At 70.9% G+C, this 56,919-nt stretch carries 49 protein-coding genes (2 of these 49 cut by a window edge); 15 read left to right on the top strand and 34 right to left on the bottom strand.

Going from position 1 to position 56,919, the window contains the following annotated elements:
* Both RPQ07_RS34000 and RPQ07_RS33995 read left to right on the top strand, forming a co-directional pair.
* Positions 1-208: the 3' portion of a xanthine dehydrogenase family protein subunit M gene (locus RPQ07_RS34000; protein WP_313948085.1), read on the top strand. Its footprint begins 797 nt before the window's first position; only the last 208 of its 1,005 coding nucleotides appear in the window; its start codon lies off the left edge, out of view; it ends in the stop codon at positions 206-208.
* Positions 205-2,307: a xanthine dehydrogenase family protein molybdopterin-binding subunit gene (locus RPQ07_RS33995; protein WP_313948084.1), complete on the top strand. Its 2,103-nt coding sequence runs from the start codon at positions 205-207 to the stop codon at positions 2,305-2,307. The genes RPQ07_RS34000 and RPQ07_RS33995 overlap by 4 nt, the downstream gene beginning before the upstream one ends.
* Positions 2,308-2,342: 35 nt before the next feature.
* Here RPQ07_RS33995 and RPQ07_RS33990 read toward each other — a convergent pair whose 3' ends face one another.
* The 6 genes from RPQ07_RS33990 to RPQ07_RS33965 form a co-directional block, all read right to left on the bottom strand.
* Complete coding sequence (locus tag RPQ07_RS33990) at positions 2,343-3,134, bottom strand: uracil-DNA glycosylase (RefSeq protein ID WP_313948083.1); 792 nt, start codon at positions 3,132-3,134, stop codon at positions 2,343-2,345.
* 148 nt (positions 3,135-3,282) lie between these two features.
* Positions 3,283-3,777, bottom strand: coding sequence for a hemerythrin domain-containing protein (locus tag RPQ07_RS33985; RefSeq protein ID WP_313948082.1), 495 nt, complete (start codon positions 3,775-3,777; stop codon positions 3,283-3,285).
* Between the two features lie 79 nt (positions 3,778-3,856).
* A complete protein-coding gene (locus RPQ07_RS33980) occupies positions 3,857-4,675 on the bottom strand; it encodes an amino acid ABC transporter ATP-binding protein (RefSeq protein WP_313949120.1) in 819 nt (272 codons plus the stop codon).
* A gap of 37 nt (positions 4,676-4,712) precedes the next feature.
* Entirely contained in the window at positions 4,713-5,543 is an 831-nt protein-coding gene (locus tag RPQ07_RS33975) for an amino acid ABC transporter permease (protein WP_391841285.1), read from the bottom strand.
* Entirely contained in the window at positions 5,510-6,277 is a 768-nt protein-coding gene (locus tag RPQ07_RS33970; RefSeq protein ID WP_313949119.1) for an ABC transporter substrate-binding protein, read from the bottom strand. The genes RPQ07_RS33975 and RPQ07_RS33970 overlap by 34 nt, the downstream gene beginning before the upstream one ends.
* 368 nt (positions 6,278-6,645) lie before the next feature.
* Entirely contained in the window at positions 6,646-7,134 is a 489-nt protein-coding gene (locus RPQ07_RS33965) for a GNAT family N-acetyltransferase (protein WP_313948080.1), read from the bottom strand.
* Between the two features lie 188 nt (positions 7,135-7,322).
* Between RPQ07_RS33965 and RPQ07_RS33960 the strand changes: the two genes are divergently transcribed.
* Positions 7,323-9,221, top strand: coding sequence for a Xaa-Pro dipeptidyl-peptidase (locus RPQ07_RS33960; RefSeq protein WP_313948079.1), 1,899 nt, complete (start codon positions 7,323-7,325; stop codon positions 9,219-9,221).
* A gap of 112 nt (positions 9,222-9,333) precedes the next feature.
* Here the strand turns inward: RPQ07_RS33960 and RPQ07_RS33955 are convergent, their stop codons facing one another.
* Positions 9,334-10,059, bottom strand: coding sequence for a siderophore-interacting protein (locus RPQ07_RS33955; protein ID WP_313948078.1), 726 nt, complete (start codon positions 10,057-10,059; stop codon positions 9,334-9,336).
* Between the two features lie 109 nt (positions 10,060-10,168).
* On the opposite strand from RPQ07_RS33955, the gene RPQ07_RS33950 reads away from it, so the two are divergent.
* On the top strand, positions 10,169-12,814 hold the full coding sequence (locus RPQ07_RS33950) for a GNAT family N-acetyltransferase (RefSeq protein WP_313948077.1): 2,646 nt from the start codon (positions 10,169-10,171) through the stop codon (positions 12,812-12,814).
* Between the two features lie 85 nt (positions 12,815-12,899).
* On the opposite strand, the gene hypE is transcribed toward RPQ07_RS33950, so the two are convergent.
* The 6 genes from hypE to RPQ07_RS33920 all read right to left on the bottom strand — a co-directional run bounded on the left by hypE (position 12,900) and on the right by RPQ07_RS33920 (position 18,955).
* Positions 12,900-13,889, bottom strand: coding sequence for a hydrogenase expression/formation protein HypE (gene hypE / locus RPQ07_RS33945; protein ID WP_313949118.1), 990 nt, complete (start codon positions 13,887-13,889; stop codon positions 12,900-12,902).
* Between the two features lie 73 nt (positions 13,890-13,962).
* Entirely contained in the window at positions 13,963-15,081 is a 1,119-nt protein-coding gene (hypD, locus tag RPQ07_RS33940) for a hydrogenase formation protein HypD (RefSeq protein WP_313948076.1), read from the bottom strand.
* Complete coding sequence (locus RPQ07_RS33935) at positions 15,078-15,431, bottom strand: HypC/HybG/HupF family hydrogenase formation chaperone (RefSeq protein WP_313948075.1); 354 nt, start codon at positions 15,429-15,431, stop codon at positions 15,078-15,080. The genes hypD and RPQ07_RS33935 overlap by 4 nt, the downstream gene beginning before the upstream one ends.
* Positions 15,432-15,445: 14 nt before the next feature.
* Complete coding sequence (gene hypF / locus RPQ07_RS33930) at positions 15,446-17,809, bottom strand: carbamoyltransferase HypF (RefSeq protein ID WP_313948074.1); 2,364 nt, start codon at positions 17,807-17,809, stop codon at positions 15,446-15,448.
* Positions 17,806-18,555, bottom strand: a complete 750-nt coding sequence (gene hypB / locus RPQ07_RS33925) for a hydrogenase nickel incorporation protein HypB (protein WP_313948073.1) — start codon at positions 18,553-18,555, stop codon at positions 17,806-17,808. Before hypB ends, hypF begins: the two co-directional genes overlap by 4 nt.
* Complete coding sequence (locus RPQ07_RS33920) at positions 18,539-18,955, bottom strand: hydrogenase maturation nickel metallochaperone HypA (protein ID WP_313948072.1); 417 nt, start codon at positions 18,953-18,955, stop codon at positions 18,539-18,541. Before RPQ07_RS33920 ends, hypB begins: the two co-directional genes overlap by 17 nt.
* A 77-nt stretch (positions 18,956-19,032) precedes the next feature.
* Here RPQ07_RS33920 and RPQ07_RS33915 point away from each other — a divergent pair, with 77 nt between their 5' ends.
* Positions 19,033-19,443, top strand: coding sequence for a helix-turn-helix transcriptional regulator (locus RPQ07_RS33915; RefSeq protein WP_313948071.1), 411 nt, complete (start codon positions 19,033-19,035; stop codon positions 19,441-19,443).
* On the opposite strand, the gene RPQ07_RS37855 is transcribed toward RPQ07_RS33915, so the two are convergent.
* The 9 genes from RPQ07_RS37855 to ligA all read right to left on the bottom strand — a co-directional run bounded on the left by RPQ07_RS37855 (position 19,419) and on the right by ligA (position 29,205).
* Positions 19,419-19,526, bottom strand: a complete 108-nt coding sequence (locus RPQ07_RS37855) for a DUF6893 family small protein (protein ID WP_413777804.1) — start codon at positions 19,524-19,526, stop codon at positions 19,419-19,421. The two genes, RPQ07_RS33915 and RPQ07_RS37855, sit on opposite strands and share 25 nt — an antisense overlap.
* Before the next feature lie 17 nt (positions 19,527-19,543).
* Entirely contained in the window at positions 19,544-20,068 is a 525-nt protein-coding gene (locus RPQ07_RS33910; RefSeq protein ID WP_313948070.1) for a hydrogenase maturation protease, read from the bottom strand.
* Positions 20,065-21,486, bottom strand: a complete 1,422-nt coding sequence (locus RPQ07_RS33905; RefSeq protein WP_313948069.1) for a hypothetical protein — start codon at positions 21,484-21,486, stop codon at positions 20,065-20,067. Before RPQ07_RS33905 ends, RPQ07_RS33910 begins: the two co-directional genes overlap by 4 nt.
* Position 21,487: 1 nt before the next feature.
* Positions 21,488-22,129 (bottom strand): DUF6084 family protein, encoded by a 642-nt coding sequence (locus RPQ07_RS33900; protein WP_313948067.1) that lies wholly within the window; start codon positions 22,127-22,129, stop codon positions 21,488-21,490.
* Positions 22,126-22,809 (bottom strand): DUF5947 family protein, encoded by a 684-nt coding sequence (locus RPQ07_RS33895; RefSeq protein WP_313948066.1) that lies wholly within the window; start codon positions 22,807-22,809, stop codon positions 22,126-22,128. Before RPQ07_RS33895 ends, RPQ07_RS33900 begins: the two co-directional genes overlap by 4 nt.
* Positions 22,806-23,741: a NifU family protein gene (locus RPQ07_RS33890; RefSeq protein ID WP_313948065.1), complete on the bottom strand. Its 936-nt coding sequence runs from the start codon at positions 23,739-23,741 to the stop codon at positions 22,806-22,808. Before RPQ07_RS33890 ends, RPQ07_RS33895 begins: the two co-directional genes overlap by 4 nt.
* A gap of 22 nt (positions 23,742-23,763) precedes the next feature.
* Positions 23,764-25,551, bottom strand: a complete 1,788-nt coding sequence (locus RPQ07_RS33885; protein ID WP_313948064.1) for a nickel-dependent hydrogenase large subunit — start codon at positions 25,549-25,551, stop codon at positions 23,764-23,766.
* Between the two features lie 49 nt (positions 25,552-25,600).
* Positions 25,601-26,683 (bottom strand): hydrogenase expression protein HypE, encoded by a 1,083-nt coding sequence (locus RPQ07_RS33880; protein WP_313948063.1) that lies wholly within the window; start codon positions 26,681-26,683, stop codon positions 25,601-25,603.
* Between the two features lie 389 nt (positions 26,684-27,072).
* Complete coding sequence (gene ligA, locus RPQ07_RS33875) at positions 27,073-29,205, bottom strand: NAD-dependent DNA ligase LigA (RefSeq protein ID WP_313948062.1); 2,133 nt, start codon at positions 29,203-29,205, stop codon at positions 27,073-27,075.
* Between the two features lie 117 nt (positions 29,206-29,322).
* Between ligA and RPQ07_RS33870 the strand changes: the two genes are divergently transcribed.
* Positions 29,323-30,186: a hypothetical protein gene (locus RPQ07_RS33870; RefSeq protein WP_313948061.1), complete on the top strand. Its 864-nt coding sequence runs from the start codon at positions 29,323-29,325 to the stop codon at positions 30,184-30,186.
* A gap of 131 nt (positions 30,187-30,317) precedes the next feature.
* Positions 30,318-31,754, top strand: coding sequence for a PP2C family protein-serine/threonine phosphatase (locus RPQ07_RS33865; RefSeq protein WP_313949117.1), 1,437 nt, complete (start codon positions 30,318-30,320; stop codon positions 31,752-31,754).
* A gap of 153 nt (positions 31,755-31,907) precedes the next feature.
* Here the strand turns inward: RPQ07_RS33865 and RPQ07_RS33860 are convergent, their stop codons facing one another.
* On the bottom strand, positions 31,908-33,404 hold the full coding sequence (locus RPQ07_RS33860) for a hypothetical protein (protein ID WP_313948060.1): 1,497 nt from the start codon (positions 33,402-33,404) through the stop codon (positions 31,908-31,910).
* Between the two features lie 233 nt (positions 33,405-33,637).
* On the opposite strand from RPQ07_RS33860, the gene RPQ07_RS33855 reads away from it, so the two are divergent.
* The 4 genes from RPQ07_RS33855 to RPQ07_RS33840 all read left to right on the top strand — a co-directional run bounded on the left by RPQ07_RS33855 (position 33,638) and on the right by RPQ07_RS33840 (position 39,769).
* Entirely contained in the window at positions 33,638-34,762 is a 1,125-nt protein-coding gene (locus tag RPQ07_RS33855; RefSeq protein ID WP_313948059.1) for an aminoglycoside phosphotransferase family protein, read from the top strand.
* A gap of 189 nt (positions 34,763-34,951) precedes the next feature.
* Positions 34,952-35,086 carry a hypothetical protein gene (locus tag RPQ07_RS33850; protein ID WP_313948058.1) on the top strand — a complete coding sequence of 45 codons (135 nt, stop codon included), beginning with the start codon at positions 34,952-34,954 and terminating at the stop codon, positions 35,084-35,086.
* A gap of 405 nt (positions 35,087-35,491) precedes the next feature.
* Positions 35,492-37,417 carry a peptidoglycan recognition family protein gene (locus RPQ07_RS33845; RefSeq protein WP_313948057.1) on the top strand — a complete coding sequence of 642 codons (1,926 nt, stop codon included), beginning with the start codon at positions 35,492-35,494 and terminating at the stop codon, positions 37,415-37,417.
* A 165-nt stretch (positions 37,418-37,582) separates the two neighbouring features.
* Positions 37,583-39,769, top strand: coding sequence for a terpene synthase family protein (locus RPQ07_RS33840; RefSeq protein ID WP_313948056.1), 2,187 nt, complete (start codon positions 37,583-37,585; stop codon positions 39,767-39,769).
* Between the two features lie 94 nt (positions 39,770-39,863).
* Here the strand turns inward: RPQ07_RS33840 and RPQ07_RS33835 are convergent, their stop codons facing one another.
* The 8 genes from RPQ07_RS33835 to RPQ07_RS33800 all read right to left on the bottom strand — a co-directional run bounded on the left by RPQ07_RS33835 (position 39,864) and on the right by RPQ07_RS33800 (position 48,764).
* Positions 39,864-40,364 (bottom strand): hypothetical protein, encoded by a 501-nt coding sequence (locus RPQ07_RS33835; RefSeq protein ID WP_313948055.1) that lies wholly within the window; start codon positions 40,362-40,364, stop codon positions 39,864-39,866.
* A 68-nt stretch (positions 40,365-40,432) separates the two neighbouring features.
* Complete coding sequence (locus RPQ07_RS33830; RefSeq protein WP_313948054.1) at positions 40,433-43,348, bottom strand: ATP-binding protein; 2,916 nt, start codon at positions 43,346-43,348, stop codon at positions 40,433-40,435.
* 253 nt (positions 43,349-43,601) lie between these two features.
* On the bottom strand, positions 43,602-43,946 hold the full coding sequence (locus tag RPQ07_RS33825; RefSeq protein WP_313948053.1) for a hypothetical protein: 345 nt from the start codon (positions 43,944-43,946) through the stop codon (positions 43,602-43,604).
* A 473-nt stretch (positions 43,947-44,419) separates the two neighbouring features.
* On the bottom strand, positions 44,420-44,635 hold the full coding sequence (locus tag RPQ07_RS33820; RefSeq protein ID WP_413777862.1) for a DUF397 domain-containing protein: 216 nt from the start codon (positions 44,633-44,635) through the stop codon (positions 44,420-44,422).
* A 132-nt stretch (positions 44,636-44,767) separates the two neighbouring features.
* Positions 44,768-45,949, bottom strand: a complete 1,182-nt coding sequence (locus RPQ07_RS33815; protein WP_313948051.1) for a thiolase domain-containing protein — start codon at positions 45,947-45,949, stop codon at positions 44,768-44,770.
* Positions 45,942-46,994: a thiolase domain-containing protein gene (locus RPQ07_RS33810; RefSeq protein WP_313948050.1), complete on the bottom strand. Its 1,053-nt coding sequence runs from the start codon at positions 46,992-46,994 to the stop codon at positions 45,942-45,944. The genes RPQ07_RS33815 and RPQ07_RS33810 overlap by 8 nt, the downstream gene beginning before the upstream one ends.
* A complete protein-coding gene (locus RPQ07_RS33805; protein ID WP_313948049.1) occupies positions 46,991-47,935 on the bottom strand; it encodes a Zn-ribbon domain-containing OB-fold protein in 945 nt (314 codons plus the stop codon). Before RPQ07_RS33805 ends, RPQ07_RS33810 begins: the two co-directional genes overlap by 4 nt.
* Positions 47,936-47,954: 19 nt before the next feature.
* Complete coding sequence (locus RPQ07_RS33800) at positions 47,955-48,764, bottom strand: crotonase/enoyl-CoA hydratase family protein (protein ID WP_313948048.1); 810 nt, start codon at positions 48,762-48,764, stop codon at positions 47,955-47,957.
* A gap of 176 nt (positions 48,765-48,940) precedes the next feature.
* On the opposite strand from RPQ07_RS33800, the gene RPQ07_RS33795 reads away from it, so the two are divergent.
* Positions 48,941-50,563: an acyl-CoA synthetase gene (locus RPQ07_RS33795; RefSeq protein WP_313948047.1), complete on the top strand. Its 1,623-nt coding sequence runs from the start codon at positions 48,941-48,943 to the stop codon at positions 50,561-50,563.
* Positions 50,564-50,599: 36 nt separating this feature from the next.
* Here RPQ07_RS33795 and RPQ07_RS33790 read toward each other — a convergent pair whose 3' ends face one another.
* Together RPQ07_RS33790 and RPQ07_RS33785 are read right to left on the bottom strand one after the other, a co-directional pair.
* Positions 50,600-51,481 carry a DUF72 domain-containing protein gene (locus RPQ07_RS33790; RefSeq protein ID WP_313948046.1) on the bottom strand — a complete coding sequence of 294 codons (882 nt, stop codon included), beginning with the start codon at positions 51,479-51,481 and terminating at the stop codon, positions 50,600-50,602.
* Positions 51,482-51,576: 95 nt separating this feature from the next.
* Positions 51,577-52,107 (bottom strand): VOC family protein, encoded by a 531-nt coding sequence (locus RPQ07_RS33785; protein ID WP_313948045.1) that lies wholly within the window; start codon positions 52,105-52,107, stop codon positions 51,577-51,579.
* Between the two features lie 244 nt (positions 52,108-52,351).
* Between RPQ07_RS33785 and paaK the strand changes: the two genes are divergently transcribed.
* On the top strand, positions 52,352-53,632 hold the full coding sequence (gene paaK / locus RPQ07_RS33780) for a phenylacetate--CoA ligase PaaK (RefSeq protein WP_313948044.1): 1,281 nt from the start codon (positions 52,352-52,354) through the stop codon (positions 53,630-53,632).
* 63 nt (positions 53,633-53,695) lie between these two features.
* Entirely contained in the window at positions 53,696-54,490 is a 795-nt protein-coding gene (locus RPQ07_RS33775; RefSeq protein WP_313948043.1) for a PIG-L deacetylase family protein, read from the top strand.
* Positions 54,491-54,544: 54 nt separating this feature from the next.
* On the opposite strand, the gene RPQ07_RS33770 is transcribed toward RPQ07_RS33775, so the two are convergent.
* Positions 54,545-56,044 carry an acyl-CoA synthetase gene (locus RPQ07_RS33770; protein ID WP_313948042.1) on the bottom strand — a complete coding sequence of 500 codons (1,500 nt, stop codon included), beginning with the start codon at positions 56,042-56,044 and terminating at the stop codon, positions 54,545-54,547.
* A 199-nt stretch (positions 56,045-56,243) separates the two neighbouring features.
* Between RPQ07_RS33770 and RPQ07_RS33765 the strand changes: the two genes are divergently transcribed.
* Positions 56,244-56,919: the 5' end (the start) of a penicillin acylase family protein gene (locus tag RPQ07_RS33765; RefSeq protein WP_313949116.1), read on the top strand. 1,655 nt of this gene lie beyond the right edge of the window; only the first 676 of its 2,331 coding nucleotides appear in the window; its start codon is at positions 56,244-56,246; its stop codon lies beyond the right edge, outside the window.

Raw genomic sequence — 56,919 nt, 5'->3', positions numbered from 1 at the left:
CCACCGCCCCTGGCGCGCTCGCGTCGCCGAGGAGGCACTGCACGGTGCGCCCGCGACCCCGGAAAGCTTCGCCCGGGCCGTGGAAGCCGAGCTGGCCGCCGCATCGCCGCTGCGGGACAACGGATTCAAGGTGCCGCTCGCCCGCAATCTCGCCGTCAGCGTGCTGACCGGGCTCGCCCCACACCCGAACAGCGAGGACCTGTCATGACGCAGACACCGGGCGTTCTGGGGTCGCCTGCCGTACGCCGGGAGGCCGCCGACAAGGTCACGGGCGTCGCACGCTACGCGGCCGAGCACACCGCACCGGGCTGTCTCTATGCCTGGCCCGTCCCGGCCACCATCGGCCGGGGGCGGGTCACCGCCGTCCACGCGGACGAGGTGCTCGCTCTGCCGGGCGTGCACGAGGTGCTCACCCACGAGAACGCGCCCCGGCTGGAGCCTCCCGACGACGCCAACCTCGCGGTCCTCCAGAGCGCCGAGGTTCCCCACCGCGGCTGGTACGTGGCCCTCGTCGTCGCCGACAGCCCGGAGAACGCCCAAGCGGCCGCCGGCGCGCTGAGGGTGGAGTACGACGAGGAGAAGCCCGACGTCACGCTCACGGGCGACCACCCGGGCCTCTACACCCCGGAGGAGGCCAACGCCGGCGCGGCCGGCCTGCGAGAGCGCGGGGACTTCGACGGAGCCTTCGCCTCGGCGTCCGTACAGGTCGACGCGACGTACAGCATGATCGCGCTGCACAACCACCCCATGGAGCCGCATGCCGCGACCGCGTGGTGGCTGGACGGACATCTGACGGTCTACGACAGCAGCCAGGGCGCAAGTACCGTACGCGACACCCTCGCCGCGATGTTCGGGCTGCGGCAGGGGAAGATCACCGTGTTCTCCGAACACGTCGGAGGCGGCTTCGGTTCCAAGGGCACGCCCCGGCCCCAGGTGGTGCTGGCCGCGATGGCCACCCGTCACACCGGGCTGCCCGTCAAGGTGGTGTTCCCCCGCCGCCAGATGGCAGCGGTCGTCGGTCACCGCGCTCCCACGATCCAGCGGGTGCGGATCGGCTCGGACACCGACGGCGTGATCAGGGCCCTCGCCCACGAGGTCGTCACGCAGACGTCCACGATCAGGGAGTTCGTCGAGCAGGCGGCCGTTCCCGCCCGCATCATGTACACCTCGCCGAACAGCCGTACGAGTCACCGGGTCACCGCGCTGGACGTCCCCACGCCCTCCTGGATGCGGGCGCCCGGCGAGGCGTCCGGCATGTACGCCCTGGAGTCGGCCATGGACGAACTGGCCGTGGCCGCCGGCGTGGACCCGGTACTTCTGCGGCTGCGCAACGAGCCGGATGAGGAGCCCGACAGCGGCCGTCCTTTCAGCAGCCGTCATCTCACCGAGTGCCTCGCCGAAGGGGCCCGGCTCTTCGGCTGGCAGCCCAGGGACCCGCAGCCGGGCATCCGCCGCGAGGGCGCCCTCCTGCTGGGCACCGGGGTCGCGGCCGCCACCTACCCGGTTCAGGTGAGCGCCTCCAGCGCCTCGGCGCATGCCGCCGCCGACGGCACCTTCCGCATCCGGGTCAACGCGACGGACATCGGCACCGGGGCCCGAACCGTGCTCGGGCAGATCGCGGCGGACGCGCTCGGGGTACCGCTGGAGTCCGTCCGTGTGGACATCGGCAGCAGCGACCTGCCCCATGCCCCGCTGGCGGGCGGCTCGTCGGGGACGGCGTCCTGGGGCTGGTCGGTGCACAAGGCCTGCCGGACCCTCGTCGAGCGTCTGCACGGGCTGGTGGACAAGCTGCCGGCGCAGGGACTGACGGTGACCGTCGACTCGGAGGAGGAGACGGCGAAGGAATCCCCTTACTCACGGCATGCGTTCGGCGCGCAGTTCGCCGAGGTCCAGGTCGACACGGTGACGGGCGAGGTCCGCGTCCGCCGACTGCTCGGGATGTTCGCGGCCGGCCGGATCCTCAACGCCCGCACCGCCCGCTCCCAGTTCACCGGCGCGATGACGATGGGCATCGGCATGGCGCTCACGGAGGGCAGCCATCTGGACCCGGTCTTCGGCGACTTCACCGAGAGCGACCTGGCCTCCTACCACGTGCCGGCGAACGCCGATGTCCCGGAGATCGAGGCGCACTGGATCGACGAGGAGGACGATCACCTCAACCCGATGGGCAGCAAGGGCATCGGGGAGATCGGCATCGTGGGCGCGGCAGCGGCGATCGGTAACGCCGTCCATCACGCCATCGGGGTGCGGTTGCGGGAGCTGCCGCTCACCCCGGATGTCGTCCTGCCGCACATGGCGTCGCTGTGAGGTTCCGCCGCGCGACATGAGCGGAGAAGGGCATCTCACCCGTCCCGTCGATCCAGGCCGGCGAGGTGCGCGGCGCGGTCGAAGACCTCCACGAGCATCGGCGCAGTGAGCCGTCCCGTGGAGGTGTTGCGCATGCTCGGGTGGTAGCAGCCGAGCAGATGCAGATCGCGGGCGTCACCGGCGGCGGGCAGGACGACGTGTGCACCGTGACCGAACACCGGTCGGCGCGGAGGGAGTTGATAGCCCGCGTCGCGCAGCACGGGCAGCAGGGCCTGCCAGCCGAATGCCCCGAGTACGACGATCACCCGCAGCGAGGGGGCGAGCAGCTCGATCTCGCGTGCCAGCCACGGGCGGCAGGTGTCCCGCTCGGCCGGGGTGGGCTTGTTCTGAGGCGGCGCGCAGCGGACGGGCGCGGTGATCCGCAACCCGTACAGTTCCAGGCCGTCGTCGATGTCGGTGCACGTCGGGCGAGAGGCGAGTCCGACCTGGTACAGCGCCTTGACGAGGAAGTCTCCCGAGGGGTCGCCGGTGAACATGCGGCCGGTCCGGTTGGCACCGTGGGCCGCGGGGGCGAGTCCGACCACGCCCAGAGCCGCGTCCGTGGGGCCGAAGCCGGGCACGGGACGGCCCCAGTAATCCCAGTCCCGGAACGCCGCCCGCTTCACCACGGCGACCTCTTCGCGCCAGGCGACGAGACGCGGGCACGCGCGGCAGCCGGTGACGACGCCATCCAGCTCGGCGACATCGCCGCAGAGCGGCGCGCGGCGGGCGGGGAAGTCGCCGTCACCGGGCTCGGGCGGCGGACCTGCGGTGTCGTGCGGGCGCATACGTCCACGCTAGTGCGATGGGGCAGGACCCGCGTGATCCGAGGATCGCATGGCGGGCCGGGCGGCCGGAGCCCGGAGCGCAGAGCTGGGAGCCCGGTGCTCCGGCGTCCCGTCCGCCGTGCGGTCGGACGGTCAGGCGTTCAGGCGTTCAGGTGCCGGGTGTGCCGAGCAGGCTCTCGGCGTCCCCGGCTCCCGCGGGCAGCGCGTTCAGCGCGGCCACGAGCCGTTTCTCCTCGTAGGCGAAGTGCGACTCCAGCAGCGCGGTGAGGCCCTCCAGCTCGGCCCGTACGCGCGCGGGGTCGACTGCCGCCTCGTCGGCCACGAGATCCTCCACGGCACGCAGGATCTCGGTGACTGTCTGATGGTCGTGCTCCAACTCCTCGATGACGGGGCGGAGTTCAGGGTGCTGTCGGGCCAGTGCCGGGAAGGCCCCGCCGTCCTCACCGGTGTGGTGCCGGGTGAGGGCCGTGCAGAAGGCCAGACAGTGTGCCCGCAGCTCCCGGGGCCGCGCGCCCCGGCCTTCGAGCCAGGCGTCGGCGTCCTCGCGGAGTTGTTCGAGTTCTTCGCGGAGCGCGAGATGAATGCCGATCAGTTGATTACCGAGGGCCGTGATGCGGCCGTCGGGTTCGACAGGGGTGTCCATCGGTGTCCCATGGTGCGGCGCCTCCATGTCCACGGCGGTCTCTTTGCCGGGTACACCGCGACGCTGACGTGGGATCCCATCACTCTTCGGACGGCCCGTCAACCGACTTCCGCAGCCGGTCCTGCGATTCGGCCACGGGTGCGGCGGCAGCGGCCGGATCGAGGATGCGGTTGAGGAAGTTCCTCGTCCGCTCGTGCTGCGGGTCGCCCACGACCTGCGCCGCCGGCCCCTGCTCGACGATCACACCCTCGTCCATGAACACGACCCGGTCGGCGACCTCGCGGGCGAAGCTCATCTCATGGGTGACGACCATCATCGTCATGCCCTCGGCGGCGAGGAGCCGCATGACCGACAGCACATCGCCGACCAGTTCGGGGTCGAGCGCCGAGGTCGGCTCGTCGAAGAGCATCACCGCGGGGCCCATCGACAGGGCCCGTGCGATCGCGACCCGCTGCTGCTGTCCGCCGGACAACTGCGCCGGGTAGGCGTCCGCCTTGTCTGCGAGACCGACGCGTGCCAGGTTCTCCCGGGCGACCGCGGCGGCCTGCGCCTTGTCCCGGCGGAGCACCCTGCGCTGGGGCAGGGTGAGGTTCTCGGTGACGCTCACGTGCGGGAACAGGTTGAACTGCTGGAAGACCATGCCGATACGACGGCGCACGGCGTCGATGTCGACATCGAGGTCGGTGACCTCGGTGCCGCCGACGAAGACCTGGCCCTCGTTCGGCTCCTCCAGCAGGTTCACACAGCGCAGCAGTGTCGACTTGCCCGAGCCGGACGGCCCGATGACACACACCACCTCGCCGCGGCCGATCTCCAGGTCGATGCCCCGCAGGACGTGGTTGTCCCCGAAGGACTTGTGCAGCCCTCGGATCTCGATCTCCGGGCGGTCGGTGGCCATGGTTTCCGCGGTCTCCGTCTTTTTCGGCATCTCGTCCTCACCTGGCCTTGTCGGCGCGCGCTTCGAGGCGGCGCACCACGAAGCTCAGCGGCACGGTCACGAGGAGGTAGCACAGGCCCGCGACCAGGATCGGTGTGGAGTTGGCCGTCTCGCTCGCGAGGTCACGGCCGAACTTCGTCAGTTCCCGTTCCTCCAGCGTCACGCCGAGGAACAGCACCAGCGAGGAGTCCTTGAACAGCAGGACGAGTTCGTTGGTGAGCGGCGGGATGACGATGCGGAAGGCCTGCGGGATGATCACGGACACCATGGCGCGGGCGTGCGAGAAGCCCAGCGACCGGGCGGCCTCCATCTGTCCCTTGGGGACCGCCTGAATGCCCGCCCGAATCGTTTCCGCCATATAGGCGGCCGCGACCAGACCGAGGCCGAGCGCGACCTTGCCGTAGGTGCCACCGGGGATCTCCACCCCCGGGAACGCGAGGGGGACCGCCACGCCGACGAAGATGAAGATCAGCAGGGCGGGCAGGCCGCGGAAGACCTCGATGTAGACGCCGGCGAACCACCGGTAGGGCGCCACCGAGGAGAGCCGCATCAGCGCGATGATCAGCCCGAGCACCAGCCCGAAGATGAACCCGGAGAGGGTGTACACCACCGTGTTGCGCAGGGCGATGGTGATGATGTCCGGGAAGAGCCGCGACGCCAGGTCGGTCTGCGCGAACTGCTGCTGGAGCCGGCCCCAGTCGGCGAAGACGCCGATCAAGACCAGCACCGCCACGAAGACCGCGTACTGGATGCCCTGCGAGATGCGGCGTTGCTGCCGCTTGGTCAGCCGAGAGGTCACGACGAAGCCTTGGGCAGCGGACCGATCCACTGCTGGTAGAGCTTGTCGTAGGTGCCGTCGGCGCGGGCGTCGGTGATCGCCTTGTTGAGCGCGGCGAGGAGCTTGGCGTTGCCCTTCTTCACCGTGAAGCCGTACTGCTCACCGGTCTCGATGTTCTGCCCGAGGGCGAACTCGGCGGCGTTCTTCTTGTCCTTGAGCCAGCCCTGGACGACGGGGTAGTCGATGACGACGGCGTCGACCTGGCCCGTGCGCAGACCGTTGAGGACGGCGTCGGAGCTCTCGAAGGCGACGGGGTTGAAGCCCTGCTCCTTGGCGTAGCTCTCGCCGGTGGTCTCCGCCTGTGCGCCGAGCTTCTTGTTCTTGGCCTTCACGTCGGCGAGCGAGGTCACACCGCTCTTCTTGGTGGCGAGGAGGGCCTGGGTGGCGTCGAAGTAGGGCACGGTGAAGTCGACGTTCTTCTTGCGCTCCTCGGTGATCGTCATGCCGGCGGCCGCGAGGTCGCACTCGCCGGAGTTGAGGAAGGCACCGGTCTTGAAGTTCTCGAACGGGGTGTCGAGGATCTTCTGTTCGACCTTGAGGTTCTTCGCCGCCAGGTCCACCAGGGCGACGTCGAAGCCGACGATCTTGCCGTTCTTCTCGAACTGGAACGGCGGGTAGGGCAGATGGGTGCAGGTGGTCAGCTTGCCCTTCTCCACGACGGGCACGCCGCCCGCCGCCTCTCCCGGACCGTCGCTGCCGGAGGAACAGCCGACGGCAAGGAACATCCCCGCGGCGGCAGCACCGGCCGCGGCGCGGATGCGGAAGCTGCTGCGGTGACTGCGGTGTCCTCTGGCCGTCCAGAACACGGTTGACCTCCATGGGGTACAGGGCGGGCGGTGACACGACGAGACCGTCCGTCGCGATCGTAAGGCACCGGCGGCGGTAGGTGAGGGAGCTGTCCACCATGCGTTCGGGCCGGTCCGACACGGTGTCCGGCCTGCGGCTCTGCGTGATCGTCGACCCCGCCCATGAGCCGGGCGAATGGCCGGAAAGGGGGTCGCGGACAGCGGTGCCGTCGCCGTATCGCGGACGGACAGGGGTGGTCGTCCGGCCGGGGGGCAGTCAGAGTGGTCGTCCGGCGCGGGGGCCGCGGTCAGATCGTGTCGATGACCAGCTCCGGACGGTCCCACATCACCGCGGGCGGGCAGGCGCGGACGGTGCCGGTCCGCCGGGCACCGACACTCAGATAGAAGCCTTCGGCGGGCGGGTGGGCGACGACGCGTACGGCTTCGATCCCGGCGGCCTTCGCCTCGGCGACCATGTGGGCGACGAGGAGCCGGCCGATGCCCCGGCCCTGGGCGCTGTCCGCGACGAACATCAGGTCCAGTTCGGGCGGGTCGAGGAGCAGCGCGTAGAAGCCGAGGACGGTGCCGGTCTCGTCGGCCGCGACGAAGACCCGGTGGGTCTCGATGTAGTCGGGGCCGACCCGGTAGCCGGAGACCATCGGGGCGTAGGGGCCCTCGTAGGCGCGTGACCTTCGCACCAGCGCGGTGAGCCGTTTCGCGTCCCGGACGGTGGCCCGCCGGATCAGCGCGGCCTGCCGCCGCCGGCCCCGGCCGGCTCCTGTCATGTCCGACTGCATGGAACGAGTATGACCCGCCCGTGATCGGTCGGTGATCCGCCGGGATCAGATCGGAAAAGGAGCCGAGGGCGGCTCTTTGCGCCATGGGGCGGAAGTGGCGGGAGCGTGTCTGGCGTGGGGCGCGTGCACGCGGTGGAATGTGCGCGCGCTCCCCGCGTGATCGTCACCTTCCGGGCCCTGGAGACACGATGGCGAGACCCACCGCATTACGTACGGCACGCAGGCTCGGCGTCACCGCGCTCGCCGCCTCCCTGCTCGCCGCGCTCCCGGCGCCGGTGGCGCACGGTGACGACGAGCCGGCGTTGAAGATCGTCGGCAACCGGACCGAACCCGCCTTCTCCCGCGCCGACGCCGTCTCGCAGCTCGTCGACGTCGAGACCGAGGCGGACAGCGATCACGACGGCAGACGGGACACGGTCCGGATGCGGATCCTGCGCCCGAAGGAGACGGACGCCGGGCTGAGGGTCGCCACGATCATCGAGGCGAGTCCGTACTGGGGCGGCGGCAACGATGTGCCGTTCCACCCGGTGGATCTCGACGAGGACGGTCTGCCCGACGGCCGTCGGCTCGGCGACCGGACCCGGCTGCCGGGGCTCATCGGTCCTTCGGTGCCGTTCTCCGGCTACACCGACAACTACTTCCTGCCGCGCGGGTACGCGGTCGCGCAGGTCGACAGCCTCGGCACCGGTGACTCGACCGGCTGCCCGACCTCCGGCGGACGCAATGAGACGCTCGGCGCCAAGGCGGCCGTGGACTGGCTGAACGGCCGTGCCAGGGGCTGGGATCCGGCCGGGCGGCCGGTGGGCGCCGCATGGTCGACGGGCAACGCGGCCATGATGGGGATCTCCTACAACGGGACGCTGCCGACCGCCGTCGCCGGGACGGGTGTGAGAGGTCTGAAGGCCATCGTGCCGATCTCCGGGATCTCCTCCTGGTACGACTACTACCGGTCGGGCGGCGGGGTGGTGGCTCCGGGCGGCTTTCAGGGCGAGGACACCGACGTTCTCGCCAAAGGCGTCTACAGCCGCACCGACCGCGAGATCTGCCGGCCGGTGCTGGACCGCCTCACGGCGGAGCAGGACCGCGTCACCGGCGACTGGAGCAGGTTCTGGGCCGAGCGCGACTACCTCCGGGATGTCGGCAGGATCCGCGCCGGCGTCTTCGCGGTGCACGGCGGCAACGACTGGAACGTGAAGACGCAGCACTTCGGCCAGTTGTGGCAGGCGCTGAAGAAGCACGACGTGCCGCGCAAGATGTGGCTGCACCAGGCCGGTCACATCAACCCGATGCCCCTGCGGATGGAGGAATGGCTTCGCCAGCTGCACCAGTGGTTCGACTACTGGCTGTACGACCTGGACAACGGCGCGCTCGACGAGCCGCCGGTCGAGGTCGAGCAGGCGGACTTCAGCTGGCGACGTCAGTCCGACTGGCCTGCCCGCGGCACGCGCGATCTGACGCTGCGTCTGGGAGTCCGTGGGCTGGAGGCGTTGCCGGGAGCGCAGGTGAAGCAGTCACTCACGGACGCGGGCCGCACCCTGCCGGCGGAGACGCTGGTGGCCGATCCCGACAGCGCCGACCCGCACCGGCTCGCGTACACGACCGGCCCGCTGGCGAGCGATCTGCGGGTCAACGGTGTGCCCGAGGTGTCGGTGCGTGCCTCGCTGGACGGGACATCGCCGTATGTCACGGCGCTGCTCGTCGACTACGGCCTGGACACCCGGGCAACCGCGGGCACGGTGGCCGACACGTCGCAGCTCGTCTGCTACGGCGAGGGCATCCCCGGGGACACCGGCTGCGCCTACCGCACGGCGCACCGCACCGAGAGGACCGACTTCAAGATCGTCTCGCGCGGCTGGCTGGACGCCCGCAACCGGCACTCCCTCTCCCGCGAGGACCGGGTGGTCGAGGGGCGGGAGTACCGGCTGAAGTGGTCGATGCAGCCCCAGGACCATGTGTTCAAGAAGGGGCACCGGCTGGGCGTGGTCCTGATCTCCACCGACCACGACTACACGCTGCGGTACCAGGCGGGGACCCGCATGACCGTACGCACCGGCGTCAGCAGCATCACCCTGCCGGTGACGCGGTGACACCGACGGCCCGTCCGTCGGGTGTGGGCCGGCGACGTCCGCGTCTCGGCGGAGTACTGACGGGCGCCGGCCGGGGGCGGCCACTGCCGGCCCCGGCGGCGCTCCGTCGTGGTCAGGCCGCGCGCCAGTAACCGAGCGCGTTGACCTGCTCCTTCGGCAGCGCCAGGTCCTTGCGCGCGAAGGTGCTGAGCGAGCGGGTCGTCGCCGTGTCGCAGGCGACCCAGACGTACGCCCCGGGGTTGTCGCGCAGCAGGCCGGGCAGGGCGTCCTTCACCTCGGTGACGAGGTGGTTGCCGGCATCGCGGCGCGGGACCGGGCGCAGTTCGTGGAGAGCCGGGTCCAGGCGCAGCGGCAGCTCCTTGTCGGAGTCGTGCGTCGTCTCGAACCAGATCACCGCCGGCACCGCGGGGAGCGCCGCGAGCAGGGAGTTGATGGCGGGCAGCGAGGCGGGGTCTCCGACGACGAGCAGCTTGCCGGGGAGCGGGTCGGGCGTGGTGAACCCCGTCCCCTGGAGGGTCGCCTCGACGGTGTCGCCGGGCTGAGCCTTCCGCGCCCATTCGCTGGCGCAGCCGTCGTGCAGGGCGAATTCGAGACTGAACGTCCCCGCGTCGGGGTCGGCGTCCACCAGGGTGTAGGCGCGCTGATGCGGCTTTCCCGCGTTGTCGAACCACACCCGGACCCACATGGTGGGGTGGACCCCGGTCTGCGCCAGCATGCCGCCGTCGGTGAAGTGCACCCGCCGGAAGTGATCGGTGACGTCCTCGCTTCCTGTCACGGTGAATGCGAAGTCCTTGCCTCGCATCAGTTTGAGGACGACGCCCTCCCAGCCATGCCCCACAGCCCGCTCCTTCCCCCTTGGTCCGGGATTGTCTCCCGAACATCCGTGCTCTAATTTAGGCCAGCCTAACCTAAGCATTCGGGGGATTGAGCCAACAGGGCGGGGAAAAGTGGACATCAGGAAATACCGCGACGCCTGGGGGGTCCCGCATCTGCGGGCCGGCAGCGCGGCCGAACTCGCCTGGGCGCAGGGGCGCAATGCCGCCCTCGACCGGGCGTGGCAGATCGAGGTGGAGAGACACAGGGCACGGGGCACCTCCGCGTCCTTCCTGGGAAGCGGCGCCGTCGGCTGGGACCGGTTCGCGCGGCAGTCCCGTCTCGACGACACCGCACGGCGCTGCTTCGAGCGCCTGGAACCCGCTACGGCGGCCTGGATCACCAGCTATGTCGACGGGGTCAACGCCGGCCTGGACGAAGGAGCGGAGCGCGCACCGCAGTTCGCGTCGACCGGTCTTCGACCGGCGCCGTGGCAGCCGTGGGTGCCTCTCGGCATCTGGCTGAGCACGCACATCCTCTTCGCGGGCTTCCCCACCAAGTTGTGGCGCGAGGAGGTCGCCAGGGCGCTGGGCGAGGACGCGATCGATCTGTTCGCCACCGACGGCATGGGCCAGGCGGGCAGCAACGGCTGGCTCGTCGACGGGGACCGTACGGCGAGCGGCGCGCCGCTCATCGCCGGCGACCCGCACCGGTTCATCGAGGACCCGGGCATCTACCAGCAGATCCATCTGGCCTGCCCGGAGTTCGACGTCGTCGGACTGGCCGTGCCGGGAGTCCCCGGCATCGCCCACTTCGGCCACACCGGTTCGGTCGCCTGGGCCATCACCAATGCGATGGCCGACTACCAGGACCTCTACCGCGAGCGATTCCGGGACCGTGACGGGCAGTTGGAGGCCCTCGGCCCGGACGGATGGCGCTCCGTCTCCGTGCACAGCGAGACCATCGAGGTGGCCGACGCCGACCCCGTGACCGTGGAGGTCGTGGAGACCGAACGCGGCCCCGTCATCATCGGCGGTCCCGGCGCGGCCGAGTCGATCAGCCTGCGCATACCACCGCGCGTCACCGGCGAACTCGGCTTCGACGCACTGCCCGCGCTGCTGCGGGCCCGCACGGTCGACGACGTGGACCGAGCCTTCGATCGATGGGCCGAGCCGGTCAATGTGGTCCAGGCCGCCGACACCGAGGGCGGGGTGCTGCACCGCGTCGCGGGACGCGTCCCGGTGCGCCACCCCGACAACATGCTGCGCGTCGTGCCGGCGTGGGAGGCGGGTCACGACTGGGACGGATGGCACGAGTCACCGCGACGGCGCGTCGACGGCATCGCCGTGATGGCCAACGAGAGGGGCATCGCCGGCCCACTCGGTGTCGAGTTCGCTCCCCCGCACCGGGCCGGACGCATCCGTACCCTGCTGCACGAGCAGCACTCCTGGACCGCCGCGGGCATGGCCACCGTCCACATGGACACCCAACTGGACTCGGCGAAGCCTCTGTTGCGGCTCGTCGCCGGCGCCGACGGGCTGAGCCCCGAGGCAGCCCGGCTGCGGGAGCGGCTGGTCGGCTGGAACCGGCGGATGGACGCCGACAGCGAGGACGCGGCGGCGTACGCCCGGCTGCGCTCCGTCGCGGTGCGGTTGGTCGCGGAGCACCCGGCGCTCGCGAAGCTTGCCGAGCAGGTCGACCTCGCCGCCTACCCCGAGGCCCTGCGGCCCTGGCTGGCACTGGTCCCCAAGGTCGCCTTCGCCCTGGAAGGGCTGCTCGTGACCTCCGCGCTGCCGGAACTCGACCGCGAGGACCTCGTACGGACGGCCCTGGAGGAGGCCGCCGCCGCGGCGCCGACCGCTGCCACCTGGGGCGAGACGCACCGGCTCGCGCCCTGGCAGGCGGAGCCGGACGGCGAGCCGGAGGACTGGCCGGGGCTCTCCGGCGACCAGGACTGTGTGCTGTCCACCTCCAGCATCCCGGGCGTCAGCGACCTCAGCGCCCGCGGCCCTGCCGCGCGCTACGTCTGGGACCTGGCCCGCCGCGACGACAGCCTCTGGGTGGTGCCGCTCGGCGCCTCCGGAGCGGGCGACCCGCACCGGCGCGACCAGCTGCCGCTGTGGCTGCACGGCGGTTTCGTCCCCGTCATCACCGACTGGAACCTACTCACCGAGGAAGACATGCCCGCTGAACACACCACCCGCTCCCGTACGGCCGTGCACGAGGCCGCTGTCGACGGGTTCGGCACGGTGCGCATCGTCCCGCTGGATCCCGCCGCCGACTCGGCCCTCGTCCACCGCTGGGTCACCGAGGAACGCGCCCGGTACTGGGGCATGGGCGGTCATACGCGCGAACAGGTCCAGGAGATCTACGAGTTCGTGGACTCGCTCGCCACCCACCACGCCTACCTCGTCCACCTCGACGACGAGCCGGTCGCACTGTTCCAGACGTACGAGCCGGGCGCCGACCCGGTCGGTGAGTGCTACGACGTACAGCCCGGCGACTTCGGCATCCACCTGCTGGTCGGCCCGCCGGCCGAGGGCGGATCGCGGCGCGGCTTCACCAGTGCCCTTCTTGCGGCACTGGTGGGATTCGTCCTCAAGGATCCGCAGGTCCTGCGAGTGGTCGTCGAGCCCGACGCCCGCAACGAGAAGGCCGTCGCCCGCATGGTGCGGTCCGGCTTCGTGCTCGGGCCCGAGATCGACAAGCCGGAGAAGAGGGCGCAGTTGGCCTTCCTCAGCCGTGAAACGCTCGACAGATGGGCGCTCGTCGGACCGTGACACACCCGGCCGCCGGCCGGACCTCCACAGGCACTGACATGCCCGACCGCCGCCGCTGAGCCGGCGGCGGCGGTCGGGTTGTTCGTCAGCAGATGCGCGGGAGTTGCTCGCCGAGCGGCATGTCCACCACACGTGTGCCGCCGAGACCGGTGGCCGCGACCACCATCCCGGCGTGCTCCTCGACGCAATGGCCGATCGCCACGGCCTCCTTGCCCAAGGGGTGCGCGCGCATGGCCGCGAGAACGGCGTCCGCGTGATCCGGCGGGACGAAGGCGACCAGCTTGCCCTCGTTGGCGACGTACAGCGGGTCGAGCCCGAGGAAGGCACAGGCGTTGGCGACCGTGTCGGGCACGGGCAGGGACCGCTCGTCGAGCGTGACGCCCACGCCCCCGGCCGCCGCGATCTCGTTGAGGGAGGTGGCCAGACCACCGCGGGTCGGGTCGCGCAGGACGTGGATGTCCGGGCACACCGCCAGCATGTCCGCCACCAGCCCGGCCAGGCACGCGGTGTCGCTCTGGATCTCGACGCCGAACTCCAGCCCTTCGCGCACGCTCATAATCGCCACACCGTGCACACCGATCGGTCCGCTGACGAGGACCACGTCGCCGGGCGCCGCGCGCTGCGGACGGATGTCGATACCGTCCGGGATCAGGCCGATGCCCGCGGTGTTGATGAAGATGCCGTCGCCGTGGCCCGCGTCGACGACCTTCGTGTCCCCGGTGGCGATGACCACCCCGGCGGTCCTGGCGGCTTCTCCGAGTGCTTCGGCCACCCGCCCGACGAGGGCGAGTTCGACGCCTTCCTCCAGGATGAATCCGCAGGAGAGGTAGGCGGGCACGGCTCCCACCATCGCCAGGTCGTTGACGGTCCCGTTGACCGCGAGGTCGCCGATGCTGCCGCCGGGGAAGAACAGGGGCCGCACCACGAACGAGTCGGTCGAGAACGCGAGACGGGCACCGCCGAGTGTCAGATGTGCGGAGTCGCCCAGTTCGGCGAGGACGTCGCTGCCGAACGCCGGCGCGAAGAGGTGCTCCACCAGCTCGGCGGAGAGCGTCCCGCCGCCGCCGTGCCCCATCACGATCCGCTCGTGATCGCGCAGGGGCGCCGGGCAGGTCCACCCGGAGAAGTCGACGGGTGCCGAAGCGAAGTCAGCCAACGGAACTCGCCTCCTTGTTCGGTGCCTCCAGCCGCCGGTACAGGTAGTACGCGGCGCAGGCGCCCTCGCTGGAGACCATGGTCGCGCCGAGCGGGTTGCGCGGTGTGCACTCCTTGCCGAAGGCGGCGCACTCGTGCGGCTTGATGAGGCCCTGGAGCACCTCGCCGCTGCGGCAGACCGTGGACTCCTCGGTGTCGATGCCGGTCACCGAGAAGCGGTACTCGGCGTCGTACTCCCGGTACTTGGGCGACAGGCGCCAGCCGCTCTGCGGAATCATGCCGATGCCGCGCCACGACCGGTCGGTGACCTCGAAGACGTCGGCCAGCATGGCCTGGGCGGCGGGACTGCCGCCGGCCTGCACGGCGCGGGGGTAGGCGTTCTCCAGCGTGTGCTGCCCGGACTCCAGTTGCCGCACGGCGCGGCGGATGCCCTCCAGGATGTCCAGGGGCTCGAAACCGGTGACCACGATCGGCACCCGGTGCTTCTCGGCGAGACCGGGGTACTCGCCGGTGCCCATGACGGTGCACACATGGCCGGCGGCGAGGAACGCCTCCACCCGGCAGTCCGGGGAGTTCATGATCGCGTCGATGGCCGGGGGCACCCGGACATGGGAGACCAGCAGGCTGAAGTTGGAGATGCCGAGCTTCTTGGCCTGGTACACGGTCATCGCGTTCGGGGGTGCCGTGGTCTCGAAGCCGATGCCGAAGAAGACGACCTGACGGTCCGGGTTCTCCTGGGCGATCCGCAGCGAGTCCAGGGGCGAGTACACGACGCGTACGTCGGCGCCCTCGCTCTTGACCTTGAAGAGGTCGCGGCCGCTGCCGGGCACGCGCAGCATGTCGCCGAAGGAGCAGAAGATCACGTCCGGGCGGGAGGCGATCTCCAGCGCCTTGTCGATGATCTCCAGCGGGGTGACGCACACGGGGCAGCCCGGTCCGTGGATCAGCTGGATCTCCTCGGGGAGCAGCTGGTCGATGCCGTGCCGGATGATCGAGTGCGTCTGTCCGCCGCAGACCTCCATGAGCGACCACGGCTGGGTGGTGACGGCCCGGATGTCGTCGAAGAGCCGCTTGGCGAGGACCGGGTCGCTGAACTCGTCCAGATACTTCATGACCGCGCCTCCTTGTCGGCGGGTTCCACGGGGGTGTCCCCGGCGCCGGGGAGTTCGGTGCCGGCGGGGCGTTCCGCGCCCGCGTCCCGGGCAGCCTTGCCCCAGGCGTCGCCAAACTCCTCCTCGAGCACGCCCAGGTTCTCGAAGAGTTCGAGAGTCTGCTTGGCCGATTCCTCGTCCAGGCGTTGCAGCGCGAAGCCCACATGGACGATCGCGTAGTCCCCGACCTGCATGTCCGGGACGTATTCCAGACACACGTCCTTGACGACGCCGCCGAAGTCCACCTTGGCCATCCGCGTCGCGTCACGTTCCTCGATCTCCAGCACTCTGCCGGGTACGGCCAGACACATGATGCGTTCCTCCCTCACTCCTCGGCTCGGGCGGCGACGATCAGCTGTCCGAGGGCCAGACCGCCGTCGTTGGGCGGCACCCGGCGGTGCCGCAGCACGGTGAAGCCGTCCCGTTCCAGGACGCCGCAGCAGCCTTGTGTCAGCAGGGCGTTGCAGAACACCCCGCCGCTCAGAGCCACCGTTTCGATGCCCGTACGGTGTCGGGCCACCTCACACACCTCCTGGACCAGGGCGATCACGCCCTGGTGGAAACGACGGGCCACGGGCCCGGCCGGAGCCCCGCCGCGCATGTCCGCGACGGCGGCCGCGAGGACCGGCGCCGGATCGGCGATCAGCGGAGCCGCGGGGTCCTCGGTCTCCGCTCTCAGGATGAACCGGTACGCGTCATTCCGCGCGTCGTCGCCGACACTGCCGGTGACATCGGACAGTGCGGCGTTCTCCAGTTCCATCGCGGCCTGCGCCTCGTACTCCACCCGGTGGCAGACCCCCGCCAGCGAGGACACCGCGTCGAAGAGGCGCCCCATGCTGGAGGTGGGCACACAGGCGAGATCGCGCTCCAGCTGACGGTCGAGCAGTCTGCGCTCCCCCGGTGTGGCGACCGCGGTGCACGGCAGGTCGTCCGACCAGGGCAGCCCCGCCGCCCGCAGGTGGGAGAGGGCCATCCGGTAGGGGTTGCGGACGGCCGCGTCGCCGCCCGGCAGCGGCACATAGGCCAGGTGGGCGAACCGCCGGTATCCGTCGTAGTCGGCGATGAGCACCTCACCGCCCCAGACCGCGCCGTCGTCGCCGTACCCCGTGCCGTCGAAGGCGATCCCGATGACCGGTGCCGTGCCGTCCAGGCCGTGTTCGGCCATCGCGGAGGCGACGTGGGCGTGGTGGTGCTGGACCTGGCGCAGGGGCAGTCCGGAGGTCTCGGCCGCGCGTCGCGCCCACTGGGTGGAGCGGTAGCCGGGGTGCCGGTCGGCGATCAGCATCCGGGGGGTGACGGAGGTGAGGTCCGTCAGATGCGCGGTGGCGCGTTCGAACGCGGTCAGGGTGGCCAGATCGTCCATGTCCCCGACGTGCGCGGACATCCAGGCGTAGCGGTCGTCGCCCGCGCAGAAGGTGTTCTTCAGATCGCCGCCCACGGCGAGGGCGGGGACGACGGGTACCGGCAGGGCGACCGGGAAGGGGGCGTAGCCGCGTGAGCGGCGCACGGGCAACTCGGCACCGGCGCAGATCCGGACGACCGAATCGTCGCAGGGCACATGGATGGGGCGGTCGTGCATCAGCCAGGCGTCGGCCAGTCCGTCGAGTCGGGTGAGGGCCTCGGTGTCGTCGGTGACGATGGGCTCGCCTGCGCGGTTCCCGCTGGTCATGACGAGGACGGCGGGACCGGGCGGATCACCGGGCAGTCCGAGGAGCAGCCGGTGCAGGGGGGTGTACGGCAGCATCACGCCGAGGTCAGGGCTGCCGGGCGCGACACCGGGCGCCACGTCGGCGGCGGTCTCGGTCCGGTGACGCCGCAACAGGACGACGGGCTTGCGCGGACCGAGGAGCAACTCCCTTTCCTCGAGACCGACTTCGGCGAGCCGTTCGACCGTTTCCAGCGAGTCCGCCAGCACGGCGAAGGGTTTGTCGCCACGGTTCTTGCGCTTGCGCAGCGTCCGAACGGCCGCGGGATCGCTCGCGTCGCAGGCCAGGTGGTAGCCGCCGAGACCCTTCACGGCCAGGACGGCGCCCTGGGTGAGCAGGCTGCGGGCCTCGGCGAGCGCGGCGGCGTCCTCGCGCGGAGCGGTGTCCGCGGTGCCGCGGCGCAGGGTGAGCCGGGGGCCGCAGGAGGCGCAGGCGATGGGCTGCGCGTGGAACCGCCGGTCGCCGGGCGCGGTGTACTCGCGCCGGCAGTCGGCGCACATCGGGAACGCGGCCATGGTGGTCCGGTCCCGGTCGTACGGCAGCGAGGTCACCACGGTGAAGCGCGGACCGCAGTGCGTGCAGGTGATGAACGGGTGCCGGTGGCGCCGGTCGCCGGGATCGGCGAGTTCACGCAGGCAGTCGTCGCAGGTGGCGGTGTCCGGGGAGACCAGGGTGCGGCCGGGTCCGCCGGCGGACGGCCGGATGGTGAACCCGTGGTCACCGCTCTGTGGGGGTACGGCGCGGTGCTCGACGGACTCGACGACGGCGAGCGGCGGGGGCTCGGCGGCGATCCGTGTGCAGAAGTCCGCGACGGCTCGCCCCGGGCCCTCCACCTCGGCGACGACTCCGTCCGCGTTGTTGGTGACCCAACCCGTCAGACCGAGTTCTTCGGCGAGGGTGTAGACGAAGGGCCGGAAGCCGACGCCCTGCACGACACCGCGGACGGTGACCTGCCTGCGATCTCGGCTCCGGTCGCCGGTCATGACACCGGCCCCGGTTCCCGCACCGTGCCGTTCGCGTGGCTGTGCAGAGGCTTCTCGTGCTGCCGCGCCAGCACCGGGGTGTGTGTCTCCTCGCCCTCGGCGCCGCGCAGGATGTGGGCGAGGAGCGCGTCGACGCCCTCTCCGGTGCGGGCGGAGGTCTCCAGGACCGGAACACCGGGATTGACCTGCTGGACTCCACCGAGGAACGTCTCGCGCGCGAAGCCCACGGCATCCGCGAGATCGGTCTTGGTGACGACCACCAGCTGGGCGAGACCGAAGGCCGCCGGGTACTTGACCGGCTTGTCCTCACCCTCGGTCACCGAGGCGAGGGCGATCCGCAGCGTCTCACCGAGGTCGTAGGAGGCGGGGCAGACGAGGTTGCCGACGTTCTCCACGAACAGCAGACTGGTGCCGTCGGGCAGCCAGTCCTCCAGCCGGCCCTGGAGCATCCCTGCCTCCAGATGGCACAGGCCGTCGGTGAGGATCTGCTGCACGGGGGCGCCGGAGCGGGCGAGCCGGGTGGCGTCGTTCTCGGTGGCCAGATCGGCGGTGACGGCGGCGGCCGGTGTGCCCGCCGCGACCGCGCGGGTCAGCAGTTGTTCGAGCAGGGCGGTCTTGCCGCTGCCGGGGCTGGACATCAGGTTCACGGCGACCGTGCCGCGCGACGCCAGAAAGCGCCTCAGCGCCAGGGCGTTCTCGTCGTTCTTCGCGAGCACGGCCTGGTGGAGGTCAACGGTGCGGCACATGGCTCGTCTCCTCGTCGCGCGTCGTGTCCCGGGCGGTGTCACCCACCGCGGTCCCGTCCGGGCCTTCGTCGGCCACGACCACCCGGACGATCTCCAGTTCCCGGCCGGCGAGCAGGGTCAGCGGGCGCTCGCAGTCGCCGCACCACAGCACCGGGGGCATCCCCGTCGGTGTGTCCCGGCCGCAGCCGTCGCAGTGGGCCTCTCCGTCAACAGTCTCGATCACCAGCCGGGCCCCCGCGAGCAGAGTGCCCTCGGCGGCCAGACCGAAGGAGAAGTCCAGGGCCTCGGGGACCACCGCGACGAGCTCGCCGATCCGCAGGGTCAGCGATTCGACCCGGTCGTCGGGGACCGCGTCCCTCACCTGGTCGATGACGGCCATCGCGATGGAGAGTTCGTGCACGGCGCTCACCTGCCCGGCCCGCCGGCCGCCCCGCCCCGGTGGGCGGACCCGGCCTGCCTGGCTACTCTGAAAGAACGATGGCTGGTCACGAGGTCGAGCGACGGGCTCTGCTCACCCCGGTCCTGCTCCTGCTGCTCGCCGAACGTCGGGGTCATGGCTACGAGCTGGTGCAGCGACTGGGGGCTTTCGGCTGGGCCGAGGCCGAATCGGCGCACGTGTACCGGCTGCTGAGGGGTATGGAGAGCTGCGGGGAGGTCTCCTCGCACTGGCACGCCTCGGCCACGGGTCCCGCGCGCCGGGTGTACTCCATCACCCAGCAGGGCGCGATGGACCTCGCCCTGTGGTTCGTACGCCTCGGTGAGCTGCACAGCACCCTCCACCTCTTCCTCGAGCGGTATGTGCAGCTCGAGGACGTCGCGGGCGGGGGCGGGGAAGCCCCGGACCCCGGTCCGCACCATCCGGATCACATGCGCCGGATGCGCAGGTAACGCCGTACGTCCGGCACGACCCTGGCGACGCCGTAGACCATCGCGAGTCCCACGGCCGCCAGTCCGGCCCAGGTCCATTCCATGTGTGCCTCCATCGTGTTCAGCTCCTTTGGGGTACGGAGGTTGCGCGGTGCACGAGGCCGAGCACGAGTCCCGCTGCCGGCTCCACGGCGTCCGCGACCGGCGGGGTCAGGCCCATGCCCTCGTCCGTGTTCTGTGGCTGGCACCCGACGACGTAGACCTCGTCGGGAAGGGTGCCGCCCGCGCCCGCGTGCAGGTCGTGCAGCAGGCCCAGCACGGTGGCGGGATCCATGGCGTGGGTGTCGAGCGGCCCTGGTTCGCGTGCCTGAGGCGGCTCGGGGCCGACGTCGATCGTGTAGAGCGTGCCGGGTGCGCCGCCCCGGTCGACGATGTCGACGAGGACGAGCGTGCGATAACCCTCCAGCAGCCGGTAGGCGAGGTGCACACCGCGGATACCGGCGTCCATCAGCTCGACGCCGGGCGGCAGTCGGGAGGGGTCGCGGCCGAGCCACCGGACGGTCTCCACACCGAATCCGTCGTCCTGGAGGAAGACGTTGCCCACTCCGGCGACGAGGACACGGCGTGGTGTCTCCGTTGCGGTCATGGCTCCTCCTTCAGCGGGGCCACCTCGTCGGGCTTGAAGTAGAGGAAGCGGCCCTGTTGCCGGCGTACGTCGGTGCCCGGGTCGTCGTCGACGACGACCGCGAGGTGGGTCTCGCCGTCGAGGTCGCTGACCACCGCCTCGACGGTGGCGTGCCGGCCGAGGAGAAAGGCGTCCTGGGCGTCGGAGCGACGGGCGCCGGGGGTGAGCAGAACCCTGCTTCCCGCGCCCACGGCCTCGCCGTCGATGGTGACGGTGGCGGGCACGTCCATCGCGTCGGCGTCCTGCGCCGGGTCCCACCAGGGGTGTCCGGCGCCGTCGGGCAAGCTCAGCCCGGCCTCGGGCGCGGGCGCCCGGCCCGCCGGCTCCTCGCCCGTCACCTCGCGCAGTCCGCGGATCGCCCCGTGCAGCCGTTCCATCACCGCTTCCGGCATGGTGTCGACCAGGTCGATGACCTCGGACGCGCGGACGTCCGTGCCGCGGGCCTCGCGCTTCTCCTGATCGGTGAGGGCGGCGGTGCGCAGGGAGAGGATCTCGTCGATCTCGGTGGCGTCGTAGAGGGGTCCCGGGCTCTCGTCGGCGAGGACGGGGTGGTCCTCCAGAATGATCGGCGAGGAGAGCATGATGTCCTCCCGGCCGTCCGTGCCGGCCAGGACGGGCCAGGTGTGGTCGTTGTGGCAGTCGGCGACCGCCGGGCGTGCCCATTCGGGCGGGTCCGTCATCGAGAGGAAGCGCCCGCCGGGCACTCCGAGCAGCAGATGGGTGCCGATCATGCTGTGGGCGAGGGCCGCCTCCCGGCCGCCGCTCTCGGGACCGGCGTCCTCGGTGGTGTTGTGCACGGTCATCGTGAGCCGCGAGACCCGGTAGGGGCCGGGCAGTTCCTCGATCTGCGGGCGCAGTTCGCCGGACAGCCGCTCCCTGCGCCGGACGAGCCGGCCCAGCGTGGTGCCGTCCTCGTCCAGCACCGGTTCGTACGTGGTGGCGGGCGGCAGGTCGAACCGGACGGCGCGCGCGTGCGCCTGATCCTCCGTCAGTTCGATGAGGGGCGCATGGATGAGGACGCGTTCCTCGGCGCCCTCGTCCCAGGGCACGACGACCCGGTCCGCCAGCTCCAGTTCGGGCACCTCGGTGTAGGAGCCGTCCGGTCCGAGCCGTTCGACGGTGCGCCGCCGGACGTGCAGGAAGCGCAACTCCGCGTGCAGCCGCTCGCCGTCACGGGGCTCCAGGAGGCATTCGGTGCGCTGTACGGAGTGTTCGCCGCCGGTGACCGCCCAGGCGGGAGGCACCAGGACGCCGAACTGCCAGCGCATCCGGTTCTTGGCCGAGGAGGCACGGTACGGGTAGAGGACATAGCCCTCGAACAGGACGGCGTCCGCGACCGCGCGAGCCTGGTCGAAGGCGTCCTCGACGGGGTTCTTCATCTCAGTCGCCCCCCTTCGCACCGGCCGTGGCGAGCAGTTCCTGGAAGACCTGCTCCCACGACGACAGGGCACGCTGCGAGCGGTAGCGCCGGAGCGAATCGAGGCAGTCCTTGCGCAGCCTCAGCCATCCCGAGTTGGGGAAGTACTCCTCGATCATCTGCTGCCACACATCCACGGGCATCAGATAGCTCGACTCCTTGTGCCAGGGGATGGGTTCGGCGCGGAAACCGTTCCTGCCGGTGAAGACCGTGCCGGAGAAGAGGAACAGCAGCGGTATCTCGCCACGGGACAGGGCCCGGAAGTACGACGCGGAAGCGACCTCCGTGTCGTAGGTGCAGGGCACCGGAAGATCGATGTTCGTCGTGCCGGTGAAGCCGGGCACGGTGATGGAGGAGTGCGCGAACTGCATCGGCTTGAGGGTGCTGCTCCAGCGGCTCGGCTCGCCGAACAGGTCGCCCAGCATGCCCACTTCCTCCGGCTCGTACTGCCGGCGGACGGGCTCGATCCGGATCTGGCAGCGCAGCGCGATCGCATGGACGGGCTGATGGTCCGACTCCTCGATCCGCAGCCCGAACAGCAGGGTGGGGCTCGCTCCGAAGGGTTCGGGCCGCGCGCCGGTGCACTCGAAGTGGAGGTCGGTCATGGGGTGCCCCCCGGCTCCGGAGCGGGCTGAGGCTCCCTTTCACCGGCGGTGTGCTCGCGCCCGGGGCGGGCCTCCAGCGGACGGGCCGCCGCCGTGACGCGCCGGAAGAACTCGGCGAGGTCCTCACGGGCCTCGGCCCCGCCGTCGAAGCCCTTCCAGTGCAGCCGCATCCGGCCGACGAGCTCGTAGCACACGTCGACCGGCACGAGGGTGCAGGTGGCCGGGGAGCCGCGCTCCTGGTGCAGCAACAGCGCCTCCACATCGGGTTCGAGGAGTTCCGCGAGCCGGGTGCGCCCGAGAACGGCGTCCCAGGTCTCGGGGTCCAGCTCGCTCTCGGTGGCGCCCGCCGGGCTGGGGTAGAAGGCCGCCAGCCGGTCGAGGGAGGAGTTGCGGAAGAAGAAGGCGAGGCCGACGGGGATCTGGAGCCGGTTCCAGCCGGATTCGTCGAGCGTGAAGTCGGGGTCGGTCAGATACCGGTCGGGGACGGCCCGGAAACGGCCCTGCCCGGCACCGGGACGGGTGAAGAGCATGTGGCAGGGCATGCAGGCGCACTTCAGGGAACGCCGTGAGGTGTCCACCAGATGCCGGTGTTCCGACGCCAGCGGCTCCCCGCAGAGCTCGCAGCGCTCCCCCGGCGGCGGGGGCCGCCGGGTGAACTGCTTCAGTACGTCCGCGCTCATGGCCCCGCCCCCAGCAGCTCACCGGGCAGCGCGACCCGCACCGACCCGTCCTCCTCCAGGAGCGGTACCGGTTCCAGATGCCCGCGCTCGCCCCGCCCTGCCCGGCGTACGTCGAAGGTTGCGGCGCACCGGGCGCACCGCAGCAACTCCGCCTCCAGCAGCGCGTCGTGGAGGCTGCCGCCGCATCCGGGGCAGTGGTCGCGATAGGCGTACAGGTTGCCCGGCAGGCGGACGAGCAGCAGCGCGTGCCCCGCGACATCGATGACGCCGGTGTCGCGGTCGTGGACGGGAAGGGTCGGCCGGGCCACGGTGTGCCAGTGGGCCGGGTCCCCTTCTCCGTTGACGGACACGCGCCCGCCGTCGCCGGCGGGTGGCCCGTCCGGTGCGTCGTCAGGGCGGTGGGGCAGGATCTGGAGCAGCGGCTGCTCCTGGGGGGTGTCCTCGGCGACGCCCTCGACCTCGATCAGGGCGATCTCCGGCGCCAGCCGGGAGACCGCCTCCTCGATGGTCCAGCGCACGGTCTGGGTGGAGGAGGGACAGCCGTCGCAGCTGCCGCGCAGGCGGAGCCGCAGCGTGGGGCCCTCCGCCGGCGCCGTGTCGAGGCCCGCGACCTCGACGTCACCCGCGTGGGAGCCGAGATAGGGGCGGACCTTGTCGAGGGCCCGGCCCACCCGGGTCATGGTGTCCTCGGGATGCAGGTCGTGCAGGATCAGCAGATCACTGACGAGTTCGTCGGCCGTCAGCACCTCGATCGGGTCGGCCCCGCCCGGTGCCGCGCGCAGCAGGCGCACGGTCCGGGCGAGCCCCTCGCCGTAGAACTCCACGACGCAGCGCACCAGTTCGTCGGCCGTGTCGCGTACCTCGGGTCCTGCCTTGTCCCCCAGCTCGTCGAGCAGCGCGGCGATGCGCTCACCCGTGTCCTGTCCGGCCATCGGCAAGCCCCTCTCCTGAGGATCAGAAGGCCAGTCCGCTCAGTCCCGTCGGCAGATGGGTCTGCTCGACCGTCCGGCCTCCGCCGACGTACATGTGCACGCCGCACGGCAGACACGGGTCGAAGCTGCGGACGGCCCGCATGATGTCGATGCCCTTGAAGTTCTCCGGGGGGTTCTCCTCGAAGATCGGTGTGTTCTGCACCGCGTCCTCGTACGGGCCGGGGGTGCCGTAGACGTCACGGACGCTCCCGTTCCACGGGGTCGGCGGGTAGGGGTGGTAGTTCGCGATCTTGCCGTCCCTGATCACCATGTGGTGGGACAGCACACCGCGCACGGCCTCGGTGAATCCGCAGCCGATGGACTCGTCCGGCACGTCGAACTTCTCCCAGGTCTGGGTGCGTCCGGCGCGTACCTCCTCCATCGCCATCTCGGCGAAGTGGAGTGCCGAAGCGGCCGCGTAGGCCTGGAAGTAGGTGCGGGCCCGGTTGCGTTCGAGGGCGTTGCTCCACTCCGGGATCTTCCACTCCAGCGCCATCTCGGGCTTGGTCATGGTCCGGGGCAGATTGATCTCGACGCTGTGTCCGGTGGCCTTGACGTAGCCGTTGTCGACCAGGCCGGACAGGGCCGTGGACCACAGCCGTGCGATGGGGCCGCCGCCGGTGTCCAGGGCGAGGTGGTCCTTGCCGTCGAACCAGCGCGGCGACATGACCCAGCTGTACTTGTCGTCGAAGTCGCGCTTCTGCGGGGCGGGAATCGTGTGCTGGTTCCACGGGTGGCGCTCGTCGACGGGGTTGCCCAGCGGGTCGCGTTCGACGAACTTCTCCATGCCCGCCCAGTCCTCGTAGTACGAACTGCCGAGCAGGATCCGGATGCCGAGGTTGATATCGACGAGGTTGTTGGTGACCAGCTTGCCGTCCACGACCACACCGGGGGTGACGAACATCCGCCGGCCCCACTCGGCCATGTTGGCGTAGGTGAAGTCGCAGTACTCCGGGTCGTTGAGCGCACCCCAGCAGCCGAGCAGGACACGGCGCCTGCCGACCTCCTCGTATCCGGGCAGCGCCTCGTAGAAGAAGTCGAAGAGGTCGTCGTGGAGCGGGACGACCCGCTTCATGAACTCCACGTAGCGCGTGAGCCGGGTCAGATAGTCGGTGAAGAGCTGGATGGTCGCTACGGTGCCGACGCCTCCGGGGTACAGCGTGGAGGGGTGCACATGGCGGCCCTCCATCAGGCAGAACATCTCCCGTGTGTAGCGGCTGACCTGGAGGGCCTCGCGGTAGAACTCACCCTCCAAGGGGTTCAGCGACCGCATGATGTCGGCGATGGTGCGGTAGCCGTGGTCGCCGGCGTGCGGTGCTTCCGTACGCTCGGCGAGTTCGAGCACGCCCGGGTTGGTCTCGCGGACCATCTTTTCGCAGTAGTCCACACCGACCAGGTTCTCCTGGAAGATGTTGTGGTCGAACATGTACTCCGCGGCCTCGCCGAGGTTCATGATCCACTCACCGAGGTGCGGCGGCGCCACTCCGTAGGCCATGTTCTGCGCGTACACCGAGCAGGTGGCGTGGTTGTCGCCGCAGATGCCGCAGATCCTGCTGGTGATGAAGTGCGCGTCCCTCGGGTCCTTGCCGCGCATGAACACGCTGTACCCGCGGAAGATGGACGAGGTGCTGTAGCACTCCGCGACGCGTTTCGCGGCGAAGTCGATCTTTGTGTGGATACCCAGGCTGCCCACGATGCGGGTGATCGGGTCCCACGACATCTCCATGAGGCCGTCGCCGTCACCGGCGGGCTTGTTCGTCGCCGTCGCCATGGTGCGCGCCACCTTCCTGTTGAGTGTCCGGCTCAGCGGGGAACTCGGGTCACCACGGCGGCCGGTAGCCGGTCTTGAGCGTCTCGCTCTTGGTGCGCCACTTCGGTTCCTTGTCGACGGTCCTCGCGGTGATGCCCCGCAGCCGTCGGATCACCGTGCCGTACATGCCGCTCGCCGCCGTCGACACATGGCCGCCCGGTGGCTCGTCCATGAAGGGCATGAACTTGTCCGGGAAGCCCGGCATGGTGCAGGCGATGCAGATGCCACCGACGTTGGGGCAGCCGCCCACTCCGTTGATCCAGCCGCGCTTGGGCACGTTGCACTTGACCACCGGGCCCCAGCAGCCGAGCTTGACCAGGCACTGGGGGGATCCGTACTCCTCGGCGAACTGGCCCTGCTCGTAGTAGCCGGCACGGTCGCAGCCCTCGTGGACGGTCGCGCCGAACAGCCAGGTCGGCCGCAGCTCCTCGTCCAGGGGGATCATGGGGGCGGCGCCCGCCGCCTGGTAGAGCAGATACAGCAGCGTCTCGGAGGCGTTGTCGGGGTGGACCGGGCAGCCGGGGATGCACACGATCGGGATGCCCGCCTGGGACTTCCATTCCCAGCCGAGATAGTCCGGCACGCCCATCGCACCCGTCGGGTTGCCGGCCATGGCGTGGATGCCGCCGTAGGTGGCGCAGGTGCCGATGGCGACCACGGCCAGGGCCTTGGGGGTGAGCCGGTCGAGCCACTCGCTGGTGGTGATCGGCTGGCCCGTCTCGGGGTCGTCACCGAAGCCGCACCAGTAGCCCTCGGGCTTGATGCGCTCGTTCGGGATCGAGCCCTCGACGATCAGGACGAACGGGTCCAGCTCACCGCGCTCGGCCTTGAAGAACCACTCGATGAAGTTGTCGGCGCCCTGGACGGGGCCGCACTCGAAGTCGATGAGCGGCCAGTGGACGGCCACCTTGGGCAGTCCGGGCAGGGCACCCAGCGCCAGCTCCTCGATCGTCGGCTGGGTCGCGGCGGTCAACGCCACCGAGTCCCCGTCGCAACTCAGGCCCGCGTTGATCCAGAGAATGTGTACGGTCGGGTCCTCCTGGGGTTCTTCCAAAAGGTCCGTGTCGGCCGTCGTGGCGGTCGGGGCGTCCATGAGCCCTCCTCGGGATCAGCCCTGGTCCAGGCACCTGATCAGCAGCCTCTGATTCCTGGATACGCGCCCACTTCCCACGGGGTAAGTGCACAGCGGCCCTATTGCCGCCGTGCACTGCCTCCTGCCAGGCGACACCCGGAAAAGTGCCGCCCGGCAGGTGGCGGCCCGGCAGCAGGCGGCAGGTGGCGGGCCCGGCAGCAGGCGGCAACCGGCAGGTGGTCGGCCGCGGCAGCAGACATACGCGGCCGGCCGTCGGCTCAGGCCCGGCCCGGTCCGGCGCGTGCGGTCGGCCGCTCGCGCAGCCCGATCAGGCGGCCCGGCCCGCTCAGCCGGCCGGCCGGCCGGGCCCCCTCAGTCCTGTGCGCCTGTTCGCCTGTCTGCCGAGGAGCTCAGCCTTCTTCACCGAGGAAATCGGACACCAGATCGGCGAACTCCTCCGGCGAGACGATCCGCGTGCCCAGCTTCTCCGCCTTGTCCCGCTTGGAACCCGCGCCCTCACCCGCGACCAGGAGCGAGGTCCGCCCGGAGACGCTGGACGAGGACCGGCCGCCGGCCCGCTCGACGAGCTCGTTCATCTGGTTGCGGGACAGCTTCTCCAGCGGGCCCGTCATGGCACCCGTCACCACCACGGCCATGCCGTCGAGCGGACGGGCTTGCGAGGCAGGCCCGCTGCCGTCCGCGGACTCTTCGCCGCCCGCGTCCGCGTCCTCGCCGACGGCCGGCGGGACCGCACCCGGCTCCGTCATGTTGACCCCCGCGGCGATGAGCTTGTCGATCAGCGGAGACAGCTCCTCGATCTCGGCGACGACGACCGCCGCCTTCTCCACCCCGATGCCGTCGACCTGCTGAAGCGCGTCGGGTCCCGCCGCGCGTATGTGCTCCATGGCCGCGAAGTGCCGGGCGATCCGACGCGACATCGAGCGCCCGGTGCCGCGCACGCCGAGGGCGCAGAACACTCTCGACAGGGGCCGGGACCTGGCCGTCTCGATGGCCGCCAGGAGGTTGTCCGTACTGGTCTCGCCCATCCGCTCCAGACCGAGCAGCTGCTCACGGGTGAGCGTGAACAGGTCGGCGATGTCGCCCACCAGGCCCGCCTCGACCAGCTGGACGACCCGGGTGTCGCCGAGTCCCTCGATATCGAGCTGGTCGCGCCCCGCGGCGTACGAGACGGAGGCCACCAGCCGGCAGTCGCGTCCGCGCACACAGCGCCAGCGCTGCTCGGAGGTGTCGATGCCGGAACCGCACTGCGGGCAGACCTCGGGAAAGACGATCGCCTTCTCATCGCCGGTCCGCAGATGGACGACCGGCGCCTCGATCCGGGGAATGATGTCGCCGGCCTTGTAGACCATGACGCGGTCACCCAGGCGCAGGTCACGGCGGGTGATGTCGGCGGGGTTGTGCAGCGTGGCGTAGGTGACGGTCGTGCCGTCGATCTCCACCGGCTCCAGGACGGCGCGGGGTGCAAGCGTCCCGGTCCGCCCTACGTTCCACTCGACGTCCAGCAGGGTGGTGACCTTCTCCACGGCGGGGAGCTTGTAGGCGATGGCCCAGCGCGGGGCTCGCGAGCCGGATCCGGCCGCGGCCTGGTCGGCCGCCCGGTCGGCCTTGATGACGATGCCGTCGATCCCGAACGGCAGATCCGCGCGCAGGGCGGCGATCTCCTCGATCCTCGCCATGATCTCGTCGGCCGTCGTCAGGGTGCGTGGGGCGACGGCGGTGTCCTCCGCGGTGTGCACACCCAGCGAGGCGACATGGGACATGAGGGTGCTGTGGGGCCACTGCGCGAGCTGGTCGGCGAGGTCGGTGCCGGTCCCGGACATCGGCATCGCCCCGTAGCCGAAGAAGGTCATCTCGACGCGGTAGGCCCGGTCCCGGGCGCGCAGGGTGCCGGCAGCGCCGTTGCGCGGGTTGGCGAAGGGGGCGCCGCCATGGGCCGTACGCACGGTGTTGGCCGCTTCGAACTGCTCGTTGGTCATCAGTACCTCACCGCGCACCTCGAGGGTGACCGGCTCGGCGAGCTGGTCGGGCAGGCCGGTGATCGTGCCGATCGCATGCGAGACGTCCTCGCCCGCGGTGCCGTCGCCGCGGGTGATCAGCCGGACAAGCCTGCCCTCCTCGTAGCGCGCGGCCACCGCGAGGCCGTCCAGCTTCGGCTCGACGCTCCACTGCTCGACGGGTCTGCCGATGCGCCGCTCCACCGACGCGGTCCAGGACGCCAGCTGCTCGGCGGAGAAGACGTTGTCCAGCGACAGCATCGGCACGGTGTGCGGCACGTCCCCCACGGCCGCACCGCCCGCCACCTTGCCCGTCGGCGAGGACGCCGAGACCTCCTCGGGATGCGCCTCCTCGTAGGCGGCTATCCCGCGGGCGAGCCGGTCGTACGCGTCGTCGTCGAGGGTGCTCTCCCCCGTCGCGTAGTACGCGGCGGCGGCGCGGGAGGCGGTTTCGACCGCCTCCGCGTAGGCGGAGGAGTCGGCGATCGATGCGGCCGCGGCAGGGGCGGCGGGTGAGGTCGTCGTCATGTGTCCATCCTGCCGCCCACCACTGACAACGCCCCCTCGCGAAGTCTGCGACCGGATCAACACGCCGAGTGACAAAAGGAGTTGCCGTCGGGCGGCCGTCGCACCAGGCTGAACGGCATGCTGTCCGACCTGACCCACGAGCTCATCGGTTCTCCGCTGATACTCGCCGTCGCCCTGCTCGCGGTCTTCCTCGACGCGCTGGTGCCGGTGATGCCGAGCGGCACGCTCGTGCTGGCCGCCTCTCTGTGGGCGACCACCCAGGAGGTCGGTCTGCTGGCCGTCGCGGTGCCGGTGGCGGCCGCTTCGGTGCTCGGGGACCTGCTCGTGGTGACGCTGGCACGCAGCCGCCCGCTGAGACGTCCGGCCCTGACATCCGCGGCGGCCAGGATGGGGAAGGCGCTCACCGGCCGGCTGGGGCGTACGACGGTGGCCGCCCGCTTCGTGCCGGGCGGCCGCACCGTGCTGGCGGTCGCCGTGGGCACCACGGGGGTGTCACGGCGTCGCCATCTGTTCTGGTCGGTGGTGGGAGGGGTGCTGTGGGCCGGCTATCTCACCGGCCTGGGACGGCTCAACAGTCTCTGGTTCGATGCTTCCTGGCTGGGTTTCGCCGTCTCGGTCGCGGCCACGGTCGTCATGGGCGCGTGCCTGGCACGCGCGCTGTCAGTAGGGAAGCACCCGGCCCGACGGGGTGCGCAGGTCCAGCTCTCGGGCGGGCCTCTGCGGAGCGGGCTTTCGGATACGGATCTGAGCGGCCTTGGCCATCGGACTCACCCTCTCAAGCCGCAACGGCTTCGTACGCGTCGGACCGTTGAGGAGAAGATTCCACCTGTGACTGGTGCGTACACATGGTGGACCTCCAACTTGTGGCGCGTGCGGCGACTTTGCCGCATGCTCTCTCCATCGGTTAGACCCCTGCTGCCCCCTGAACTCATCGCTCAACCCCCGGCCGGACCATCCCATTGCCCGGCCTGTGGCATATGACAGAGGCACCACCGTATCGAGTGTTGCCAAATCCCTTACGGGCCATCGCTCCCTGTGCAACAGTCGTAACTGGTCCATTGTTCAGACCGTGTTTCAGACTGGCCGTGGCCACGCCTGTATCGGAGTACGTCATGCCCTCCCATGTGTTCGCGGACCGTGCCGCACCACAGCCGCCGGAGCGTGGCGCCGTCGATGCTCTGATCACCCGGACGCGCCGGCTGCGCGGTGACGTGGACGCCGTACGCCGCGACGCCGTGCTGGAGGAGGACGATCCCCAGGGCCGCTGGCAGCGGGCGCTGTGCGACCTCGCCGTCCATCACTTGGACGACCTCGGCGCCCATCTGGGACAGCTGAAGGAAGGCCTGCCCGCGGAGTCCCTCGGTCTCTTCGAGGACGAACTCGCGGAGTACGAGGCCGACAGCGCGCAGAGCACCGGATCGCTCCTCAGCCGGGTCGGCAGCGCCGAGTGGAACCTCCTCACCGACGAGGTGAGCTGGTCCGACGAGCTCTATCAGATCCTCGGACGCTCCCCGCAGAGCGGTCCCATGACCCTGGACGAGCTGCCGTCGATCGTGTTCGCGGATGACCAGGCCCTGCTCACCTCGATGGTGACGGACTGTCTGGTCGACGGGCGCCCGATCGACGGCGAGTTCCGCATGGTCCGCGCCGACGGCCGCGTCCGTACGGTGCACATGATGGGCGAGCCCGTCCTCGACTCCGACGGGTCCACCGCCTCCATGTGGGCGGTCCTCAGGGACGTGAGCGAGCTGCGCCGCAGCGAGCGCGCGCTGCGCGAGAGCCGCGACCACGCACAGCGCAAACAGCACTTCGAGCAGACCGAGCGCCGGCTCGCGGTCGAACTCCAGGAAGCGGTGCTTCCGCCGTGGCGGGGTTCGCTCCAGTTCCCGCTCGACGGCCCCGCCGAACTCGACGTCGCCGCGCACTATCTGCCGTCCGCCAACAGCGCCCTGATCGGCGGTGACTGGTACGACGCCCTGCAACTGCCCCATGGCGGGTCGCTGTTGAGCGTCGGCGACCTCACGGGGCACGGCGTGAGCGCGACATCGGCCATGGCGATGCTGCTCGGTGCGCTGCGCGGCATGGCCGTCGCGGGTATCGAACCCGGACCGCTGATGGCGCACCTCAACCAGTTGCTGGAGACCTCCGTCCAGCCGGCCCTGGGCAGTGCGGTGTGCTGTCGCTTCGACCCGGCGAACCGCACCCTCTCCTGGGCGCAGGCGGGACACCCCGCCCCGCTGCTGTTCCGCAACGGGACGGGGCAGGTCCTCACACCCCCCGAGGGTGTGCTGCTCGGTGCCACCTCCGGCGCCACGTACGAGCAGGCCGAAGTACCCCTGCTCGCCGGTGACCTGTTGCTGCTGCACACGGACGGTCTGACGCGCACCAGCGCCGCAGGGGACAGCGACACCGGCCGGCTGCTGGCACTGGCGCCACGATTCGCCGCGGCCCGGGACGCGCAGGAGTGCGTACGGGCAGTCCTCGAGGTGTTCGGTGAAGGCGGCCGTGAGGACGACGCCTGCGTGATGGTGGTGAAGATCGGCGCCTAGGAGGCATCCGGTCCACCGGGCCCGACCGCACGGGGGTGCTGTGCACGGGCGCGAGCGTCCTGGGTATGAGCACGTGGGTCCGGGGTGTGGGCACGTGGGTCCCGGGCGCGGGTCGGATATCGGTGCACTCGGCGCGCTCGGCGCACTGCGCGCCTAGATGTCGGTGCTCCTCGCCTTCTTCGACGGGCCCGTGGGCAGGGCCTGCTGGATCTCCTGGCGCAGGTCCTCGATCCTGGCGTAGCCCGAGTACTGCCCGGTGAGCCGGTACATCTCCCGCAGCCGGTCCCACGTCCGGTGCGACGAGGTCTCTCCTATCGAGACGAGCGCCAGCCGTGCATAGCGGTCGGCCTGCTCGGGATCGTCCGCGATGAAACAGGCCGAGGCCAGGGAGATGTAGTCGAAGATCTTCGACCGCTGCCGTCCGCCCTCACGCAGTTGCAGCGCCTGCCGTGCGTGGTTCTGCGCGATGTTCGCGGCCGACGGGTCGTGCTCGGCCAGCGTGCGGTAGGCGAGCGCCTCCATGCCGTGCAGATCCGCCTCGTCGAACATCTGCATCCAACTGGGCGCCGGCACATCTCCCTTGTCGGAGACGAACAGGTCCTCGGCCTCACCGAGGGTGCGGCGCATGGCCTGACCGCGGCCCATGGAAGCCTGTGCCCAGGCCTCGATGGTGTGCAGCATCGCCCGGGTACGCGGCAGGGTCTGTTCACCCGAGCCGGTCTTGGCGAGCTTCATCAGGTCGAGTGCGTCGTCGGGACGGCCCAGATGGACCATCTGCCGGGCGGCACGGGAGAGCGCTTCGCCGGCCCGCGGGCGGTCGCCGCCCTCGCGTGCCGCGTGCGCGGCGATGACGAAGTACTTCTGGGCGGTGGGTTCGAGGCCGACGTCGTGCGACATCCAGCCGGCGAGTACGGCGAGGTTGGCGGCGACGCCCCACAGGCGCCGCTGGAGGTGGTCCGGGTGTCGGTAGGCGAGCATGCCGCCCACCTCGTTCAGCTGGCCCACCACGGCCTTGCGCTGGAGGCCGCCGCCACGGGCGGCGTCCCAGGCGCGGAACACTTCGACGGAACGTTCCAGAGCTTCGATCTCCTGCGATCCGATGGGCGCCGCCTCGTAGCGGTCGAACCCGACGGAGTCGGCTTGCAGGGCGTTCTCGAAATGTGGTGCGTTCTTGGCGAGTGCGGGGTCGGTGTGCAGCCAGTCGTGCATGGCGCTGCTGAGTGCGGAGCCTGCGGCGAGCGCGGCGCCCGCGCCCACCAAGCCGCGTCGGTTGAGCATGAGGTCCATTCCCGTGAATTCGGTGAGGACCGCCGCGGTGCGTTCGGGCGCCCACGGGAGGCCGTCAGGGTTGGTGTCACTTCCCTGCGCGTCCTTCCGCTTTCCTGCTCGCCCGCTTCGTACGAACCCGAGGTCCTCGATGGTCACGACACGACCGAGTCGCTCGGTGAACAGAGCTGCCAGCACGCGCGGCACGGGATCGCGCGGGGTCTCCCCCATGTCGATCCAGCGCCGCACCCGCGAGGTGTCGGTCGCCAGCTGCGGGTGGCCCATGGCCGCCGCCTGCCGGTTCACGAGTCTTGCGAGTTCCCCTTTGGACCAGCCGGCCAGGCGGAACAGGTCGCAGAGGCGGGTGTTGGGTTCTCCGGTCACGTCAAGCCCCCAGGTTCTCGGCTGAGTTGACAGTAACCCCCTGTCAGATGCGGGGCGACTATTCGCCAGGGTTCGCCAGGGTGCGCCAGATGGTGTGCCACCCGCGCTCTGGTGTGACGTAGGAACGCGCCACCCCGGCCCGGCAGCCGATCGCACTCCCCAGGGTGTTGACCGGCTGCCGGGGCGGGGCCGCGCACGCAAACTGTCGGCGCACGAAGGGATCTGTCACCCCCATGTACACAGCATCGTCCTCCGTGTCCGCCCCACACCGGCCGCAGCGCTCCGCCGTACCGGCCGGCTCCGGACCGTATCTCGACCCCACCAACGCCGGCCGGACTCGACGGCCGGTGGGGGCGGTCGGCCAACCCCTCAGCGGGAGAATCGACTTGTCCGGCCCTCAGGGCGCGCAGCTGCGCATGGCTGTCGCGTCGGTGCACCGCATCTGCCCGGAGTTCAATCCGGTCCAGGTGCTGCGCCGCAGCGGACGTTCGGTCCTGCTCGTCGGTACGACGGGGCGGATGACGGCGGTGGCCAAGTGTCTGCTCGACCACTCACCCGCATGGTCCGAACGGTTCCGGCACGAAATAGCTGCCTACCGCGCCTTCGTCCGGCACCGCCCACCGGTGCGGGTCCCGCGGCTGGTCGCCGCGGATCCCGACAACTGCACCCTGGTGATCGAGCGGATGCCGGGCCGGGCGGCGGCCCTCGCGCGACACCCGGCCGAGGCTCCGCCCCGTGCCGATGTGCGGGCCGCCCTCGGCGCGATCGCGCGGCTCAACACCTGGCGGCCGCCGGCCGGAATGTTCGACGCCCCCCTCGACTATGCGTCCCGTATCTCGCGCTATCACGAACTGGGTCTGTTCACCGACCGTGACCTCGGCGACCTCCAGAAGCTGCTGCACGGGCTGGCGCACGCCGGTGGCAAGCAGGGCATGGGCCAGTTCTGCCACGGCGACGCCTTACTGTCCAACATCCTGCTGTCGCCGACGGGGCCCGTGCTGGTCGACTGGGAGCACGCCGGCTGGTATCTGCCGGGGTACGACCTGGCCACCCTGTGGTCAGTACTCGGCGACGCTCCGGTGGCGAGGCGGCAGATCAGCCAGCTCGCCCAGCAGCAGGGGCCCGCGGCCCGGGACGCCTTCCTGGTGAATCTGATGCTGGTGCTGACCCGGGAGATCCGCACCTACGAGACAGCGGTGCAGCGCACGATGCGGGAGGCCGCTCCCGCGACGGGTGCCACCGCACCCGCCGCCGGCGGTCTGTCGGCCGGTGAGGAACAGCGACTGCTGCTCAGGCGGCTGCACGACGACTGCGCACTGGCCCGCCGGGCCGTGCGTGCGGCGGTCGGCACTCGCTGACCGGTCGCCACAGAGGGGGAAGTGCGCTGCGCGCCCAGTGCCGACACACTGGGCGCGCAGCGCGCTGTGCGGGCGATGTCCGGTGCCCCCGACGGCCCGTCAACCGTCCGGACGGCTCCGGGCCGAGCGGCCGTACACGCTCGCGCGGGGCACCCGGCGCACCACCTACGCACGGCGCGACGGATCACGATGCCCAAGTTCCCGCACGAGACCGCTTCGGTGCGGCTTCAGAGCGGTGATCCTCTGCTGCTGGACACCAACAGCGTCGTGGAACGACGGGGCGAGAACATCACCGAGGGCATGGACCGGCTCGCGCGCGCCTGACGGAGAACGCCGGCCGCTCCCCCGGTGAGCCGCTCGATCGGATCATCGCGGACTACACACGCTCGGCCCACGACGACGCCCGTCCGGCTCGCCGTTCAGGTGAACCGAGCCGCTCGCCGGGCCCGGGAACCGGGCGTCGCCGTGCCGTGGTCAATGTCCGTTCCGTGGAGGGGAATTGGCCCAGACCACTGACGCACCGCAGGCCCGCGGCCCCTCACCGCGAAACTCCCCGGAACCTGCGCTGACGTGCAAATTTCCTCCACCTGAGTGCGATTGACGGATCGTCCGGCAGCCGATACCCCTGTAGTCGAGACCGACCCCGCAGGCCCCGCCACGCACCATCCGCCCCTGGAGGCTGCCTTGCAACGTTCCGCCCCCGCGCGCCCGCGAAGCGCCCGCCGTCGCATGCTGAGGGCAGGGGGCGCGGTGGCGTCCGCAGCCCTGCTGCTGCCGCTGGTCTCGGCCGGCCCGTCCGCCACCGCCGAGCAGGGCGGATCCGGGTCGCTCCAGCGCGAGTTCGCCGCGGCCGCCGCGCAGTACCGCGTACCGCAGAGCGTGCTGCTCGGTGTGTCGTATCTGCAGTCCCGGTGGGACACGCACGGAGGCGCTGCGAGTGTCACCGGCGGCTACGGGCCGATGCATCTCACGGACGCCCGCACGGCGCTGGCCGAGGCTCCGCACCATTCCCACGGCAGCGAGGACCCGCGCGGCGACGACGCCCGTAAGCCCCTGCGGGCCGCCGGGACCGCGCTGCCGGATCCCGCTGAACTCCCTTCCCGGCTGCGGACGCTGGAGCGCGCGGCCGAGCTGTCGGGCTACAGCGCGGCGCAACTGCGGGACAACGCCGCGGCCAATGTGCGCGGCGGCGCGGCCCTCCTCGCCGACGCGCAGAAGAAGCTGGGCCGACCGCTGAGCGACCGGCCCTCCGACTGGTTCGGCGCCGTCGCCCGCTTCTCGGGCGCCGACGACACGGCGACCGCCGCGGTCTACGCGGGCGACGTCTTCGACGTGATCCGCACCGGCCAGTCCCGCACCACGGACAGCGGCGAGCATGTCTCCCTGGCGGCCGACCCGTCGGCGGTCACCGACGCCGGGCAGACGGCCCGGCTCGGGCTGCGCACGGCGGACGCAGGGAAGACCGAGTGTCCGCGGACCGTGGCCTGCGAGTGGATCCCGGCGCCGTACGAGGAGTTCGGCGAGGGCGAGTACGGCAACCACGACCTGGCGAACCGCCCTGCGTCGCAGTCGGTGAAGTACATCGTCGTCCATGACACCGAGGGTTCCTGGGACACCACCCTGAAGCTGGTGCAGGACCCGACGTATGTGTCGTGGCAGTACACCCTGCGGTCCTCCGACGGGCACATCGCCCAGCACGTGCCGCTCAAGGACGTCGCCTGGCACGCCGGCAACTGGTACGTGAACGCGAAGTCGGTGGGCCTGGAGCACGAGGGCTTCCTGGTCTCGCCGGACGCCTGGTACACGGAGGCGATGTACCGCACCTCGGCACGGCTGGTGCGGTATCTGGCGCAGCGGTACGACATCCCGCTGGACCGGCAGCACATTCTCGGGCACGACACGGTGCCGGGCACCACCCCCGCGACGATCGCCGGCATGCACACCGACCCCGGCCCGTACTGGGACTGGGCGCACTACTTCACGCTGCTGGGCCGTCCGTTCGTGCCGGGTGCCGGTCCCCGCAGCGACGTGGTGACCATCCGTCCCGACTACGTCCGCAACCAGCCTCTCTACACGGGCTGTGTGAAGCCCGCCGAGGCGTGCGCACCGCACGGCTCGGGTGCGGTCCGGCTGCACACCGCCCCGGCGGACGACGCGCCGCTGGTCAAGGACATCGGCCTGCGGCCCGGCGGGCAGGACTCGACCACCGGGGTCAACGACACGGGTGCGCGTGCCTCGACGGGCCAGCAGTACGCCGTGGCGGAGCGCCGCGGCGAGTGGACCGCCATCTGGTATCTCGGACAGAAGGCCTGGTTCCACAATCCGCACAGCCGGCCGACAGCTGTGGGCGCGCGGGAGGCCCTGCTGACCCCGAGGGCCGGCCTGGCGGAGATCCCGGTGTACGGGCGCGCCTATCCGGAGGCGGCCGCCTATCCCGAGGGTGTGCCGGTGCAGCCGGTGTCGCCGCTGCCGTACAAGCTGCTCGCCGGGCAGAAGTACGTGGTGGGCGACCGGGTCCCGGGTGAGTACCTGTACGCGACGACCTTCGATGTGGCGGGACATCGCGTCGTGCGGGGCAAGGAGCTGTACTACGAGATCCAGTTCGGGCACCGGGTGGCGTTCGTGAAGGCCGCGGATGTGCGCGTCCTGAGGTAGCCGGCGGGCGCCACCGGTCGAGGGGTCCGGTGGCGCACCGTCTCCTCTTTGTGAGCTTGTGTGACTAATGGGCCGTTGTGCGTGGGCCGTCCGAGGGACGGGTAGGGCTCGCCCGTCCACCCGGTCCGCGCTGGCGCGGATGCTCACCGAAAGGCCCACGCACAGATGGCACAGCCCTTCGTTCTGCCGGACTTCTACGTCCCGTATCCGGCACGGCTCAACCCCCATGTCGAGGAGGCACGGCGGCACACCAAGGAGTGGGCCCGCGGCATGGGGATGCTGGAGGGGTCCGGCATCTGGGAGGAGGCCGATCTCGACGCGCACGACTACGCCCTGCTGTGCGCCTATACGCACCCCGACTGCGGTGCCGAGGCGCTGTCCCTGGTGACCGACTGGTATGTGTGGGTCTTCTTCTTCGACGACCATTTCCTCGAGGTCTTCAAGCGCAGCCAGGACCGTGAGGGCGGCAAGGCGTATCTGGACCGGCTGCCGGCCTTCATGCCGATGGGCTCCACGGCCGACATCCCGGAGCCGCAGAACCCGGTGGAGGCGGGACTGGCCGATCTGTGGGCGCGGACCGTGCCGAGCATGTCCGACGGCTGGCGGGCCAGGTTCGCCGAGTCCACGGCGAACCTCCTCAACGAGTCGATGTGGGAGCTCACCAACATCAACGAGGGGCGGATCTCCAACCCCGTCGAGTACATCGAGATGCGCCGGAAGGTCGGCGGCGCACCCTGGTCGGCGGGGCTCGTGGAGTACGCGGCGGGCGCCGAAGTGCCCGAGGCGGTCGCGGACTCACGTCCGCTGCGAGTGCTGCGGGACGCGTTCTCCGACGGTGTCCATCTGCGCAACGACCTGTTCTCCTACCAGCGCGAGGTGGAGGACGAGGGTGAGCTGAGCAACGGTGTGCTCGTGCTGGAGACCTTCCTGGGGTGTACGACGCAGGAGGCGGCCGAGGCGGTCAACGACCTGCTGACCTCTCGGGTCCAGCAGTTCGAGAACACCGCGCTGACCGAAGTCCCCGCCCTCTGTGTGGAGAAGGGCCTGACTCCGGTCGACTGCGCCGCGATCGCCGCGTACACCAAGGGACTTCAGGACTGGCAGTCCGGTGGTCACGAATGGCACATGCGCTCCAGCCGCTATATGAACGAGGGCGTGGACACCGGGCCTTCACATGTCGGCGGGGTGGTGGGCACCTCGGCCCTCGACATCACGACACTCTTCGGCCGTCCCGCGGCATCGCGGCTGCGCGGCCTCGCCCACGTTCCGCACCAGCGGGTGGGACCGTCGCTGTTGCCCGACTTCGACCTGCCGTTCCCTCTCTCCATCAGTCCGCACCACCGGGACGCGCTCGACAAGTCGGTCGCCTGGGCGGACCGGATGGGCCTGCTCGGGGACATCTGGGACGGGCCGATGCTGCGGGGTTTCGACTTCGCGTTGTGCTCGGCGGGCCTGGACCCGGACGCCACGGCCGAGGAACTGGAGCTCAGCGCGGAGTGGCTGACCTGGGGCACCTACGGCGACGACTACTACCCCCTCGTCTTCGGCCGTCCGCGCAATCTCGTCGGGGCGAAGCTGTGCAACGAGCGGCTGTTGGCCTGTATGCCCGTCGACGAACCGGCCGCTGCCTCGGCCCTTGCCGTCAGCCCGATGGAGCGAGCGCTCGCCGATCTGTGGGCGCGCACCGCCGGCCCGATGGAAGGCGGGGCACGGGTGGGACTGCGCCGGTCGATCGAGGTGATGCTCGAGAGCTGGTTGTGGGAGCTGCACAACCAGGCGCAGCACCGCGTCCCCGACCCGGTCGACTACATCGAGATGCGCCGGCTGACCTTCGGGTCGGACCTGACGATGAGCCTGTGCCGGCTGCGGCACGAGGGGGAGTTGCCACCGGAGGTGCTGCGCAGCGGGACGGTGCGGAGCCTGGAGAACGCCGCAGCGGACTACGCCTTTCTCGTCAACGATCTCTTCTCCTACCAGAAGGAGATCGAGGTCGAGGGTGAGGTGCACAACGCGGTCCTGGTGGTGCAGACGTTCTTCGACTGCGACTATCCGGCCGCGGTCTCCATCGTCGACGATCTGATGCGCGGCCGGCTCCGCCAGTTCCTTCACGTCAAGGAGCGGGAACTGCCGCTGCTGTACGAGGACTTCTCCCTCGACAAGGCGGGAAGGGCCGCACTCGACGCCTATGTGCACGAGCTGGAGGACTGGCTGGCGGGCATCCTCAACTGGCACCGGGGGGTGCGCCGTTACCAGGCGGAGGATCTGCGCAGGGGCGCGGGCACGACGCTGCTGAAGGAGCCGACGGGGCTCGGCACCTCGGCGATGCGGGTGGCCGCGATGCTCGCTCGATAGCGGCGGCCGAGGAACGCGGGCCGCGGAGCCGGACGGGTTTCGCGGCCCCGCACCGGAAGGCGGCCGGAAGGTCAGCCCTGTTCGAGCCGCAGGGTCAGCCCTGCTGGAAGAGTTCCGCGGGCAGCGGCTTGAGCAGCGCGTACAGGTCGTCCGTGATCGGACGGTCCCAGCTGGCGATGGTGACCAGCACATTGTCGCTGCGGTCGAACTGGACGCAGGAGATACGGCTCTCGGAGAGCTTGAGCCGGCGGACGATCAGCAGATTGTCCCCCTGCATCACCGGCAGGTCCTCCGTCTCGACGACCTCGACGGGCTCCTCGTTCTCCAGGGCCAGCAGCAGCTGCGCCACCTCGAAGGGGACCTGTCCCTCGTCGACCTCGCGGGCGGGCGAGCCCTCCGGGAGGTTGCCGATGATCATCGCCGGGCCGCGGCCGCCGAACAGGTCGTACCGCAGAAAGACTCCCTGACAGGAACCGTCGGGAGCGGGAAGGAGGCCCGCGCCGAGGTTGCCGGGCCAGTCTCCCGGGTCCATGGCCAGGACGTCGAAGTCCGGACCCGCGGGAGTGGCGGCGCTGCGGCGGCGGAGGAAGGACATACCGCCATGGTACGTGTCCGCAAGGGTGCGCCAGAGCCGGGGCCGGGTGCCTTCGGGCTACTGTTCGGTCACCTTCCGCGCCCGCCGACCGTCGCCTCCTCGGTGTCCTCGCCGAGTGCCGCGGCGAGTCCCGCCTCGTCGGTGCCGACCTTGCGGTAGACGGCCGAGAGCAGCTTGATCACGGCGGGTTCGTCGAGGTGCAGGGCGGCGGCCACGGCGGCCGCGTCGTCCCCCTTCACGGTCAGCAGGGCCGCGGTCCGCTCCCGGGTGGTGAGGGCGTCCGTCTCGATGGCGCGCAGCCGTCGGGGGCGCAGCCCCGCGGCGGCGAGCTCGTCGCGGGCGGTGTCCGCGAGCCCGTCGGCGTCGCACTGGCCGGCGGCCTCCAGCCCTCGGTAGAGATACTCCGCGGCCTCCTTCGGGTGGCCGGTGCCGCGCAGATGCGTGCCGAGGCCGACGAGGGCGCGGGCCAGTTCGTACGCGGCCGGTGAGCGTTCGAGGCAGGTGACGGCTTCCCGCAGGAAGGCGGTGCGCTCGCTGCCGTCGTACACCTCGGCGGCGACCCGCAGTGCCTGGCCGATCCCGGAGGCGGTGGCGTACCGGCGGGCACGCTGGACGGCGTCGAGGGCGATGGTCCGCGCTCTCTCCGGTGCGTCGTGGGCCTCGGCGAGGGCGAGATGGAGCTGCCAGGGGCACCAGGCGGGGTTGCGCATACCGCGCGGGTCGAGCCGGCGGCCCACGGCGGCCAGCTCGACGGCCGCCTCCTTGGTCCGGCCCCTGGCGAGCAGCAGTTCGCCGTAGACGGACTGCGAGTCGGGGAAGGTGACGGCCGCGGGGAAGGGCTCGCCGAAGCCGTGGTCCTGCGCGACGGTGATCGCCTCGTCGGTGCGGCCGCGGGCGAGCAGTACCTCGATGAGGGTGCCGACGGCGTACCACGCGGCCGGGGTGCGGGGACCGACACGCTCGGCGAGACGCAGTCCCGCCCGGACGAAGTCCTCGGCCTCGGCGAGCCGCCCGCGCCGGTAGCGGATGTACGCCAGCAGGGTGTAGGCGAAGGAGAGGTGGGCGCCGCGCCAGCCCTGGCGCTCGAACTCCGCCGTACCTGCCGCGAACAGTTCCTCGGCCCGGCCGGGCCGGTCCGCGTAGAGGAACGCGAGCGCTACGAGCACCGGGACTTCGAAGCCGCGGTCCTCGACCGCCCAGCTCAGGCCGCCCTCCAGAGCGCGTTCGGCGTGGTGGAGCGCGACGGAGGCGGGTTCGGCACGCAGCGTGGCGTCCCAGGCGCGCAGCCCGATGATGTACCGCTCGGTGAGATCGGTGCCGGGGAGGCGGTCGGCGAGGCGGGCCAGCCGCCGGGAGCGGGCCGGGGAGTCGGGTTCGTCCGCGCGGAAGGCGTCCCACATGAACTTCTCGGACTGCATCCGCAGCCGGGTGCGCGGGTCGGTCGAGCGCCGGGTCTCGCGCGCGAGCGCGTCACAGGCTTCGGCGAGGCGGTCGGAGTGGGCGAGGACCTGGGAGAGGCGGTAGACGATGGCCTGGCGCAGGGCGGGGTCGGTGATGGGTTCTTCGAGTGCGGCCCGCAGATGGTTGACCGTGGTGGCGGGTTCCGTGAGCAGGGAGGCGCAGCCCAGTTCGTACAGGACGGCGGCCCGGTCGTCGAAGGCCGGCGGCTCGCGCAGTGCGCGGGCGAGGAAGCGGCGGGCGGCGTCCGGGGCACCTGCGCGCAGGGTCTCTCCCGCCGCCCGGCGCAGATGCTGGACGACCCAGGGATCGCCGTCGGGATGGGCCTCCATCAAGTGGCGGGCGGCGGCGGTCGAGCCGAGCCCGGCGTCGACGACCGCCCAGGCGGCCAGGCCGTGCAGCGCGACGCGCACGGCATCGGGAATGGCCCGGTATACGGCGGTGGCGATCAGCGGGTGGACGAATTCGAGGGTGTCGGAGCCGGTGAGGATACGGGCGTCGCGCAGCCGGTCCGCGGCGTCGGCCGCCGCCTCGCTGCCGAGCCCGGCGACGGAAGCGGCGAGCGACGGCTGGATCTCGGTACCGAGGACGGCTCCGGCCCAGGCGAAGCGGACGGTGGAGGTGCCGAGCCGCTCCAGCCGGGAGACGAGACCGCTTCCCTTGACCGCGGCGGCGAGGTCGCGCAGCAGGTGGGCGCCGGCTTCGAGGGGTTCGATGCCGCGGTCGCTGACCTTGGCGGTGAGTTCGACGGCCTCGAAGGGGTTGCCCGCGGTGACGGCCCAGCATTCGCGGCAGAACGCCTCGTCGGCATGCGCGCCGAGCCGGTCGCGTACGAGACTGCCCACGGCCGGGGCGGTCAGCGGTGCGAGGTCGATGGGGCGTTGTCCGGCCCGCCCGGTGATCCCCCGGAACTGCTGGGCATGGTCGGGGAGTTCGTCGGGGCGGTAGGCGACGACGAGCAGCATCGGCAGTTCTTCGGCGCGCGGCGCGTACGCGGCGAGCCAGCTCAGCGACTCCGGGTCGGCCCAGTGGGCGTCGTCGAGGACCAGGACGAGCGGGGCGCGCTGCACGGCGAGGTGGGTGAGGACCCAGTCGAGCCCGTCGCGCAGGCCCTGCGGGTCGGGCGGGGCGCCCGCGTCCGCGGTGCACAGTCCGAGCGCCGGGCCCACGATGGCGTACCAACTGCCCAGTTGCATGCGCAGGGTGGCCTCGGAGGTGCCGGCCAGCTGGGGCTGGATCAGCTGGCGGGCGACGTGGAAGGCGACCTGCTGCTCCTGCTCGCCGCCGCGTGCCGAGAGAACGGTGCAGCTCTTTGCGGCCGCCCGTCGGCGCACCTCGTTGAGCAGCGTCGTCTTGCCGAGACCCGCGGGGCCGGCGAAGGCGAGCAGCGCGCCGCGCGGCCGCTCGGGCGGGTCGAGGTCGTCCGTCCGGAAGCCGGTGAGCTCATCGAGAGCTTCGTCGACGGCGGCCAGTTCGGCCTCACGCTCGAAGAGTCGGCGTCTCGTTCCGCCGGCACGTCGCGTCATCTGTAACCCCCACGGCCGGGCGTGCTCCCGGCGCGGTGAAGGGGCCGCCGGCACACGTCCTTGAGGCACCTCAGCGTACGCCCGCGCGCGCTCTCAGGGACCTGTCCTTGCGAAACGTGGGCGTCCGGAAAGGGAGTTGTCGGTACGTGGGGAGTTCTGCGGCCCGGCCCGCCGCACATGTATACGACCGCGTGCGGTGGGCCGGGGTCTGCCTGGTGAGGTGCGGCCGCCGTGGGCGCAGGACCGCGAAGTCCTAGGCGGAGGTCTGGGTCGGGCTCATTCCGGGGCCGGCGGTTCCGTTGATCTTCTCTATCGCCTGCCGTGCGTGTTCGCCGGGTGATCGTCCGGTGAGCGAGGAGACGGACGACGGCGCGGTCTGCTGCGCTGCCGCGGGCCTGGCATGGCTCGCGGTCGTCCGCGAGCGGAGCCGGTGGCCGACGGCCTCGTCGAGGCTCACGGGGCGCTGCATCTGGGCTGACAGCCGACCCGCTTCCTGACCCAGCGCGGCGACGTCCTCCCATTGCAGACGGACCACCAGGCGGAGTTCGGCCTCCCCGTCAGGGAGGGCTTGGAGAGACGGGTTGATGGCGTCATTCATGGCTGATCCTCACGCTGTTGGAACGGAATCCTCGCGGGACGCTGCGCACCCCGGCGTGCGGGGCATGCAGAGTCATACGGGAGAAGTCCGCGCAGCGTTCACTCACACGTGTAGGCACGTACGGGTGTACGAGTCGGGCCGTCGGCGGGGTGCCGCACGAGTGCGCGAGGGACGCGCGGTGCGGACGGGCCGTGCGGGACGCGTGGTGCGGACGGGCCGTACGGGACCTGAGGCGCGCGCACGGCGGCAGGATCGGTCGCCCGCACCGCAGCCCGCGGATGGCAAACAGGCGGACGGGGTTCACGGCCCGCGCGGATGACCGGGGCAGGCGCCTCCCCCGGCCCCGTCCCGCATCGACACGCGCCCCGAGGGGTCCACGCGGCATCGCTTCGGTGGCCGCAGCGGTCGGACCGTCGCGGCCACATCGACCGGGATCGAGGGCGGGCGGGAGGGGGAAGGGACAGCGCGAGCCGTCAGGTGAGGTCGAACTCCCCACCGCGGGCGTTCAGCACGAACGCTCGCCATTCCGCCGGTGTGAAGATCAGGGACGGGCCCTCCGGCCGTCCGCCGTTGCGCATCGCGATGAAGCCCTCCACGAAGGCGATCTGGACATCCCCCGTTCCCTGACTGCCGGACTGCCAGTCGGCGTTGGTGAGGTCGAGTTCAGGCTTGTCCCAGCCCGAAAACATCTGCGTGGTGGTCGTGCTCTCGGCCACGTCCGTGCTCCTCCCGCATCGTCTCCGGCCTCAGACTAGCGATCGTCCCCGGTCACCGACAGGCCGCGGAAGAAGGCCGGGAGCCACCGGGGACGGAAGGACGCGTCAGGTGCGGGGCGGCTCCGCGCCGACGAGCCACATCGAGAAGAACTGCGACCCTCCGCCATACGCGTGCCCGAGGGCTCTGCGAGCTCCTTCGACCTGGTGCTCGCCCGCCCGGCCGCGTACCTGAAGTGCGGCTTCGGCGAAGCGGATCATGCCGGAGGCGCCGATGGGATTGGTCGACAGCACTCCGCCCGACGGGTTCACAGGCAAGTCCCCGTCGAGTTCGGTGACGCCGGACTCGGTGAGTTTCCAGCCCTCGCCCTCGGCGGCGAAGCCCAGGTTCTCCAGCCACATCGGTTCGTACCAGGAGAAGGGGACGTACATCTCGACGGCGTCGATCTCCCGGCGCGGGTCGGTGACGCCGGCCTGCCGGTAGACATCGGCGGCGCAGTCCTTGCCGGCCTGCGGCGAGACGAAGTCCTTGCCGGCGAACATCGTCGGTTCGCTGCGCATCGCACCGCCGTGCACCCAGGCGGGCGGGTTCGGTGCGCGCGAGGCCCCGGCCCGGTCGGTGAGGATCATCGCGCAGGCGCCGTCGGAGGAGGGACAGGTCTCGGAGTAGCGGATCGGGTCCCACAGCATCGGGGAGGCCTGGACCTTCTCCAGCGTGATGTCGTGCTCGTGGAGATGGGCGTACGGGTTCTTCAGCGCGTTGCGGCGGTCCTTGTAGGCGACCAGGGAGCCGACCGTGTCGGGGGCTCCGGTGCGCCGCATGTAGGCGCGTACGTGCGGGGCGAAGAAGCCGCCGGCGCCGGCGAGCAGGGGCTGCTGGAAGGGGACCGGCAGGGACAGGCCCCACATGGCGTTCGACTCGGACTGCTTCTCGAAGGCGAGGGTGAGGACCGTGCCGTGTACCCGGGAGGCCACCAGGTTGGAGGCGACGAGGGCGGTGGAGCCGCCGACCGAGCCCGCGGTGTGCACCCGCAGCATCGGTTTGCCGACGGCGCCGAGCGCGTCGGCGAGGTAGAGCTCCGGCATCATGACGCCCTCGAAGAAGTCGGGGGCCTTGCCGATCACCACGGCGTCGATGTCCGCCCAGGTCAGCTCGGCGTCGTCGAGTGCTCTGCGGGCGGCTTCGCGTACCAGGCCGGCGATGGAGACGTCCCGGCGGGCGGCGACGTGTTTGGTCTGGCCCACGCCGACGACGGCGACGGGTTCCTTGCCTCGGGCGGTGTCAGGCACGGTCCTCCCCTTCCAGGACGGCGACCAGGTTCTGCTGAAGGCAGGGGCCGGAGGTGGCGTGGGCGAGTGCCCGGTCGGACTCGCCGCGATGGATACGGGCGGCGGCCTCGCCCAGCCGGACGAGGCCGGTCGCCATGACCGGATTGGCGGCCAGCGCTCCGCCGGACGGGTTGACCCTCACGCTGTCGTCGAGGTCGAGAGCTCGCCGCAGGACGACTTCCTGGGAGCTGAACGGCGCGTGGAGTTCGGCGGTGTCGACAGGCCGCTCGAAGACTCCGGCGCGCTGTGCGGCGAGCCGGGTGGAGGGCGAGTCGGTCAGATCGCGTACACCGAGACTGTGGGCCTCGATCCGGTGGTCCATCCCCCGGATCCAGGCGGGTCGTTCGCACAGATCACGGGCGCGGTCCCCGGCGGCGAGGATCACGGCGGCGGCGCCGTCCCCGATCGGGGAACAGTCCCCGGCCCGCAGCGGCTGGACGATGTACTCGCCCTGCGGAACCGATCCGCTGAGCTGGGCGTGCGGGTTGGTCCGGGCGTCGTCGCGGTTGCGGGCGGCGACGGCGGCCAGCTCCGGCTCGTCCACGCTTCCGGCATCGATCAGCGCCTGCGCCTGGAGTGCGGCGAGCGCCGCCGAGTCGGGCCAGAGCGGGGCCAGGTAGTAGGGGTCGAGCTGGCGGGTGAGGACGTCCCGCACCTGGCCGGGGGACGACTTGCCGTAGGAGTAGACGAGTGCAGTGTCGGCCTCACCGGTGAGGATCTTGACCCAGGCTTCGTACAGCGCCCAGGCGCCGTCCATCTCCACATGGGACTCGGAGATGGGCGGCCAGGCACCGACGCCGTCGAGGGCCATGGTGAAGGAGAAGGCCCGTCCGGCGAGATAGTCGGAGGAGCCCGAGCAGGTGAAGCCGATGTCGCCGGTCTTCAGGCCGGTGTGCGCGAGGACCTCGTGGAGGACCGGCATCAGCATCTCGACCTCGGAGAGGTCGTCGCTGCGGCGCCGGTGGTCCGTCTGCGCGAAGGCGACGATCGCCACGTCGTGCGTCACAGCAGCTCCTTGTAGGTGTCGTAGTCGGCGTCGGGTTCGCCGGTGGGGCGGTAGTGGTCGGGGTGGCGGCCGCCCGGTTTCCACACCGGCTCCACCCGCAGTCCCATCCGCACCTGGTCGTAGGGCATCCCGGCGATGCGCCCGTGCAGGGCGAGGTCGGCGCCGTCCAGGGCGATGTGGGCGTAGACGTACGGGACCTCGATGTCGAGGTTCTTGGCCTTGATGTTGACGATGCAGTAGGTGGTGACCGTGCCGCGCGGACCGACCTCGACGCGGTCCGTGGTGGCGACGCCGCAGGTGGGGCAGGCGCCCCGGGGCGGCACATAGACCTTGTGGCAGGAGGGGCAGCGCTCACCGACGGTCCGGTGGTCGGCCAGCGCGGCGATGTGCGCGGTCTGGGCGCGGCCGGGCGAATAGACGTAGTCGAGCCGGGCGGGCGCCACGATGCCGGTGACGGCGTCGTCGAACTGCCCGTCGTGCTCCGTCCCGTGGACCTCGGGCTCGCCGTCGTACGGCTCGAAGCAGGCGATGTCGGTGATCGCGCCGGTCCGTTCCCCGGCCCAGCGGACGCGCACCCGCATCCCGGTGCGGACGGCCTCGGGCCCGGGTGCGTCGAGGGCGTGCAGGAGGGAGGTGTCGGCGCCGTCGAGCCGCACCAGCACCCAGGCGAACGGCTCGCTCAGGGGCTGACCGCGTCGCGGGGCCGGGTTCCAGGCCCACGTGGTGACGGTCCCGCAGGAGCCGACCTCGACCAGGTCACGGATCTCCTCGGCGGTGACCGGGTCGTACTCGACGGGCGGTACGAGCACCCGGCCGTCCTCCGTCCGTACGCCGAGGACCGTCCGCTCGCGCAGTCCGGTGAGAAAGGCGCTCTGTACGGGGCCGAGTGAGCGGGTGAAGGGGAACTCGACGACCAGCGGGGCGCTCAGCAGCTCGGGCATCCGGGGTCTCTCCCTCGGGTCAGGCGCGGCGGTAGACGGGGTCGCGCTTCTCGGCGAAGGCACGGGCGCCTTCCTTGGCGTCCTCGGTGTCGAAGACCGGCCAGCCGCGTTCGAGTTCGGCGGCGAGTCCTTCGGTCTCGGTCATCTCGGCGGTCTCGTAGACGGATGCCTTCACCGCCTCGACGGCGAGCGGACCGCAGGCGTTGATCTGCTCGGCGACGGCGAGGGCCTTGTCGAGCGCCGTCCCGTCGGGAACGACGTGGCCGATGAGCCCGATGTCCCGCGCCTCATCGGCGCTGTAGGGCCGGCCGGTGAGCAGCATCTCCAGGGCGTGGGTGCGCGGGATCTGGCGCTGGAGCCGTACGGTCGAGCCGCCGATGGGGAACAGTCCCCGCTTCACCTCGAACAGTCCGAAGGTGGCACTGCGGCCCGCGACCCTGATGTCGGTGCCCTGAAGAATCTCGGTGCCGCCGGCAACGCAGGCACCCTCGACCGCGGCGATCACCGGTTTGCGGGGGCGGTGATGACGGAGCATGGCCTTCCAGTGCAGATCCGGGTCCGCCTTCATCCGGTCGCGGTACTGCTCTCCGTCCATCCCCTGGCCGGCAAGCGCCTTGAGGTCCATGCCGGCGCAGAAGGCTCCGCCGGCGCCGGTGAGCACGACGGAGCGTACGGAGTCGTCCTCGTCGGCCTCGATCCAGCCGTCGTGGAGGCCGACCAGCATCGGCAGCGAGAGGGCGTTCTTCGCCGCCGGCCTGTTCAGGGTGAGCACGAGTGTGGCGCCTTCGCGCCGCACGGTGAGGTGCTCGGTTCCACCTCGTTCTTCCATGTGCGGACCTCCCGTCTCGACCTGGAACAGGTTGCAGTAGGCCGGGGCCCAGTTCAATAGTTTTCTGACACCCAGTCAGATTTCTTCTGCGGCGCCCCTTCCCAGTTGTGTCCCCCGGCGCTCTAATGACCGCCGAGCCGGAGTTCGCCGGGGATGCGCCGCGGTCAGGAGGAACGGTGGAGTACAACCTTGCCGACCTGTTCGAGTCGGTCGTCGACGTGGTCCCCGACCGCGAGGCGCTTGTGTACATCGACCACCCCGGCACCGGCGCGGAACGCAGGCTCACCTACGCGGAGCTCGACGCCGCGGCCAACCGTGTCGCCCACCATCTGCTCGGCGCGGGCATCGAACCCGGCGAGCATCTCGGCCTGCACCTCTACAACGGCATCGAGTATCTGCAGACCGTGCTGGGCTGCCTCAAGGCGAGAGTCGTACCGGTCAACGTCAACTACCGCTACGTGGAAGAGGAACTCGTCTACCTCTACCGCGACGCCGACCTCGCGGCCCTGGTCTTCGACGCGGAGTTCACCCGGCGGGTCGCGGCCGCGCTGCCGAAGACACGGAAGCTGCGGCATCTCGTCCGCGTGGGCACACCCCCGCAGGACGCACCGCCGCTGGACGCCGTGCCCTTCGCCGACGCGACGGCGGGCGCATCACCCGGGCGAGGCTTCGAACAGCGTTCCGCAGACGACCAGTTCATCATCTACACCGGGGGCACCACCGGCATGCCCAAGGGGGTGATGTGGCGTCAGGAGGACCTGTTCTTCTCCGGATTGGGCGGCGGTGCGCCGACCGGCGAGCCGGTCTCCTCGCCCGAGGAGCTCGCCGAGCGGGTGGCCGCCGGCGGTGACGGGATCACCTTCTTCCCCACTCCCCCGCTGATGCACGGCACGTCCACCCTCACCGCGTTCATCGGCTTCAACTTCGGCCAGCGGATCGTGGTCCACCGCAAGTACGTGCCGGAGGAGGTCCTCCGGACGATCGAGAAGGAGAAGGTCACCAGCGTGTCCCTGGTCGGCGACGCGATGCTGCGGCCGCTGATCGACGCGCTGAACGGGCCCCTGAAGGGCACCGACCTGTCCGCGTTGTTCAGCGTCTCCTCGTCCGGCGCGATCATGTCGGAGACGGTACGGGCGCAGTTCTCCGCGCTCGCGCCGAACGTGATGCTGCTGAACAACTTCGGTTCGTCGGAATCCGGGTTCAACGGCACCGCGACGGAGGACTCCGGCCCCGAGAAGGGCTTCCGGTTGCGGGTCAACTCCCGTACGGAGGTGGTCGACCCGGCGACGTACGAACCGGTCGCGGTGGGCGAGCCGGGCCGGATCGCCCAGCGCGGGCATGTACCCCTCGGCTACTACAACGACCCCAAGAAGACCGCGGAGACCTTCTTCCAGCGCGGCGACGAGCGATGGGTGCTGCTCGGCGACATGGCGACGGTCGACGAGGAAGGCATCGTCACCGTCCTCGGCCGCGGCTCGCAGTGCATCAACACCGGTGGCGAGAAGGTGTATCCGGAAGAGGTCGAGCAGGCGCTCAAGTCCCACCCCGATGTGTACGACGCGCTGGTGGCCGGGGTGCCGGACGCCACCTGGGGCAACCATGTGGCCGCGGTGGTGCAGGTGCGCCAGGGGGCGACGGAGCCCGGTCTGGAGGAGATCCAGTCGCACTGCCGCACCCGGCTGGCCGGCTACAAGATTCCGCGCCAGCTGGTGATCGCGAAGGAGATCCAGCGTTCGCCGAGCGGCAAGGCGGACTACCGCTGGGCGCGCACGGTGGCGACGGAGGCCGCCGGGCAGTGAGCGCCCGGACACGGATGCCTCGCCGGGGCGCTTCCTTCAGGACGCCCCGGCGAGAAGTCGCTCCATGGACTCGGCGGCCCGCACGGCCGCGTCGCCGCAGCAGTTGTTGAACAGGACGTGGAGCTGCTCGGCCCGCCGGGACATCTCCGTCAGCCGGGGCAGCCACTCGGTCAACTCGCCGTCCGTATAGGTGTGGCGGAACCGCTCCTCCTTGGTGCCCGAACCCCACGCGGCGTTGCGTCCGTGGAAGCGGACCACGGCCGGCCCGGCGGCGGTGACCTCCGTGACGGGAGGCAGCGACAGCGGCAGGTTCGGCGCGACATCCACGCTCACCGAGGCGAGACCGAGGTCCCTCAGCAGCGCGGAGGTGGCCACGCACCGGTCCTCCTGCCACCACGCCGGATGCCGGAACTCAACCGCGACCGGCCATCCCTCGGTCCGCTTGCGACACCGGTCGAGCAGGACCTCCGCAGTGGCGCCCGGGGCGAACCACGGCGGGAACTGGAAGAGTAGCGTCCCGAGGCGGCCCGCGTCCCGCAGGGGCAGCACCGCCTCGCTGAAGCGGCGCCACACCTCGTCGAGCAGACCCGGGTCGTCGTCGCCCTGCCCCGGCCTCCCTCGCCGGGCGAAGGCGTCGCGCAGGTCGGACGGCAGCGCCTTCGATCGCGTCGGATGCCCGGTGAGCAGGGAGAAAGCCTTCACGTCGAACCGAAAGCCCTCGGGCGTACGGTCCACCCACAGCAGGCTGTTGCGGACGCTGGGCAGGGCGTAGTAGGTGGCGTCGACCTCGACGACGGGGAACCGCTCCGCGTAGTGACGCAACCGTCCTTCGGCGTCCCGCCTGCCCGGCGGGTACCAGCCGCTGGCGAGCAGCGCACTGTCCGTCCACGAACACGTACCGACGAGGATCTGACCCATGCCGGTCGGCTACCCGCTTCGGGCCGGGCATCTCCCGCGAGGCGAGGACGGCCTGGGACAGGCCCTGTTCGCAGGCCGCGAGGGCGGGACAGGCCTCAGGAGGGGTCCGCTCCCAGGATCTGCTCGCCGTTGAAGACGCCGAGCCGCTCCTGATAGAGCTCCAGGGGAACGCCGTTGGGGTCCCGGAGGTAGAGGCTGTCCTCGACCCCGCGGTCCGGGCCGAGATACTCGACGCCCGCGTCGTCGAGGCTTTTGCGTGCCGCGGTGAACCGTTCCGCGTCCACGGACAGCGCCAGATGCTGTACGCCGCCGATCGTCTCCTCGATGGGCGGGTGGCCGTGTCCGGGGAAGTCGAAGAATCCCAGCAGATTCCCGTGGCCGATGTCGAAGAAGAAGTGGGTGGAGCCGCGGTAGTCGCGGTTCTCCACGATCTCCACCAACGGGAAGCCCAGGAACTCCTGGTAGAAGCGGATGGTCTCCTCGACATCGCGGCAGATGAAGGCCACGTGGTGGATGCCGCGGACCGTCGTCGGGGGCCGGTCCTCCGGCGCGCGCAGATACCGCTGCTTCAGCAGCTCCCGGCGTGCCTGCACGGCTTCCAGTTCGGCACCCTCGGGCTGCGGCATCGCGGTCTCCTTCGTCAAAATGCATGCGGGATTCAACTTCCTTCCCGCATCCTCCCCCGTCCGGCGGCGATCACCCCGGAGGCACCCCTCCACTTCACCCGATGACGAACCGCCGGAGACAATCCCGGTGCCGTCCGTAGGAGCCATCCACATCCCTTGACGCCTGGCCGCAGGGCTGAATTACTGATCCCGACGCACCACGACCGAATGATCGGTCGTCCGATTTGGGACGGGAGAATCCGGCATGACGGACCTGCTGGACGCGGCGGAGCGGCTGAGCCGCGAGGAGCTCGAGGCGCTGCAGCGCGAACGGCTGCGGGCGACCCTGCGTCATGCGTACGACCATGTGGACTTCTACCGCCGCTCGTTCGACACGGCAGGTCTGCGTCCCGAGGACTGCCACAGCCTCGCCGATCTCGGCCGCTTCCCTTTCACCGCCAAGACCGATCTGCGGGACAACTACCCGTTCGGCATGTTCGCGGTCGAGCAGTCCGAGGTCCGGCGCATCCATGCCTCCAGCGGCACCACCGGCCGTCCGACCGTCGTCGGCTACACCGAGCGCGACCTGGACACCTGGGCCGATGTGGTGGCCCGCTCGATCCGCGCGGCCGGCGGCCGGCCCGGCCACAAGGTCCATGTGGCGTACGGATACGGGCTGTTCACCGGCGGCCTCGGCGCGCACTACGGAGCCGAGCGCCTCGGCTGCACCGTCATCCCGGCCTCCGGCGGCATGACCGCCCGTCAGGTGCAGCTGATCCAGGACTTCCGCCCCGAGATCATCATGGTGACGCCCTCCTACATGCTCACGCTGCTCGACGAGTTCGAGAAGCAGGGTGTCGATCCGCGGTCGACCTCCCTGAAGGTGGGGATCTTCGGCGCCGAGCCGTGGACCGAGGAGATGCGGCGGGAGATCGAGGAGCGCTTCGCCATCGACGCCGTCGACATATACGGGCTCTCCGAGGTCATGGGGCCGGGCGTGGCCCAGGAGTGCGTGGAGACCAAGGACGGCCTGCACATCTGGGAGGACCACTTCTATCCGGAGGTCGTCGACCCGTTCACCGGCGAGGTGCTGCCGGACGGCGAGCCCGGGGAGCTGGTCTTCACCTCGCTCACCAAGGAGGCCATGCCCGTGATCCGGTACCGGACCCGGGACCTGACCCGGCTCCTGCCGGGCACGGCCCGGGTGTTCCGCCGGATGGAGAAGGTGACCGGCCGCAGCGACGACATGGTGATCCTCCGTGGAGTGAACCTCTTCCCCACCCAGATCGAGGAGATCGTGCTGCGGACACCGCATGTCGCTCCGCACTTCCAGCTGCGGCTGACCCGCGACGGGCGTCTGGACGCGCTCACCGTCCGCGCCGAGGCCCGCAACGGAGCGACGCCCGACCAGCGGGAGGAGGCGGGCCGGGCGATCGCCGCGGCCGTGAAGGACGGCATCGGGGTGTCGGTCTCGGTCGACGTCGTGGATCCGGAGACGCTGGAGCGCTCGGTCGGCAAGATCAAGCGCATCGTCGACCTCCGCTGACCGCTTGCTGCCGGTTCTGTCCTTGCGGCTGCCGTGAGGTGCCCGCACGGCCATCATGAGCGTATGAGCTCCTTCGAGGACACAGGCGGCGACACAGGCACAGGACCCGCGCCCCTGCCCCCGCTGCCCGAGGACTGGCAGCGGGGCATGGCGATCGCGGCGCACCCCGACGACATCGAATACGGGGCGGCTTCGGCGGTCGCGCGCTGGACCGCGCAGGGCAAGAGCTTCACCTACCTCCTGGCCACGCGCGGGGAGGCCGGCATCGACGGGATGCACCCCGATCAGGCGGGCACGCTGCGCGAGGCGGAGGAGCGCGCGGGCGCCCGCGCCGTCGGCGTGGACGTCGTGGAGTTCCTCGACCACCGCGACGGCGTCGTCGAATACGGCCCGGCGCTGCGCCGCGACATCGTCCGGGCGATCCGCCGGCACCGGCCCGAGGTCATCGTGTCGGGCGCGTTCACCGTGCGGATGGTCGGCGGCATCACCAACCAGGCCGACCACCGGGTGGTGGGCCTCGCCGCGCTCGACGCGGCGAGGGACGCGGGCAACCGCTGGATCTTCCCCGAGCTCGCCGACGAGGGCCTGGAGCCGTGGGGCGGGGTGCGCCTCGTGTGCTTCGCCGGGGCCGCAGAACCCACGCACGGTGTGGATGTGACGGGTGATCCGCTGGAGAGGGGCATCGCCTCACTCGCCGCCCACGCGGAGTACACCAAGGGCCTCGGAACGAACGGCTTCGAGCCGCGACCGTTCCTGACCTGGGCGGCCAGGACGGCCGGTCCGGCACTGGGCGTCGAGGCGGCGCTGCTGCTGGACGTCCACGAACTGATCCCGCAGGGGCCGCCACCGTGGGTGTGACGGACGCGCCGGCATGGGTGACCGCCGCACCGGCAGCGGGAGCGCGAGGCCTTCCTACTCGGCGAACCGGTCCCGCAGTTCCCGCTTGAGGATCTTTCCGCTCGCGTTGCGCGGGAGCTCCGCCACGAACAGGACCTTCTTCGGGGCCTTGAAATGGGGGAGCTTCTCGCGTGCGTGGTCGATGAGTTCGGTCTCCGTGACCTCGTCGCGGGTCACCACCACCGCCGTGACCGCCTCGATCCAGCGGTCGTCCGGCAGGCCGATGACCGCGGTCTCCGCGACGGCGGGGTGGGTGTAGAGCGCGTCCTCGACCTGCCGTGAAGCCACCAGCACTCCCCCGGAGTTGATGACGTCCTTGACCCGGTCGACGACAGTGAAGTAGCCCTCGGCGTCGCGTACGGCGAGGTCCCCGGAGCGGAACCAGCCGTCGCGGAACGCCTCGGCGGTCTCCTCCGGCTTGTCCCAGTAGCCCTCGCACAGCTGGGGGGACCGGTAGACGACCTCGCCCGCCGTGCCGTCGGGGACGTCCTTGCCGTCCTCGTCGACCACCTTCGCGTCCACGAAGAGCACGGGGCGGCCGCAGGAGTCCATCCGTCCCTCGTGTTCGGCCGGGCCCAGGACGGTGGCCAGCGGGCCGATCTCGCTCTGGCCGAAGCAGTTGAAGAAGCCGAGCTCGGGCAGGCGTTCCCGGAGCCGTTCGAGCACCGGCACCGGCATGATCGAGGCGCCGTAGAACGCCTTGCGCAGCCCGCCGAGGTCGCGGGTGGCGAAGTCCGGGTGGTTCGCCAGCGCGATCCACACGGTCGGCGGGGCGAAGAGGCTGGTCGCGCGTCCGGCCTCCACCAGGTCGAAGATCGCGGTGGCGTCCGGTCCGTCCAGGATGATGTTCTCCGCGCCGACCGCGAGGTAGGGCAGCAGGAACACATGCATCTGGGCGGAGTGGTACAGCGGCAGCGAGTGCACCGGCCGGTCGTTCTCGTTGAGATCGAGAGCCGCGATCGCGCTGACGTACTCGTGGGACAGCGCCCGGTGGGTCATCATCGCGCCCTTGGGCAGCGCGGTGGTGCCGGAGGTGTACAGCAGCTGGACCAGGTCCTCCGTCTCCGGCTCCCGCTGGGGCGTGAAGTCGCGCGGTGTGGACAGCTCGGCCAGCAGCGAGTCGTCGGCGTCGCGCAGGGACCTGACGGCGGGTCCGTCCGGGAGCCGGGGCGCCAGGTCGGGATCGGCCAGCACCAGGGCGCTGCCCGACTGCTCGATGATGTACGCCAGGTCGTCGCCGGTGAGGTTCTGGTTGACGGGTACGTGCACGAAACCCGCCCGCGAGCAGGCCAGGAAGGCGATGAGGTACGCGTCGGAGTTGTGGCCGTAGGAGGCGACCCGGTCCCCCGGCCGCAGACCGTGGCCGGTCAGGACGGCCGCCGCCGTGGTGACCGCGGCGTCGAGTTCCGCGTAGCTCCAGGTCCGGTCCGCGTAGTGCACGGCCGTGCGGTCGGGGGTGCGCCGGGCGCTGCTCCGCAGGACGGAGTCGACGGTGTTGCTGCGTACAGCTGTCATGGCGCGATCCTGTGCGGTGCCCGGTGGACGGTCAAGTCCGCGGATACCGAACGGGATGTTGACACCTCGCGCCGCGACTGAATGCATGGACCATCCTGCTTCGAACTGACCTTGCCGGGAGTTCGAACTGACCTTGTTGGGAGGCACGTTGCTCTTCCGCACCCGCCTGAGACGCCTCGGACTCGCCGGTGTCGCGCTCATGACCGCGGCGGCCGCGCTGCCGTCGGCGGCCGTCGCCGATTCCGGAGACCGGCACGACCGGCACCCCTCCGGCGGCGGGCTCTCCGCCGTCGTCCGCTACACCGAGCACGGCATTCCGCACATCGTGGCCAAGGACTACGCGAATCTCGGCTTCGGCACCGGCTGGGCCCAGGCCGCCGACCAGGTCTGCGTCCTCGCCGACGGCTTCGTGACGGTGCGCGGGGAGCGCTCCCGTCACTTCGGCCCCGACGCGGCCCCGGACGGCTCGCTGTCGTCCGCGACGAAGAACCTCTCCAGCGACCTCTACTTCGCCGGTGTACGGGACGCCCGCACCGTGGAGAAGCTGCTCGCCACCCCGGCACCCGCAGGCCCCGGACGTCAGGTCAAGGAGCTGATGCGCGGCTGGGCGGCCGGCTACAACGCCTGGCTGAAGCAGAACCGCATCACCGATCCGGCCTGCCGCGGCGCCGACTGGGTACGGCCCATCAGCACGCTGGACGTGGCCAGGCGCGGCTTCGCCGTCTCGGTGCTCGGCGGTCAGGGCCGTGCCATCGACGGCATCACCGCCGCCCGGCCGCCGGGCGCCGCACCGGTCGCCGCCCCCGAGGCCGCGGCGACGGCGAAGGCGGCACGCGACCTCTTCTCCCCCGACAGCGCCACCATGGGTTCCAACG

This window comes from Streptomyces sp. AM8-1-1 (assembly GCF_032229325.1).
Lineage (GTDB): Bacteria > Actinomycetota > Actinomycetes > Streptomycetales > Streptomycetaceae > Streptomyces > Streptomyces achmelvichensis.
This window is presented reverse-complemented; position numbering and strand designations above follow the sequence as displayed.

Coding starts and splice junctions, on each gene's coding strand:
- RPQ07_RS33995 (WP_313948084.1), top strand. CDS start 205: ATGACGCAGACACCGGGCGTTCTGGGGTCGCCTGCCGTACGCCGGGAG.
- RPQ07_RS33990 (WP_313948083.1), bottom strand. CDS start 3,134: ATGCGCCCGCACGACACCGCAGGTCCGCCGCCCGAGCCCGGTGACGGC.
- RPQ07_RS33985 (WP_313948082.1), bottom strand. CDS start 3,777: ATGGACACCCCTGTCGAACCCGACGGCCGCATCACGGCCCTCGGTAAT.
- RPQ07_RS33980 (WP_313949120.1), bottom strand. CDS start 4,675: ATGGCCACCGACCGCCCGGAGATCGAGATCCGAGGGCTGCACAAGTCC.
- RPQ07_RS33970 (WP_313949119.1), bottom strand. CDS start 6,277: ATGTTCCTTGCCGTCGGCTGTTCCTCCGGCAGCGACGGTCCGGGAGAG.
- RPQ07_RS33965 (WP_313948080.1), bottom strand. CDS start 7,134: ATGCAGTCGGACATGACAGGAGCCGGCCGGGGCCGGCGGCGGCAGGCC.
- RPQ07_RS33960 (WP_313948079.1), top strand. CDS start 7,323: ATGGCGAGACCCACCGCATTACGTACGGCACGCAGGCTCGGCGTCACC.
- hypE (WP_313949118.1), bottom strand. CDS start 13,889: ATGGGGCACGGCGGCGGCGGGACGCTCTCCGCCGAGCTGGTGGAGCAC.
- hypD (WP_313948076.1), bottom strand. CDS start 15,081: ATGAAGTATCTGGACGAGTTCAGCGACCCGGTCCTCGCCAAGCGGCTC.
- RPQ07_RS33935 (WP_313948075.1), bottom strand. CDS start 15,431: ATGTGTCTGGCCGTACCCGGCAGAGTGCTGGAGATCGAGGAACGTGAC.
- hypF (WP_313948074.1), bottom strand. CDS start 17,809: ATGACCGGCGACCGGAGCCGAGATCGCAGGCAGGTCACCGTCCGCGGT.
- hypB (WP_313948073.1), bottom strand. CDS start 18,555: ATGTGCCGCACCGTTGACCTCCACCAGGCCGTGCTCGCGAAGAACGAC.
- RPQ07_RS33915 (WP_313948071.1), top strand. CDS start 19,033: ATGGCTGGTCACGAGGTCGAGCGACGGGCTCTGCTCACCCCGGTCCTG.
- RPQ07_RS37855 (WP_413777804.1), bottom strand. CDS start 19,526: ATGGAATGGACCTGGGCCGGACTGGCGGCCGTGGGACTCGCGATGGTC.
- RPQ07_RS33910 (WP_313948070.1), bottom strand. CDS start 20,068: ATGACCGCAACGGAGACACCACGCCGTGTCCTCGTCGCCGGAGTGGGC.
- RPQ07_RS33905 (WP_313948069.1), bottom strand. CDS start 21,486: ATGAAGAACCCCGTCGAGGACGCCTTCGACCAGGCTCGCGCGGTCGCG.
- RPQ07_RS33900 (WP_313948067.1), bottom strand. CDS start 22,129: ATGACCGACCTCCACTTCGAGTGCACCGGCGCGCGGCCCGAACCCTTC.
- RPQ07_RS33895 (WP_313948066.1), bottom strand. CDS start 22,809: ATGAGCGCGGACGTACTGAAGCAGTTCACCCGGCGGCCCCCGCCGCCG.
- RPQ07_RS33890 (WP_313948065.1), bottom strand. CDS start 23,741: ATGGCCGGACAGGACACGGGTGAGCGCATCGCCGCGCTGCTCGACGAG.
- RPQ07_RS33885 (WP_313948064.1), bottom strand. CDS start 25,551: ATGGCGACGGCGACGAACAAGCCCGCCGGTGACGGCGACGGCCTCATG.
- RPQ07_RS33880 (WP_313948063.1), bottom strand. CDS start 26,683: ATGGACGCCCCGACCGCCACGACGGCCGACACGGACCTTTTGGAAGAA.
- ligA (WP_313948062.1), bottom strand. CDS start 29,205: ATGACGACGACCTCACCCGCCGCCCCTGCCGCGGCCGCATCGATCGCC.
- RPQ07_RS33870 (WP_313948061.1), top strand. CDS start 29,323: ATGCTGTCCGACCTGACCCACGAGCTCATCGGTTCTCCGCTGATACTC.
- RPQ07_RS33865 (WP_313949117.1), top strand. CDS start 30,318: ATGCCCTCCCATGTGTTCGCGGACCGTGCCGCACCACAGCCGCCGGAG.
- RPQ07_RS33855 (WP_313948059.1), top strand. CDS start 33,638: ATGTACACAGCATCGTCCTCCGTGTCCGCCCCACACCGGCCGCAGCGC.
- RPQ07_RS33850 (WP_313948058.1), top strand. CDS start 34,952: ATGCCCAAGTTCCCGCACGAGACCGCTTCGGTGCGGCTTCAGAGCGGT.
- RPQ07_RS33845 (WP_313948057.1), top strand. CDS start 35,492: ATGCTGAGGGCAGGGGGCGCGGTGGCGTCCGCAGCCCTGCTGCTGCCG.
- RPQ07_RS33840 (WP_313948056.1), top strand. CDS start 37,583: ATGGCACAGCCCTTCGTTCTGCCGGACTTCTACGTCCCGTATCCGGCA.
- RPQ07_RS33835 (WP_313948055.1), bottom strand. CDS start 40,364: ATGTCCTTCCTCCGCCGCCGCAGCGCCGCCACTCCCGCGGGTCCGGAC.
- RPQ07_RS33830 (WP_313948054.1), bottom strand. CDS start 43,348: ATGACGCGACGTGCCGGCGGAACGAGACGCCGACTCTTCGAGCGTGAG.
- RPQ07_RS33825 (WP_313948053.1), bottom strand. CDS start 43,946: ATGAATGACGCCATCAACCCGTCTCTCCAAGCCCTCCCTGACGGGGAG.
- RPQ07_RS33820 (WP_413777862.1), bottom strand. CDS start 44,635: ATGTTTTCGGGCTGGGACAAGCCTGAACTCGACCTCACCAACGCCGAC.
- RPQ07_RS33805 (WP_313948049.1), bottom strand. CDS start 47,935: ATGCCCGAGCTGCTGAGCGCCCCGCTGGTCGTCGAGTTCCCCTTCACC.
- RPQ07_RS33800 (WP_313948048.1), bottom strand. CDS start 48,764: ATGGAAGAACGAGGTGGAACCGAGCACCTCACCGTGCGGCGCGAAGGC.
- RPQ07_RS33790 (WP_313948046.1), bottom strand. CDS start 51,481: ATGGGTCAGATCCTCGTCGGTACGTGTTCGTGGACGGACAGTGCGCTG.
- RPQ07_RS33785 (WP_313948045.1), bottom strand. CDS start 52,107: ATGCCGCAGCCCGAGGGTGCCGAACTGGAAGCCGTGCAGGCACGCCGG.
- paaK (WP_313948044.1), top strand. CDS start 52,352: ATGACGGACCTGCTGGACGCGGCGGAGCGGCTGAGCCGCGAGGAGCTC.
- RPQ07_RS33775 (WP_313948043.1), top strand. CDS start 53,696: ATGAGCTCCTTCGAGGACACAGGCGGCGACACAGGCACAGGACCCGCG.
- RPQ07_RS33770 (WP_313948042.1), bottom strand. CDS start 56,044: ATGACAGCTGTACGCAGCAACACCGTCGACTCCGTCCTGCGGAGCAGC.